At 63.2% G+C, this 55,816-nt stretch carries 56 protein-coding genes (1 of these 56 cut by a window edge); 31 read left to right on the forward strand and 25 right to left on the reverse strand.

Going from position 1 to position 55,816, the window contains the following annotated elements; all coding sequences use genetic code 11:
* Positions 1-254: 254 nt before the first annotated feature.
* Together NKI18_RS28405 and NKI18_RS28410 are read right to left on the reverse strand one after the other, a co-directional pair.
* A complete protein-coding gene (locus NKI18_RS28405; protein WP_352622570.1) occupies positions 255-1,079 on the reverse strand; it encodes a L,D-transpeptidase in 825 nt (274 codons plus the stop codon).
* Between the two features lie 174 nt (positions 1,080-1,253).
* On the reverse strand, positions 1,254-1,916 hold the full coding sequence (locus NKI18_RS28410; protein ID WP_352622572.1) for a haloacid dehalogenase type II: 663 nt from the start codon (positions 1,914-1,916) through the stop codon (positions 1,254-1,256).
* Positions 1,917-2,068: 152 nt separating this feature from the next.
* Between NKI18_RS28410 and NKI18_RS28415 the strand changes: the two genes are divergently transcribed.
* From NKI18_RS28415 to NKI18_RS28430, 4 genes are all read left to right on the forward strand, one after another.
* Complete coding sequence (locus tag NKI18_RS28415) at positions 2,069-2,947, forward strand: branched-chain amino acid aminotransferase (protein ID WP_352622574.1); 879 nt, start codon at positions 2,069-2,071, stop codon at positions 2,945-2,947.
* A gap of 107 nt (positions 2,948-3,054) precedes the next feature.
* Positions 3,055-3,651 (forward strand): superoxide dismutase, encoded by a 597-nt coding sequence (locus NKI18_RS28420; protein ID WP_023677850.1) that lies wholly within the window; start codon positions 3,055-3,057, stop codon positions 3,649-3,651.
* Between the two features lie 174 nt (positions 3,652-3,825).
* The gene (locus NKI18_RS28425; RefSeq protein WP_352622576.1) at positions 3,826-4,269 is read left to right on the forward strand and encodes a c-type cytochrome; all 444 of its coding nucleotides are present in this window, start codon (positions 3,826-3,828) and stop codon (positions 4,267-4,269) included.
* A gap of 9 nt (positions 4,270-4,278) precedes the next feature.
* Positions 4,279-5,229 (forward strand): cytochrome c, encoded by a 951-nt coding sequence (locus tag NKI18_RS28430; RefSeq protein WP_353021378.1) that lies wholly within the window; start codon positions 4,279-4,281, stop codon positions 5,227-5,229.
* An 11-nt stretch (positions 5,230-5,240) separates the two neighbouring features.
* Here the strand turns inward: NKI18_RS28430 and NKI18_RS28435 are convergent, their stop codons facing one another.
* From NKI18_RS28435 to NKI18_RS28445, 3 genes are all read right to left on the reverse strand, one after another.
* Positions 5,241-5,624 (reverse strand): SET domain-containing protein, encoded by a 384-nt coding sequence (locus NKI18_RS28435; protein WP_352622580.1) that lies wholly within the window; start codon positions 5,622-5,624, stop codon positions 5,241-5,243.
* 146 nt (positions 5,625-5,770) lie between these two features.
* Positions 5,771-6,397, reverse strand: a complete 627-nt coding sequence (locus NKI18_RS28440) for a LysE family translocator (protein ID WP_352622582.1) — start codon at positions 6,395-6,397, stop codon at positions 5,771-5,773.
* A gap of 77 nt (positions 6,398-6,474) precedes the next feature.
* A complete protein-coding gene (locus NKI18_RS28445; RefSeq protein ID WP_352622584.1) occupies positions 6,475-8,586 on the reverse strand; it encodes a S9 family peptidase in 2,112 nt (703 codons plus the stop codon).
* Positions 8,587-9,263: 677 nt separating this feature from the next.
* Between NKI18_RS28445 and NKI18_RS28450 the strand changes: the two genes are divergently transcribed.
* Entirely contained in the window at positions 9,264-9,689 is a 426-nt protein-coding gene (locus NKI18_RS28450; RefSeq protein WP_023677844.1) for a Ros/MucR family transcriptional regulator, read from the forward strand.
* A gap of 117 nt (positions 9,690-9,806) precedes the next feature.
* On the opposite strand, the gene NKI18_RS28455 is transcribed toward NKI18_RS28450, so the two are convergent.
* Positions 9,807-10,235, reverse strand: coding sequence for a SufE family protein (locus tag NKI18_RS28455; protein WP_023677843.1), 429 nt, complete (start codon positions 10,233-10,235; stop codon positions 9,807-9,809).
* Positions 10,236-10,347: 112 nt separating this feature from the next.
* Positions 10,348-10,716, reverse strand: coding sequence for a DUF5330 domain-containing protein (locus NKI18_RS28460; protein WP_352622586.1), 369 nt, complete (start codon positions 10,714-10,716; stop codon positions 10,348-10,350).
* A 520-nt stretch (positions 10,717-11,236) separates the two neighbouring features.
* On the opposite strand from NKI18_RS28460, the gene NKI18_RS28465 reads away from it, so the two are divergent.
* Together NKI18_RS28465 and NKI18_RS28470 are read left to right on the forward strand one after the other, a co-directional pair.
* On the forward strand, positions 11,237-12,982 hold the full coding sequence (locus NKI18_RS28465; protein WP_353021402.1) for an ATP-binding protein: 1,746 nt from the start codon (positions 11,237-11,239) through the stop codon (positions 12,980-12,982).
* Entirely contained in the window at positions 12,957-13,724 is a 768-nt protein-coding gene (locus tag NKI18_RS28470; protein WP_352620758.1) for a peptidoglycan-binding domain-containing protein, read from the forward strand. Before NKI18_RS28465 ends, NKI18_RS28470 begins: the two co-directional genes overlap by 26 nt.
* Before the next feature lie 23 nt (positions 13,725-13,747).
* On the opposite strand, the gene NKI18_RS28475 is transcribed toward NKI18_RS28470, so the two are convergent.
* Complete coding sequence (locus tag NKI18_RS28475; RefSeq protein WP_023677839.1) at positions 13,748-14,038, reverse strand: type II toxin-antitoxin system RelE/ParE family toxin; 291 nt, start codon at positions 14,036-14,038, stop codon at positions 13,748-13,750.
* Entirely contained in the window at positions 14,031-14,291 is a 261-nt protein-coding gene (locus tag NKI18_RS28480; RefSeq protein ID WP_023677838.1) for a type II toxin-antitoxin system ParD family antitoxin, read from the reverse strand. The genes NKI18_RS28475 and NKI18_RS28480 overlap by 8 nt, the downstream gene beginning before the upstream one ends.
* Positions 14,292-14,462: 171 nt before the next feature.
* Here NKI18_RS28480 and NKI18_RS28485 point away from each other — a divergent pair, with 171 nt between their 5' ends.
* A complete protein-coding gene (locus NKI18_RS28485; RefSeq protein ID WP_352620754.1) occupies positions 14,463-14,810 on the forward strand; it encodes a DUF1491 family protein in 348 nt (115 codons plus the stop codon).
* 10 nt (positions 14,811-14,820) lie between these two features.
* Here the strand turns inward: NKI18_RS28485 and NKI18_RS28490 are convergent, their stop codons facing one another.
* Entirely contained in the window at positions 14,821-15,831 is a 1,011-nt protein-coding gene (locus NKI18_RS28490; protein ID WP_353021383.1) for a DUF2336 domain-containing protein, read from the reverse strand.
* A gap of 187 nt (positions 15,832-16,018) precedes the next feature.
* Between NKI18_RS28490 and NKI18_RS28495 the strand changes: the two genes are divergently transcribed.
* Complete coding sequence (locus NKI18_RS28495) at positions 16,019-16,204, forward strand: hypothetical protein (protein WP_352620752.1); 186 nt, start codon at positions 16,019-16,021, stop codon at positions 16,202-16,204.
* A 14-nt stretch (positions 16,205-16,218) separates the two neighbouring features.
* Here the strand turns inward: NKI18_RS28495 and NKI18_RS28500 are convergent, their stop codons facing one another.
* From NKI18_RS28500 to NKI18_RS28515, 4 genes are all read right to left on the reverse strand, one after another.
* Positions 16,219-16,767: a DUF1254 domain-containing protein gene (locus NKI18_RS28500; RefSeq protein ID WP_292658433.1), complete on the reverse strand. Its 549-nt coding sequence runs from the start codon at positions 16,765-16,767 to the stop codon at positions 16,219-16,221.
* Complete coding sequence (locus tag NKI18_RS28505; protein ID WP_352449049.1) at positions 16,760-17,344, reverse strand: DUF1214 domain-containing protein; 585 nt, start codon at positions 17,342-17,344, stop codon at positions 16,760-16,762. The genes NKI18_RS28500 and NKI18_RS28505 overlap by 8 nt, the downstream gene beginning before the upstream one ends.
* 96 nt (positions 17,345-17,440) lie before the next feature.
* The gene (locus NKI18_RS28510; protein ID WP_352620751.1) at positions 17,441-19,600 is read right to left on the reverse strand and encodes a transglycosylase domain-containing protein; all 2,160 of its coding nucleotides are present in this window, start codon (positions 19,598-19,600) and stop codon (positions 17,441-17,443) included.
* A 153-nt stretch (positions 19,601-19,753) separates the two neighbouring features.
* The gene (locus NKI18_RS28515) at positions 19,754-20,401 is read right to left on the reverse strand and encodes a TetR/AcrR family transcriptional regulator (protein WP_352620749.1); all 648 of its coding nucleotides are present in this window, start codon (positions 20,399-20,401) and stop codon (positions 19,754-19,756) included.
* 150 nt (positions 20,402-20,551) lie between these two features.
* Between NKI18_RS28515 and NKI18_RS28520 the strand changes: the two genes are divergently transcribed.
* On the forward strand, positions 20,552-22,105 hold the full coding sequence (locus tag NKI18_RS28520) for a trimethylamine methyltransferase family protein (protein WP_352620765.1): 1,554 nt from the start codon (positions 20,552-20,554) through the stop codon (positions 22,103-22,105).
* Between the two features lie 3 nt (positions 22,106-22,108).
* On the opposite strand, the gene NKI18_RS28525 is transcribed toward NKI18_RS28520, so the two are convergent.
* A complete protein-coding gene (locus NKI18_RS28525) occupies positions 22,109-22,741 on the reverse strand; it encodes an NAD(P)-dependent oxidoreductase (protein ID WP_352620747.1) in 633 nt (210 codons plus the stop codon).
* Positions 22,742-22,760: 19 nt separating this feature from the next.
* The gene (locus NKI18_RS28530; RefSeq protein WP_352620746.1) at positions 22,761-23,654 is read right to left on the reverse strand and encodes a methyltransferase domain-containing protein; all 894 of its coding nucleotides are present in this window, start codon (positions 23,652-23,654) and stop codon (positions 22,761-22,763) included.
* 129 nt (positions 23,655-23,783) lie between these two features.
* Between NKI18_RS28530 and NKI18_RS28535 the strand changes: the two genes are divergently transcribed.
* From NKI18_RS28535 to NKI18_RS28610, 16 genes are all read left to right on the forward strand, one after another.
* Positions 23,784-24,680: a LysR family transcriptional regulator gene (locus tag NKI18_RS28535; RefSeq protein WP_352620744.1), complete on the forward strand. Its 897-nt coding sequence runs from the start codon at positions 23,784-23,786 to the stop codon at positions 24,678-24,680.
* 309 nt (positions 24,681-24,989) lie between these two features.
* Positions 24,990-25,262 (forward strand): hypothetical protein, encoded by a 273-nt coding sequence (locus NKI18_RS28540; protein ID WP_023677828.1) that lies wholly within the window; start codon positions 24,990-24,992, stop codon positions 25,260-25,262.
* A gap of 212 nt (positions 25,263-25,474) precedes the next feature.
* The gene (locus NKI18_RS28545) at positions 25,475-25,885 is read left to right on the forward strand and encodes a DUF3168 domain-containing protein (RefSeq protein WP_352620742.1); all 411 of its coding nucleotides are present in this window, start codon (positions 25,475-25,477) and stop codon (positions 25,883-25,885) included.
* A 373-nt stretch (positions 25,886-26,258) separates the two neighbouring features.
* Positions 26,259-26,558 carry a hypothetical protein gene (locus tag NKI18_RS28550; RefSeq protein WP_352620741.1) on the forward strand — a complete coding sequence of 100 codons (300 nt, stop codon included), beginning with the start codon at positions 26,259-26,261 and terminating at the stop codon, positions 26,556-26,558.
* Between the two features lie 64 nt (positions 26,559-26,622).
* Positions 26,623-27,288, forward strand: a complete 666-nt coding sequence (locus NKI18_RS28555; protein ID WP_352454330.1) for a response regulator transcription factor — start codon at positions 26,623-26,625, stop codon at positions 27,286-27,288.
* Positions 27,289-27,298: 10 nt separating this feature from the next.
* Entirely contained in the window at positions 27,299-28,726 is a 1,428-nt protein-coding gene (locus NKI18_RS28560) for an ATP-binding protein (protein ID WP_352620763.1), read from the forward strand.
* Positions 28,727-28,847: 121 nt separating this feature from the next.
* Positions 28,848-29,282: an RT0821/Lpp0805 family surface protein gene (locus NKI18_RS28565; protein ID WP_352620739.1), complete on the forward strand. Its 435-nt coding sequence runs from the start codon at positions 28,848-28,850 to the stop codon at positions 29,280-29,282.
* A 222-nt stretch (positions 29,283-29,504) separates the two neighbouring features.
* The gene (gene ccmI / locus NKI18_RS28570) at positions 29,505-30,641 is read left to right on the forward strand and encodes a c-type cytochrome biogenesis protein CcmI (RefSeq protein WP_352620737.1); all 1,137 of its coding nucleotides are present in this window, start codon (positions 29,505-29,507) and stop codon (positions 30,639-30,641) included.
* A gap of 3 nt (positions 30,642-30,644) precedes the next feature.
* Positions 30,645-31,088 (forward strand): cytochrome c maturation protein CcmE, encoded by a 444-nt coding sequence (gene ccmE / locus NKI18_RS28575; RefSeq protein WP_352471012.1) that lies wholly within the window; start codon positions 30,645-30,647, stop codon positions 31,086-31,088.
* A gap of 14 nt (positions 31,089-31,102) precedes the next feature.
* Entirely contained in the window at positions 31,103-33,091 is a 1,989-nt protein-coding gene (locus NKI18_RS28580) for a heme lyase CcmF/NrfE family subunit (RefSeq protein ID WP_352620735.1), read from the forward strand.
* Positions 33,088-33,552 carry a cytochrome c-type biogenesis protein gene (locus NKI18_RS28585; RefSeq protein WP_084641257.1) on the forward strand — a complete coding sequence of 155 codons (465 nt, stop codon included), beginning with the start codon at positions 33,088-33,090 and terminating at the stop codon, positions 33,550-33,552. The genes NKI18_RS28580 and NKI18_RS28585 overlap by 4 nt, the downstream gene beginning before the upstream one ends.
* A 116-nt stretch (positions 33,553-33,668) precedes the next feature.
* A complete protein-coding gene (locus tag NKI18_RS28590; protein ID WP_352620734.1) occupies positions 33,669-35,225 on the forward strand; it encodes a Do family serine endopeptidase in 1,557 nt (518 codons plus the stop codon).
* 399 nt (positions 35,226-35,624) lie between these two features.
* Positions 35,625-36,299, forward strand: a complete 675-nt coding sequence (locus NKI18_RS28595) for a response regulator transcription factor (RefSeq protein ID WP_254819962.1) — start codon at positions 35,625-35,627, stop codon at positions 36,297-36,299.
* A 6-nt stretch (positions 36,300-36,305) separates the two neighbouring features.
* The gene (locus NKI18_RS28600) at positions 36,306-37,775 is read left to right on the forward strand and encodes a sensor histidine kinase (protein ID WP_352620732.1); all 1,470 of its coding nucleotides are present in this window, start codon (positions 36,306-36,308) and stop codon (positions 37,773-37,775) included.
* Positions 37,775-40,741, forward strand: a complete 2,967-nt coding sequence (locus NKI18_RS28605) for a bifunctional [glutamine synthetase] adenylyltransferase/[glutamine synthetase]-adenylyl-L-tyrosine phosphorylase (RefSeq protein WP_352620730.1) — start codon at positions 37,775-37,777, stop codon at positions 40,739-40,741. Before NKI18_RS28600 ends, NKI18_RS28605 begins: the two co-directional genes overlap by 1 nt.
* A 144-nt stretch (positions 40,742-40,885) precedes the next feature.
* Complete coding sequence (locus NKI18_RS28610; protein ID WP_352620729.1) at positions 40,886-41,365, forward strand: EF-hand domain-containing protein; 480 nt, start codon at positions 40,886-40,888, stop codon at positions 41,363-41,365.
* Positions 41,366-41,476: 111 nt separating this feature from the next.
* Here the strand turns inward: NKI18_RS28610 and NKI18_RS28615 are convergent, their stop codons facing one another.
* The 4 genes from NKI18_RS28615 to pepN form a co-directional block, all read right to left on the reverse strand.
* Positions 41,477-41,914, reverse strand: a complete 438-nt coding sequence (locus NKI18_RS28615) for a hypothetical protein (protein ID WP_352620728.1) — start codon at positions 41,912-41,914, stop codon at positions 41,477-41,479.
* On the reverse strand, positions 41,911-42,171 hold the full coding sequence (locus tag NKI18_RS28620; RefSeq protein WP_352620727.1) for a type II toxin-antitoxin system prevent-host-death family antitoxin: 261 nt from the start codon (positions 42,169-42,171) through the stop codon (positions 41,911-41,913). The genes NKI18_RS28615 and NKI18_RS28620 overlap by 4 nt, the downstream gene beginning before the upstream one ends.
* A 128-nt stretch (positions 42,172-42,299) precedes the next feature.
* Positions 42,300-44,624: a PAS domain-containing sensor histidine kinase gene (locus tag NKI18_RS28625; protein ID WP_352620725.1), complete on the reverse strand. Its 2,325-nt coding sequence runs from the start codon at positions 44,622-44,624 to the stop codon at positions 42,300-42,302.
* 189 nt (positions 44,625-44,813) lie between these two features.
* Positions 44,814-47,459 (reverse strand): aminopeptidase N, encoded by a 2,646-nt coding sequence (pepN, locus tag NKI18_RS28630; protein WP_352620724.1) that lies wholly within the window; start codon positions 47,457-47,459, stop codon positions 44,814-44,816.
* Positions 47,460-47,613: 154 nt separating this feature from the next.
* Between pepN and NKI18_RS28635 the strand changes: the two genes are divergently transcribed.
* Both NKI18_RS28635 and NKI18_RS28640 read left to right on the forward strand, forming a co-directional pair.
* Positions 47,614-47,838: a hypothetical protein gene (locus tag NKI18_RS28635; RefSeq protein ID WP_352620768.1), complete on the forward strand. Its 225-nt coding sequence runs from the start codon at positions 47,614-47,616 to the stop codon at positions 47,836-47,838.
* Positions 47,835-48,812, forward strand: coding sequence for a DMT family transporter (locus NKI18_RS28640; protein WP_502900784.1), 978 nt, complete (start codon positions 47,835-47,837; stop codon positions 48,810-48,812). Before NKI18_RS28635 ends, NKI18_RS28640 begins: the two co-directional genes overlap by 4 nt.
* Here the strand turns inward: NKI18_RS28640 and NKI18_RS28645 are convergent, their stop codons facing one another.
* From NKI18_RS28645 to NKI18_RS28655, 3 genes are all read right to left on the reverse strand, one after another.
* Positions 48,813-49,628, reverse strand: coding sequence for a helix-turn-helix domain-containing protein (locus NKI18_RS28645; RefSeq protein ID WP_352620722.1), 816 nt, complete (start codon positions 49,626-49,628; stop codon positions 48,813-48,815). It abuts the gene before it with no gap.
* 105 nt (positions 49,629-49,733) lie between these two features.
* Positions 49,734-50,615, reverse strand: a complete 882-nt coding sequence (locus NKI18_RS28650; RefSeq protein ID WP_352620721.1) for a uracil-DNA glycosylase — start codon at positions 50,613-50,615, stop codon at positions 49,734-49,736.
* A gap of 37 nt (positions 50,616-50,652) precedes the next feature.
* Positions 50,653-51,297 carry a hypothetical protein gene (locus NKI18_RS28655; RefSeq protein WP_352620719.1) on the reverse strand — a complete coding sequence of 215 codons (645 nt, stop codon included), beginning with the start codon at positions 51,295-51,297 and terminating at the stop codon, positions 50,653-50,655.
* Here NKI18_RS28655 and NKI18_RS28660 point away from each other — a divergent pair.
* From NKI18_RS28660 to NKI18_RS28670, 3 genes are all read left to right on the forward strand, one after another.
* The gene (locus tag NKI18_RS28660; protein WP_352620767.1) at positions 51,248-51,430 is read left to right on the forward strand and encodes a hypothetical protein; all 183 of its coding nucleotides are present in this window, start codon (positions 51,248-51,250) and stop codon (positions 51,428-51,430) included. The two genes, NKI18_RS28655 and NKI18_RS28660, sit on opposite strands and share 50 nt — an antisense overlap.
* A 106-nt stretch (positions 51,431-51,536) precedes the next feature.
* Positions 51,537-53,216 (forward strand): electron transfer flavoprotein-ubiquinone oxidoreductase, encoded by a 1,680-nt coding sequence (locus tag NKI18_RS28665; protein WP_352620717.1) that lies wholly within the window; start codon positions 51,537-51,539, stop codon positions 53,214-53,216.
* Between the two features lie 111 nt (positions 53,217-53,327).
* Positions 53,328-53,924: a DUF922 domain-containing protein gene (locus NKI18_RS28670; protein WP_352620715.1), complete on the forward strand. Its 597-nt coding sequence runs from the start codon at positions 53,328-53,330 to the stop codon at positions 53,922-53,924.
* 30 nt (positions 53,925-53,954) lie between these two features.
* Here NKI18_RS28670 and NKI18_RS28675 read toward each other — a convergent pair whose 3' ends face one another.
* Together NKI18_RS28675 and NKI18_RS28680 are read right to left on the reverse strand one after the other, a co-directional pair.
* Positions 53,955-54,992, reverse strand: coding sequence for an endonuclease/exonuclease/phosphatase family protein (locus tag NKI18_RS28675; protein WP_352620713.1), 1,038 nt, complete (start codon positions 54,990-54,992; stop codon positions 53,955-53,957).
* Positions 54,993-55,072: 80 nt separating this feature from the next.
* Positions 55,073-55,816, reverse strand: partial view of an AMP nucleosidase gene (locus tag NKI18_RS28680; RefSeq protein WP_352620711.1) — the 3' end only. The gene runs 759 nt beyond the window's last position; the window shows 744 of its 1,503 coding nt (coding positions 760-1,503); its start codon lies beyond the right edge, outside the window — the gene reads right to left on this strand; the stop codon is at positions 55,073-55,075.

A 55,816-nucleotide genomic window follows, 5' to 3' on the forward strand; every position in this document is an offset into this window, starting at 1 on the left:
GACCGCGATCTGCATCCCGCGGGTTCCTTCCTTGGAGGCTTCCGGACGCCGGCCCCGGCGCACGGCGCCTCTCGCAGAAGGCCGGCATCCGCAATCCTTCACATGAGCTGTCACCGGCGGCGTCTGCACACACGTGCGGCAAAGTCCGCCTCAACGCAAGCATCAAATCCAAAGGCGGGCGCCGGCACGGGCAAGCCGACGCTCGGCAAAACCAGCAGGAGCCGTGAGCAATCCCGCCCCCGCTTTCAATCAGCTCAGAAGATCGAGTTGGTCACCGCTTTTATCGGGCCGAGCAGGATCGATCCTTCCGGCACGCCGGCGTCGATCGGAATGGCTTTGCGGTTTGCTGTCGCCACCATCGGCTGACCGATGTCGGCCGTCACCACGACCGGGGTCTTGTTCGGCACACGGTCGTAGAGGTCGATGATGTCCTGGTTCATCAGGCGCACACAGCCCGACGACACCGACTTGCCGATCGACCGCCATTCCGGCGAACCGTGCAAGCGGTAGAGCGTGTCCTGGTTGCCCTGGAAGAGATAGAGCGCCCGCGCGCCAAGCGGGTTCTTGAGCCCACCGGGCATGCCGCCATTCTCGGCGCTGTAGGGTCTCAACTCCGGCTGCCGCGCTATCATGTCGTCCGGCGGCGTCCATTTCGGCCATTTCTGCTTCCATTGGACCACCGCATCGCCCGACCATTCGAAGCCGGCGCGGCCGAGGCCGACACCGTAGCGGATCGCCTGGCCGCCCGGGCGCACCAGGTAGAGGAAGTGATTGGTGGTGTCGACGACGATGGTGCCCGGCTGCTGCCCGGTCGGATCGTCAACGATCTGGCGCAGGAACTGCGGGTCGATCTTGTCGACCGGTATGGCCGGCAGCTCGAAGCCGCCATCCGACATCGGCCCATACATCGTCACATAGTCGCCGAGCGCCGGCTCGACATAGGTCGGCGGCGGCGGCTCGACCGGTTGTTGCGACAGCGTGGTGCAACTGGAGACCGCGACCGAGGCGGCGCCAAGGGCTGCTGCGTTGAGAAAACCGCGACGGCTCAGGCGAAAAGAGGACGATGGGGATATGAACATGATTGCCTTTTTTAAGTCTCAAATCGCAACAAAGCATAAATGCGTCCTGTTGCGCGCGGTTGCCCGAGCAATGCCCGGCGCGATAGGCGGTTCCAATTCTGGCCGCAGGGTGGACAAACAAAGGCAAAGCTGTGACTGGATCGTCACTGTTGCGCCGACGCAACATTTCCGGTGTCACCCCCCGGCGACCAGACCTTCAAGGGACGGCAGGATCAGGGCCGGTGGAAAATCCCGGTATTCCTCTGGCTGATTGGCGCGGTTGATCCACACCGTCCTGAAGCCGAATTTGGTGGCGCCGGCAACGTCCCAGCGGTTGGATGACTGGAAAGAGACAGCGCCCGGATAGAGGCGCCAGCCCGTGGTGACCATGTCGTAGACCGACGGATCGGTCTTGAAGCGCCTGACGCTGTCGACGGAAAAGACGTCGTCCAGGACCTGGTCGAGCGCGGCGGATTTGACGGCCGCTTCCAGCATCTCAGGCGAACCGTTGGACAGGATCGCCAGCCTTGCTCCCGACGCCTTGAGCGCCTTGAGCACGGCCGGCACCTCCGGATAGCAGTCCAGCCGCCAATAAGCCTCGAGCAGCTTCGCTTTCAGTCCGGCATCGGCGGACGGAACCTTGCGCAGGGCGAAATCGAGCGCCTGCTCGGTGAGCTGCCAGAAATCGGCATAGGCCCCCATCAGCGTCCTGACCCAGGAATATTCCAGCTGCTTGGCGCGCCAGATATCGGACAGCAACTGGCCGTCCGGCCCGATCTGGTCGGCATGACGGCGCACGGCCGCATGCACGTCGAACAGCGTGCCATAGGCGTCGAAAACGTAAGCCGCGAACTGCATTCGACAGTTTTGAGGCCGCGTAAGGCAAGGCGCAAGCGCTGATTGCAGTTGGGCAGCTCCGCTGGCCTCAACAAATCTCAGCCAAGCCGGTTGACGGCGGCCGCCAAAGCATCTTCCAATGCGCCGCAACAAGCATCGAACGGAACCTGGCAATGACACTGGCGACTGCGGCGCAATCCGCGACATGGACCTTCGTCGACGGCGACTGGTACGAGGGCAATGTTGCCATTCTAGGGCCGCGCAGCCACGCCATGTGGCTCGGCACCAGCGTGTTCGACGGCGCCCGCTGGTTCGAGGGCGTCGCCCCCGATCTCGATCGCCATGCAGCAAGGGTAAACGCCTCGGCGATCGCGCTCGGCCTGAAGCCGACGATGAGCACCGACAGGATCGTCGGGCTGACCTGGGACGGGCTGAAGAAGTTCGACGGCAACACGGCAGTCTACATCAGGCCGATGTATTGGGCCGAGCATGGCGGCTATATGGGCGTGCCGGCCGACCCGGCCTCGACGCGTTTTTGCCTTTGCCTCTATGAATCGCCGATGATCTCGCCGGCGGGTTTTTCGGTGACGGTGTCGCCGTTCCGGCGCCCGACCATCGAGACCATGCCGACCAACGCCAAGGCTGGCTGCCTTTATCCCAACAACGGCCGTGCCATCCTCGAAGCCAAGATGCGCGGCTTCGACAATGCGCTCGTGCTCGATATGCTGGGCAATGTCGCCGAGACCGGGACCTCGAATATTTTCCTGGTCAAGGACGGCCATGTCCTGACGCCGGCGCCGAACGGCACCTTCCTGTCCGGCATCACCCGCTCGCGCACCATGGCCCTGCTTGGCGAATACGGGTTCACGACGACGGAAAAGACGCTGTCGATCCGCGATTTCCTGGAGGCAGACGAAATCTTCTCGACCGGAAACCACTCGAAAGTGGTGCCGGTCACCCGTATCGAGGATCGCAATCTGCAGCCCGGACCGGTGGCCAAGAAGGCGCGCGAACTCTATTGGGAATGGGCGCATTCGACTTCGCCCGGCTGACCCGCTAAAAAGCGGCCGGCGCTTCGTTTCCGGAGTTGTTCCAGACCAATCCAGTCCTATGTTAGTCCGGTATCGACACCGGATTTTTCCACGAGGGAGTACGACCGATGGCTTTTGAATTGCCCGCCTTGCCCTATGATTACGAGGCTTTGCAGCCTTATATGTCCAAGGAAACGCTGGAATATCATCACGACAAGCACCACAAGGCCTATGTCGACAACGGCAACAAGCTGGCCGCCGAGGCGGGCATGGGCGATTTGTCGGTCGAAGAGGCCGTCAAACAGTCCTTCGGCAAGAATGCGGGCCTCTTCAACAATGCCGCCCAGCACTACAATCACATCCATTTCTGGAAATGGATGAAGAAGGGCGGCGGTGGCAACAAGCTGCCCGGCGCATTGCAAAAGGCGGTCGACAGCGATCTTGGTGGCTACGACAAGTTCAAGGCCGACTTCATCGCCGCCGGCACCACCCAGTTCGGTTCGGGCTGGGCCTGGGTCTCGGTCAAGGACGGCAAGCTGGCGATCTCGAAGACGCCGAATGGCGAGAACCCGCTCGTCCATGGCGCGACGCCGATCCTCGGCGTCGATGTCTGGGAACATTCCTATTACATCGATTATCGCAACGCCCGGCCGAAATACCTCGAAGCCTTCGTCGACAGTCTCATCAACTGGGACTATGTGCTCGAACTCTACGAAAAGGCCTGATCCGTTCCAGAAAGCCCCGGCAGAACCGGGGCTTTTCTTTTTCAGCATCAGAACGACAGCTGCAAAAATTTCACGCAAGCGTGAGGCGAAGCGTCGGAATTTTTAAGCCATCCTTGCCGTTTGTCATCGGGGTGGGACCGCATCCTGAATTGCATTCAACATGGAGCCAAGTGAATGAGAAAGCTTATCCTCGCCATCTCGATGCTCGCCTTCGCCGGTTCGGCGGCATTTGCCGACCCGGTAGCCGACCGGCAGGCCCTGATGAAGGAACGTGGCAAGATCGCCGCCGGCTTGTCGAAAGTGGTCAAGGGCGAGACGCCCTACGACGCCGCTTCGGTGCTGACGGCGTTGCAGGCACTGCAGGTCAATGCCGAGAAATTCCATGCCGGCGTCGACACGCTTTTCCCGGCGGGCAGCGACACCGGCGACACGACGGCGTCCCCAAAAATCTGGCAGGACATGGCCGGCTTCAAGACGGCTGAAGGCAAGTACCTCGCCGACGTCAAGGCGGCGGTCGCCGCAGCACCTGCGGATGCCGAGGCGTTGAAGGCGCAGTTCAACACCATCGGCGGCGGCTGCGGCAACTGTCATCAAAACTACAGGGTGAAAAAAGGCTGATAGCGGGCAATGCGCTTGCTGAAGAAGCTTGTCGGCGCCGCCCTCGTTCTGGGCGGCGCGGCCGCGATTGCCGGCTGGTTCCTGTCGGCTCCGGTCAGGCTCGATGCCGCAACGCTGGCTGAGCTTGGTCCTGGCGACGCCGCCAGGGGCAAGCGCATCTTCTACGCCGGCGGCTGCACATCCTGTCATGCCAAGCCTGGCTCGCAAGGCGACGCCCGTCTTCAGCTGGCGGGCGGCCTTGAACTCAAGACGCCATTCGGCACCTTCGTGCCGCCGAACATATCGCAGGATACCAGGGACGGCATCGGCGCCTGGTCGGTCGAGGATCTTGCCAACGCCATGCTGAAGGGCGTGTCGCCGTCGGGCGAGCATCTCTATCCGGCATTTCCCTATACTTCCTACGCGCGCATGAAGCCGGCCGACATTGCCGATCTCTATGCATTCCTGAAGACGTTACCCGCGGTCGCCGGCAAGGCGCCTGCCAATTCGCTAGCATTTCCCTTCAACGTCCGACGCGGTCTTGGCTTGTGGAAGCTGCTCTATTTGAGTGACCAGCCGGTCGTTTCCTTCGCCGACGGCAGGCCGCAGCCGGTGCAGGCCGGCCGCTATCTGGTCGAAGGCCCCGGCCATTGCGGCGAATGCCACACGCCGCGGGATCTTACCGGCGGCACCAGGAAGAGCCAATGGCTGGCAGGTGCGGCCGCCGCCGAAGGCAGCGGCATCGTGCCGAACATCACGTCGGGCGAGGGCGGCATCGCGGACTGGTCCGAGGCCGACATCGCCAACTATCTCGAAACCGGCTTCACGCCGGATTTCGATACGGTCGGCGGCGCCATGGTCGACGTGCAGCGCAACATGGCCGTGCTGACCCCGGAGGACCGCGCGGCGATCGCCGCCTACCTGAAAGCCGTGCCGCCGCACCCCAACGGCTATCCGGCGCGCAAGAAGCCGTCGAGCTGACGGCCGTTGCGTCAGCGGTCGCCGAGAAAGTCGAAGCCGGTTTCGAAGAAGTGATTGTAGTCGCAGGTCATTTCCTCGCCGGGCGCAATGTCGCGCAAGGCATAGGTCTCCTCCGGCTGCGAGACGTCGCAATTCGGGTCGTCGGCATGGTTCATGTAGCGCGCATCGTCGGCCTCGAAGACGATGTAGTTCGGGTCGCGCCGGTCCGGATAGGCGTAGCGGTCGAGATAGGTTCTGACCGGCCCGGTTTCCCCCTCGTAGGCCGCTACCTCGATGCGCCGGTCGTATTTCGGGTCGAGCTTCCAGACCAGCGTGCCGCGGGCAATGTGGTTCTTGGCAAAGACGCCGATGCCCTGGATGGGCGATTTGTCGAGATAGACATCGACGAGCAACATGGCAGATCCCTGGGTGATTGTGTGTTGGCGGCGACCGTGAAAAGGCCGCGCACTGGGTAGCGCGCGGCCTTTGCAATTGCGAGCGGAAAATCAGCTGTGCCTGCCTATTATCCGAAGCCTCGTACGGCTCGTCGCCTGTCGAGACCCTAGCGCTGTTGCAGCGCCAGCCGGATGCCTAAGGCGCAATAGATACCGCCGACAGCCTTGCCTTGCCATCTCAGCACCGTCGGGTTTCCGCGCAGGAATGCACCGAGGCCGCCCGCACCCACGGCGAAAACCACCGTGCTGACGAGGCCCAACAGAACAAAGATGACGCCCAATATCGCCAGTTGAAGCATCACCGATCCGTTTTCAGGCCGCACGAACTGCGGAAGAAATGCGAGGAAGAAAAGCGCGGTCTTGGGATTGAGAACCTCGGTCAAAACAGCCTGCCGAAATGCTTTGGCAGCGGGGATCGCAAGTGCGCCGGCGGCCGGATAGGCAGGCGTTTTCTCGATGATCGCGCGAATGCCGAGATAAATGAGGTAGGCAGCGCCGATGTACTTCACGATGCTGAAAAGCGCCGCCGACGTGGCAATGATCGCCGAAATGCCGACGATCGCCATGAAGGTGTGAACCACGTCGCCGGCCGCGATCCCGGCGCCGGTCGCAATGCCCACCCTGGTTCCGGAACTGGTTGCCCGCGCCACCGTCAGAAGAGTGGCGGGACCCGGGATGAAGACAAAGCCAAGCACAACCGCGACATAAGCTATCAACGTGGCGAGATCGATCATCGGTGGGCTCCGCAACTCTCACCGCCAATGAAGCCACGTCGCGGAACGGAAGGCAATGACCGCTCATCCGCCGATGTTCACGCCGCAAGCTCGGCCTTGCCCGTCACCTTCAGCGCAAAGGCGTAGGTGAAGGCGATTTCCTCCAGTCTTGAAAACCGGCCGGAGGCGCCGGCATGGCCTGAATCCAGGTTGATCTTGAACAGCACCGGATTTTCACCCGTCTTGCGGTCGCGCAGCCGCGCCGCCCATTTGGCCGGCTCCCAATAGGTGACGCGCGGGTCGGTCAGGCCGGCCAGTGCCAGGATCGGCGGATAGTCGAGTGCGGCGACATTGTCGTAGGGCGAGTAGGCGGCGATGGTCCGGTAATCCTCCGCCGACGCGATCGGATTGCCCCATTCCGGCCATTCCGGCGGCGTCAGCGGCAAGCTGGCGTCGAGCATGGTGGTGAGCACGTCGACGAAGGGAACCTCGGCGACGATGCCGCCGAAGCATTGCGGCGCCATGTTGGCGACCGCGCCCATCAGCATGCCGCCGGCCGAACCGCCTTGCGCAACGATGCGGTCATGCTGTGTATAGCGTTCGACGACGAGGTGGTGGGCGGCAGCGACAAAATCGGTGAACGTGTTCATCTTGTTCGCCCGCTTGCCGTCGTCGTACCAGCCATAGCCCTTGTCCTTGCCGCCGCGAACATGGGCTATCGCGTAGACAAAGCCGCGGTCGACCAGCGAAAACAGATTGGTGTTGAACGCGGCGGGTACGGCTATGCCGTAAGATCCGTAGCCGTAAAGCAGGCAAGGGGCGGACCCGTCGAGCGGTGTGTCGCGGTGATGGAGGAGCGAGATCGGCACCAGTTCGCCGTCGGCGGCAGGCGCCATCAGCCGGCGCGTGACGTAGTGCTCCGGGTCGTGGCCGGACGGCACTTCCTGGGTCTTGAGCAGCACCCGCTCGCGGGTGCGCATGTTGTAATCGAAGACCTGCGCCGGGGTCGTCATCGACGAATAGGAAAAGCGCATGATCTCGGTGTCGTATTCGTAGGAGCCGGACAGGCCGAGCGAGAAGGCTTCCTCGTCGAAGGAGATCAGGTGCTCCTCGCCGCTCTTGCGGTCGCGCACGACGATGCGCGGCAGGCCTTCCTTGCGCTCGAGCCGGACCATGTGGTCCTTGAAGCCGATCACCGAAAGGATCAGCCGGCCCGCTTCGTGCGGCACTAGTTCCTGCCAATTGGCGCGCACCGGATCATGGGCCGGCGCAGTCATGATCTTGAAGTCCTTGGCGCCATCGGCATTGGTGAGGATGAAGAAGATGTCGCCGCCTTCCTCGAGTTCGTACTGCAGGCCCGTCTGGCGCGCCGCAACCAGCTTCGGCTCTGCGAACGGATCGTTGGCGCTCATGATACGGTATTCCGAGGTCTCATGGTCGTTGATGCCGATCATGATCCACTCGTTGGAGCGCGTGCCGCCGACATCCATGAAAAAGCCGGGATCGGTCTCCTCGTAGATCAGCCGGTCGTTTTCAGGACCGTCGCCAAGCGCATGGAACAGCACTTTGGAAGGACGGTGGTTGGGGTCGAGGCGGGTGTAGAAAAAACCGTCATTGCCGGCATCCCACACACCGCCGCCGCCGGTGTCCGGGACCCTGTCCGCCAGATCGTTGCCGCCGGCCAGATCGCGGACGCGCAGCGTGTAGAATTCGGAACCCTTGTCGTCGAAGGCCCAGAGCAGCTTGCTGTGGTCGTCCGAATGATCGACGCCGCCCAGGCGGAAATAGGGCTTGCCCTCGGCCTCGGCATCGCCGTCGAGCAATATCTGCTTGTCGCCGCCGTCACGCGCCGTGCGGAAATAACGCGGCTGCTGGCCGCCAAGCTTGAAGGAGGAGCCGTAGGCGTAAGGTCCGTCCTTCATCGGCACGGAAGAATCGTCTTCCTTGATGCGTCCCTTCATTTCCGCGAAAAGCTGCTTCTGCAGTTGGACCGTATCGGCCATCAGCGCCGCCTGGTAAGCATTCTCGGCTTCGAGGTGGGCGCGGATTTGGCCGTCGAGCAGGGACGGATCCCTGAACATCTCTTGCCAATTGGCGGCCCTCAGCCAGCCATAGTCGTCCGTCCGCGTTATGCCGTGATGCGTGTCGAAGATCGGCCGCTTCTCCGGCTGCGGCGGCGTGGCGGTCGGAAACACTGGGGTTCTGGTCATTGCGTCTCGCTGTGGAAGCTACTTGAATGGCGAATGAACACGCCGAGCAGCGCGGGTTCAAGGGCTATGATCTATTGTCGTGGTGGCTCGAGAGGACGGGCTGGAGGAGCGGATAACGAATATTTCTTCTTAGACTGCCGCGGTTCTCGCCGTCGCTGCGATGACCCTGCCAGTGCCGGTCAATCTCATGCAACTGCCTTCGCGGCTTGGCAAGTGGCCGATATGGCTGGGTCTACGGAAATACATTACCCCATTTCAATGACACAGCGCACCGCTCCGGCGACGGCTCGCGAGCAACAGTAACGCTTCGCAACCTATGATTTTACTGAATCCGCCGATCAACCAGGCTGTAATGCCGTCGGCAGGGTCAAGCATCGAAGTCTATTTACCTGCTGCCGTTTGTGTAATGGCTGCTTGCCGCCGCGTCAGTCGATGCTGGTCTGACCAGAAAGAACGGCGAAGTTACACTCTGCACGAAAGAGTGAAGCTGAATGAGGAATATTTGACTTGTGTCGCTGAATAGAGCCCAAGAAGCGAATTGACTTACTTGTCGCTCAGGCTCATTAAGATGCCGCGACGCGAATCGCGGAGGCTTTTTCCTGCACAAGTTCGCGCGATGCCCTACCTGCCAAAAATAGGGCGTAGACAGAAACAATTCTCGTTGGGACCTGAACGCCATGGATATTACCGAAACACCTTCCAGAAACAGCGACGCGCTGATCGAGCTCACCGCCGACGTGGTGGCTGCCTATGTCAGCAACAATCCCGTGCCGGTCGGCGAACTGCCGAACCTTATCGCCGATGTCCATGCCGCTCTCGGGCGTGTCGGCGGGGCCGCCGAGCAGCCGCCTGCCGACAAGCAGAAGCCGGCGGTAAATCCGAAGCGGTCGGTGCATGACGACTACATCATCTGTCTCGAGGACGGCAAGAAGTTCAAGTCGCTCAAGCGTCACTTGATGACCCACTATGATCTGACGCCCGACCAGTATCGTGAAAAGTGGAACCTGGACCCAAGCTATCCGATGGTTGCGCCCAATTACGCGGCCGCCCGTTCGCAGCTCGCCAAGAAGATGGGTCTCGGCCGCAAGCGCAAGGGACGCTGACAAGCGGCTCTTCCGGTTTGATACTCAAACGGCGTCGCCTACAGGCGCCGTTTTCGCATTGTGGGGAGACCAAGCTCAGGCCGCCAGTTCTTCATGCCGCCAGCAACTGCCGTGCGGTCAGGCGGTCTGCTTCAGCGCTGCCTCGGCGTCACGCTTGATGCGCTTGACCATCGAGCGAAGGCCATTGGCGCGCTGCGGCGACAGGTGCTCGTCAAGCCCGAGTGCCTTTAGCGTTGCCTCTGCGTCGGTCCTCTGGATTTCGCTGGCCGGCCGTCCCGAAAATAGCGCCAGCATGATGGCGACCAGGCCGCGCACGATATGGGCGTCGGAATCGCCCTTGAAGGTGATAACGGGGTCGACACCCCCGCCCTGCTCGGTGGTCAGCCAGACCTGGCTGACGCAGCCGGGCACCTTGTTGGCTTGTATGCGTTGCTCGTCGGGAAACGGCGGCAGCGCTTCACCCAGTTCAATCACATAGCGATAGCGGTCTTCCCACTCGTCGAGCAGGGAAAAGTCGTCGCGGATGGTCTGGATCGTCGTCGTCATTCCCCTGGATATAGTCATCCGGCGCTGCCACGTCACGGAAAAAGAGGAGAAACGCCGCAGGTGCCGAGAGCGAGAGCCTTGCGGTTTAGCGATGAATTCGGCCGAAACAGTCTCAGTTCTTCGCCGGCAAGTGCACTTTCGCCGGCAAATCGACTTTCGCCGGCAACACGATTTCCTCGGACACGCTGCCGGTGGTCGTCACCGTATCAGGTTCAGCGGCCTTCTCGTCCAGCATGGCGGCCGCGATCTTGGCGGTCTCCCTTGCCCGGGCGGTGATGGTGTGCATTGCCGATTTGCCGGTCTCGCACACGTCCGGCTTGCGCTCGCATATGCCGGCGATATCGCCGACGGCTTCGCGCGCCGCAAACAGCGCCTGGAGCGGCCCGACCCTTTCGCGGCCCGCATCATCGGCGCCGACACCCAGCGGCAGCGCCAGAAGCACCAGCGAAAACCAGAAAGCAGCTCTTATCAGAAAGCCCATCTGTCTGTCCTTTATGACGTCATGCATCCGAACCGCACGACCCTTGTAGCGCGATACTGACACAGACGGGCAAAGGACGGCTTGTCCCGAAAGCAACAGTTTTCCTTAAATTTTAGGTAGATTCGAAACGAAGCGTTTTGAAGTTCATTTGCCTCGAACGGCTCAGATTTTATTCAGCAAATGATAACCATCCAACGGATTGTTTTTCCTCGTTATTTTTTTGCATGGTGACAGTTTGATGCCATCGGCCGCAACGTCAGGCGCGGGCGGTGTGGATAACGCTCCGTTTACTATGGCGGCAATTGCCCCGGTTTTTTCCCCGCCGGTATCCCGATATTTGCAGCCTGCCGGGGGACCATCGGCCCAGCCTTATCCATTCCTTAAACGCTGGATGCGAGTTTCGGAATCGACAAAAGCCGCCTGCAAAGCAGGGCCGTTCACGACCGGGTGCGTTGAGTTGAGTGCGATCAAGGCCAGATACGCCGAGTTGCCGGGCGCGATAGCCGCCGGTTGCGAACGGATGGTTCATCCGTCCGTGCTCGGCCAGAGCGATCGTCGCCGCCACAGCCGGTTCATTGGCGTCATGCTGGCGGCGCCTTTCTTCAGCGCGGGTGCAGCGGTGACGCTGGTCACGTCGGGCATGGGCGCGGCCGTGACCGTGGCTGCGATCTTTGCGGCGTTCGGCCTTTGCTGGTTCGCCGCCCTGCTGGTGGCTGCATCGGGCAAGATGACCCTGCCCGGCCAACTCGCCTTGGTCGTCGGCAGCGTTGCCCTCGGTGCCCTTATCGCTGCCGCCGGCGGTGTGGCCTCGCCGGTTGCCTTGCTTGCGGTGGCGCTGCCGTTTGAAGCCTGGTGGATCGGCCAGTCGCGCCGTGCCGTGATCTGGGGCGCCATATCGGCCTTTGTCGCAGTCTTGCTGCAGCCTTTAGCCGGTTCCGTCTTGCCGCTCGACCAGACCGAAATCGCCGCATGGCACTGGCTGGTACCACTGGCCTGGGCACTCACGCTCATTCCGCGTATCGCTCCGCTTCGCGGTGCCGCCAGCGCACAGCTCGATCCGGCCGGCAGCCACCGGCTCGAAGACCTCATCGACGCCGTCGTGCTGCGAATCGCGGCGCATGGCGAGGTTCTGGACGTCTCGGCTAAGGCACGCGCTATGCTGAGACTGCCGCCGGAGCTGCTTTTCGGCACCGGACTTTTCGATCGCATCCATCTGTCCGACCGCGTCCCGTATCTCAGTGCGCTGGCCGATATGCGCGATGGCGCCCTGTCGCGCCGGCTCGACCTTCGCGTACGGCTGCCGCAGAGCAGTGGCGTGACGGCCGACAATTACCGGCCGTTCTCGCTCGAGATGATGCGCGCGCCGGGGCAGGAGACTGTCTTTACGCTTCTTCTGCGCGAGAACGACGAACTGGCCGGACTGCGCCAGGAGCTTGCCGCTGCCAATGAGGCGGCTGCCTCCGCCGAGGTGGCGAAAGGACGCTTCCTTGCCGTCGTCAGCCATGAGTTGCGCACCCCGCTCAATGCCATCATCGGCTTTTCCGACATGTTGCTGCACGAGATGTTCGGCAGCTTCAAGGATCCGCGCCAGAAGGAATATGTCGGCTTGGTCAGGGATTCGGGCCAGCACCTGCTTGCCGTCGTCACCTCGATACTCGACGTATCGCGGATCGAATCGGGCGCCTACGCGACCGAACCGGAACCGTTCCGCTTCCGCGAAGCGGTCGAGATGTGCCAGTCCATGATGCGCCTGCAAGCCGAGGCAAAGGCTATCGATCTGCAGGCCCAGATCGCGCCGGACGCAGGCGAAATAAATGCCGACCGTCGCGCCGTGCAGCAGATCCTGATCAATCTCGTCTCTAACGCGATCAAGTTCACGCCCGAAGGCGGCAATGTCGTCATCGGCGCCAAGCGCATCGGCTCGCGGCTGCATTTCTGGGTCCGGGACACCGGCATCGGCATCGCCGAGGAAGATTTCGCCAATCTCGGCAAGCCGTTCATGCAGATCCAGAACGACTATACCCGCCGTTTCGAAGGCACAGGCCTCGGGCTCTCGCTGGTGAAGGGGCTGGTGGCGCTGCACGAGGGCACAATGTCGATCGAAAGCATGCCGGGCGAGGGCACCACGGTGACGATCAGCCTTCCCGTGAACGGGCCGACAGGCCGTTCGACGGAGAAAACCGGCGTGGTGCCGATGTCCGCAGCCAAAGCCAGAGCGGACGGTGGCAAAGGGGAGAGCAATGGGTCGCTCCGCAAAACAGCCTAAGGCGGTGAAGCGCCGCGGCAATGCCTTCGAGCACGGAGCGATGGCTCTGGGCAGCCTGATCTCGCGCAATCCTGTTGTGGTCGGCGGCTCCACCGCGTTCCTGGTGACGCTGTTCTACGTCTCGGCGAACGCCCTTTGGTACCAGCCCTTTCCGCATGCTGGCGCGTTTTTCGCCACCAGGAGCATCGAGCGCTTTCCCCGGGCGGACAGCGACGAGCCCGAAACCACCATCAATATCGTGCGTCCGGCCGCTGCGCCGATCAAGAGCGACCCGGTCGTCGAACAGGTCCAGGGCATATTGAAGGATCTCGATTTCTATTCCGGCACCGTCGACGGGATTCCCGGACCGAATACGCGCAAGGCCATCCAGGCCTATCAACAGAAGGTCGGATTGAATGCCTCCGGCGAGATCGACAGCGTCCTGCTGGATCAACTGGGCGCCACGCCAAAGACCGCGGCCGTGGTGCCGCATCCGGTGCCGCGGCCGGTCGAAACGGCCGCTGCTCCGGCCGCCATTCCGGTGTCCGCACCGGCAAATGCGACGGCGCCGGATCCCCGCATCGTCAAGATCCAGGCCGGACTGAAAGCGTTCGGCAATGACGACATGCAATTGGATGGCGTCGTCGGCGCGCGCACCAAGGCCGCGATCAAGGAATTCCAGGCGCTGTTCGGCCTGCCCGAGACCGGCGAGCCCGACGAGATCGTCTACGTCAAGATGCGCGAGATCGGCCTGACCAACTGAGGGTCGAAACCCAGTCTCCCGGTCTATTTAAGCCATTGCTCCGGGTCACGCATTCCGTGGACTATCGCCACGGCTAACACGCCGTAGGGCATAGGCTCATAAATCACGATGTAGCGTCCCTCGACCAGAATGCGGGCGGTGGCGCTCAATTCCGGTCGAGCTGCGCCCATTTTGGCGTGCTCGCAAACCAATTCCAGCCTGTCGAAAATGCGTCCGATCAGCTTGTCAGCCGCCTTCTCGTTATCGATGGCAATGTGGTGCCAAATATCTCGCAAATCCTGAGAAGCTCGGGGGGTGAGCCGGTATTCAGCCACGGGCTGCGCGTTCGGCTTTCAGAGCGCGTAAGAAAGCCGTGCGATCCACGTGCTGGCCCTCGCCGCTTGCCATCCCTTCGTCATACGCCCTTTTGAGACGTTCCAGTTCAAGAGTGCGGAATTCCTCGCGCTGCTCCCATAGACGTAGTGCTTCCCTGACAATTTCACTGTTGGAAGCATAGTCTCCACTGTTCACGGCGTCTTGTAGACGGGCGGCCTGCTTGGGCGTAAGCGACACAGTAAGAGTGCGCATGGGCTGGGCTTTCATACCGGACGCTAATACCATTTTTCACAGGGGCTAACAAGATTTGTTAGGTCTTGGGTAGATCGTCGCATTCCGGGGACTCGCTATGATAGCCAACCGTTGCTCGCGAATAAGTGACAATCTCGACGCCACAAAACCGAAATCGTGCAGGGTCGCGCCATGCGGGTAACCACCGATCTGTGGGTGTCGGCGCTGTTGCGCCGGGTTTTCAGCGCCGGCGGCTTTGCCGCCGTGGTCAAGCGCGGCGCGACGGAAGCCGGCGCGGTTTTCGTGCTGGCGCGGGGCAGGCAGGGGGAGATGGCGCTGTTCGGGCCGGCGCCGCAGACGAGTTACGATTCAGCCAGGCCGGACGACCGTTTTTTCAGCCTGCTTGGCGAAGGCGACGATGCCGCCATCTTCGACGCGCGGCTGGAGCGCGAGAAGAGATTCGATTCGGATATCTGGGTGATTGAGATCGAGGCGGGCGCCATTTCCGTCGAGGAGCTTATCTCGGTCAAGGCGTCGTAACGGCAAGCCTTCAGACGCGACGCGCCTTTGGGGTGGCGGCTACATCGGCGCTGTTCGGCTTGCGCAGGTCGGCATTTGCGGCGACGCGCCCAGGCTTGCGAACGATTTTCGATACGGTGTCGGCCTTCCAGCCGCGGAGCCTGTCCAACGCCGCGTCGCGGTGCAGCAGGCGGTAGCGGTCGAGGAAGATGCGGATCGCCTGCGGGTGCGGAAACTCGGTCGGATAGATGGCCGCCGTGATCAGGAACGCCTTGTCTTCACTAAGGTCGAGCGCGCGCAAGGCGGCCAGCAGCGGTGTGTAATTGTGGCTCGCGGTGAGCGTCCGCGCCGTTGAAAAATCGACTTCGAGCGCATCGGCGAGCGCTGTCTGGAAGAATGCCGCATTGCCGGTCAGCGCGGTCTCGCGCAGCTTGACATAGGTTTGTGGCTCGACGAACGGACTGATGGCGGCGCCGCTCTCGGCGCACATCATGGATCGCAACCGCCGCCGTACAGTTTCAGCGGCATCGGAAGCCTCTTGCCTGTTGACCTCGCCCGCAACCACTTCGGCGTTTTCGGGCGCGGCTTTGGCGGTTGTTTCCGGCTGCTGCTGCGACCGCACCAGCGTCGGCCTTTCGAGCACTTTGATGAGATCCGCGATCGTCTGATTGAGATCCTTGCGGCGGGCAATGGCACGGGCATGCGGCAGGCCGTGACGTCCAATCAGCGCGATCAGGTCAACGTCGCTAAGGGCGCGCGAGCGGATGAGCAGCGGAGCGGCGATGTCGACCCGCTCCTGGCAAAGCCGCCGCACCAGCGCGGCGGGTGCATATTCGCATTCGGAAAGGGCTGCCGCGACGTAGCGGCGCGATTCGACCGAGACATTCTCGAAAAGCGGCAGCGTCAGGTCTTCGAGCTGCGCGATTTCGCGGCGCGAAGGGCGGGTGAGCGAGCAGAACGCCGATACCGCGGCGCGAAACAGCCTTTCGGCCTTTCCCGATTCAGCTCCTGCTGCGATTTGCCTGAAATCCGAAGCTGACACGAAGGATACGCCCGACACTCGACACGATCTGGACAGCGCTCTGCCGGGCTGTACCGGTTTCGCGTTTCCCAAGAACAAAGATCAATTTAGCGGAGATCCGTTAGCGCTCCGTTAACCTACTGCCTTCTTAATCGACTATGGAGGCGTTGCGTTGTGCTCCGGGGCAACCGAGAGGAATACGCGAACCATGGGCATGGTACTGTCTTTCGTGCCGCGAACGGCGGCAACCAATCGAGCACAACAAGCCGCGCCGGCGGCAGTGATCATCTTTCCCGGGGTGCGCTACGAGCAGCGGCCGCTGACGGGCGAAACGCGGCCGGCCGGCCCCGACAAGCCGGGACCTTCGGGAACATTGCTGGTACCGCATCACTGAGCATCGGAACCGGCTTAAAAATCCTGCAGTTCGCAGGAACTCTGTTCGAGAAACCGCGAGACGATCGGCTTCCAGCTGTCGTCGGGCACGAACGAACGGATGACGAATACGCCTTCCTCTATCGGCGCCTCGACGAAGATGGCCCCTTGCAGTTCCTCGGGAAGATCCTTGCGGACCTCGATCATCTGGGCCGGCGTCAGTACAACGGTGTCGAGCACGCCTGCGGTCGCGCTGTGGTCGTTGAACGAGTAGATGTTGTGGCCGCCGCGGTCATAGACCGATATCGACCAGAACGGCACCTTTCCCGGCGCCTTGACCCGCACCATCCCCTCGGCAAGATCGAAGCGGCATGCCGCCGCATAAAACAGCGGATCGACCGATTTCACCACCGGCGCGCCGCCGGCTTCCGCGTCGAGCCGGGTCATCTTGTAGAGATCCGAAGCCATGGCCAATCGCGACCAGGCGTCGCGTTCGGAAAACTCGGGGACGAGCAGCAGCACGATGATGTGCACGATGCCGGCGCCGAGCAGGCCGAGCAGCACGGCATGCAGCAGGCTACGCATTGCAGCCGACCTTCTGGATCTGCGGCAGCGTGACGTCCGAGAGACCAGTGCTGCTGGCGATCGGCGTGTCGTAGAACGTAAGCACCAAGTACATCTTGCCGGCGCCGCTGGTCAGCAGCCAGTTGCCGGGCGCAGGGCGGCTGCCGACGGAAATGACCACCGAATTGTCGGCCTGGCGCAGCACTTGATAGGACTGCAGCGCAGCCGGCCTCGGCTTGCCGGTCTCGACCACGCCAAGCGACTGGTCGGCGGCATAAAGCGTCCAGAACCGGGCGGTGGGAAAGCCGCCCGCAATCTTGTAGGCACATTGCCGCTTGAGCTGTTCGCCGCCGGAATCGCGCTCGGCTATGAAGGACAGTCCTTCCGCCTGTCCGAGCGCCAGCACGCCTTCGCGAGCCACGCGGGCCTTCGAATAGGGATCTGCCGTCGGCGTGCCGATATCGGGGAAGGCGGTCCATTGGCCGATCCTGATGGCGCCGACGCCATCCTGCAGCTTCAGTGCATACCAGACGCTGCCGCCACCGCCGACGACGGCGATGGCAAGCGAAAGCAGTGTCAGGAAGGCATTCTTGAGCATGAGGAGGCAGGGAACCGAAGGCCGGGACTGAAAGATTGCCGCTCGGGGATATCGCGGCGCAGGGCCTTGTGGCAAGCGGCCCCGCGCAATTGGCCGTCACAGCGCCGACAGGGTCTCCGGCGCAGCGGGCGCGTCGAGCACGGGTGCCGCCTGGAACAGCCTGGTCAGTTCCTTCAGGGTCTGGGTGGTCCGGCTGGACAGCACCGGCGGACGCTCGGCGGCGGTATCGGCAGCTGCCTGTTCGGCGTTCTTCTTTTCCGCTTCCTCGGCCTTGGCGGCGATTTCGGCATCGACGAAGGGGTGATCGAGGCCGGGGATCGGCTTGAGATCGATGTGCTGGTGCGCATAGAGCATCAGGCGCTGCCACACCATAGCCGGCAGCGTGCCGCCGGTCATCTTGTTGGTCGCGGTGAAGTCGTCATTGCCGAGCCAGACGGCGGCCGTGTAGTTGCCGGTAAAGCCGACAAACCAGGCATCGCGGTAGGACTGGGTCGTGCCGGTCTTGCCAGCGACAACGATGTTTGGAAGGGCTGCGCGCCGGGCAGTGCCGATCACCGGCACCGCCGCCAGCATGGTGTTCATGTATTTGAGCGCCTGCTCCGACAGCACCCGGTGCGGCGGCGACGCATCCTTGGCGAAGTCGTAGACCACCTCGCCGGTACGGGTAAAGAGTTGGCTGACGCCGTGCCGGGTTCCGGCAAAGCCGTTCTGGGCAAACACGCTGTAACCCGTCGCCTGGTCCATCACGGTCATGCCCGACGTGCCGAGCACCATGGTCTTGTGCGATTCAAGCGGCGACTCGACGCCCATCGCCTCGGCCATCGCCTTGATCGGCTTGATGCCGAGATAATCCTTGGCCAGCCGCACCGGCACCGTGTTGATCGATTTGGCCATCGCCGTGATCAGCGTGACGTTGCCGGCCGACCCGCCATTGTAATTGTGGGGCGACCAGCTGCCCCAGGAGATGGGTCCGCCGGAAACCACCGAATCCGGCGTGAAGCCATGCTCCATCGCCGTCGCATAGACATAGGGCTTGAACGAGGAGCCGGTCTGGCGAAGCGCTTTGGTGGCGCGGTTGAACTGGCTGGCGCCGTAGTCGCGGCCGCCGACGATCGCCCTGACCGCGCCATTGGTCTCGATGACGACGATGGCGCCCTCGGTGACGTTGTATTCCTTGCCGAACTGGCGGAGGTGGAACTCCATCGATTCTTCGGCCGCCTTCTGGATGTTGGCATCGAAGGTGGTGTGGGCGACAAGCGAGTGCGGGCCGCCTTTGGCGGCGATCTTCTTGACCTCGTCGAAGGCCCAGTCGAGGTAATAGTCGGGGCTCTTCTGCTCGCCGCGGTCGACGATTTCGGCCGGGTGCAGCCTTGCCTGCAGCACCTGGCCTTCGGTCATGAAGCCGGAATCGACCAGATTGGACAGCACCACGTTGGCCCGCGCCCGGGCGGCGGGCAGGTTTATGTGCGGCGCATATTTGGTCGGCGCCTTGAACAGGCCGGCCAGCATCGCCGCCTCGGCAAGGTTCAGGTCCTTGACGCTCTTGCCGAAATAGAAATCGGCTGCCGCCTCGATGCCGAAGGTGCCGCCGCCCATATAGGCGCGGTCGAGGTAAAGCTGCAGGATTTCCTTCTTCGACAGATTGGCTTCGAGCCACAGCGACAGGAACGCTTCCTTGATCTTGCGCTCGAACGTCCGCTCATTGGTCAGGAACAGGTTCTTGGCCAGCTGCTGGGTGATGCTCGAGCCACCCTGGACGACGGAATTTGCCCGCACATTCTCGAATATGGCGCGCGACAGGCCGAGCACATCGATGCCGTAATGGTCGAAGAAACGGCGGTCTTCGGTCGCCAGCACCGCCTTGATGACATGGTCGGGCATCTCGTCGACCGGCACCGAATCGCGCTGGATGATGCCGCGCTGGCCGATCTCGTTGCCGTAGCGGTCGAGGAAGGTGACGGCGAAGTCGCCTTGCGTGCGCCAGTCGCCGGCGGTTATCTGGAAGGCTGGCAAGGCCAGCGCCAAAAGGACGACGATGCCGCCGGCACCGAGCGTAAAGCCTTCACTCAACAGTTCGATCAGGCCGCGGCGCCAGCCGCCGACGCGGAAACGGCGCGAGAAGATGGTCGCCGCCTCCCAGAACTGGCGCGCGCTGAAGCCGATTTCGTAGACCGAGGAATCGATCCATGCATCCACCGCCAGCAGCCTTGCGGCGATCGGACCTCTTCTCTTGCGTGGTTCCAAAGGATTGGTCATTCCAGGATCCGGCTGCGGCGATGCCGCCAACTGAGAAACCGCATGCCGGCAATTTCAGGGTGGCGCGCCGTTCAAGACTATTCGTCCATTTTGGTGCTGCCTACAAGGGCTACGCGGGAGGTTTGAGGCGAGAACCGTGCCCGCAAGCTGCCATCACCGCGCGGCGATGAAGCGCATGAAATGCGCGACGTCGGCCTCGCTCGGTTCCTGCCCGGTGAAGCTGCGCAAATAGGCGGCGAGATGGCTGACCCGCGCCTCGACCGGCTCCTTGATGTCGAGCACGTAATAGCCGATCTGCATGTAGTAGAGCACACGGGCACGGATGAAGGCGTCCTCGTCATCGTAGCCGTGCCGGCGGTACATGTCGCGGATTGCGCTCAGGCGGTCATTGTCGGCCTCGTCGATGGCGCGGCGCACGTCGTCGGAACGGCGCGCCCATTCGCGGATGGCAAAATCGAGCCGGGGATCGAACAGGCGCTCGTCGGCCCAGCATTCGAACACGTTCGTGACGCCCATGATGATCGAAGCGGCCGGGCGCCGTGCACGTTCGACGATCGCCTTGGTGTTGGTGTCCCGCCAATGGGCAAGCAACTGGTAGAGCAGGTCCTGGCGGCTCTGGAAATACCAGTAGAAGCTCGAGCGCGAGACGCCGAGCTTCTGGCCGAGCGGCAAAACGCGCACGCTTTCGACGCCGTCCGAAATGAGCGTCTGGAGGGCAAGATTGATCCAATCCCAGCGCGTCGCCTTGATGTTGCCGGGCGCCGGTGTGTCTTGGGAAGGCGTGTCTTGGGAAACGGTCATCATCGCGATCCACTAAAGGCTTAAAGCTATACAACCATACTGGACACGTATGTACAGTACCAGTATCGTGCGGCTGCAAGCAACTGATCCGAGCGGCCGGCGCGTCATCCAGGCGTCGGCTTATGATCCTCAGCGGAAAGAATATTGGCTATGGTCGATGACGCCGCACGTGACCTCAGGCGCGAACGCCGGCGCGGACGCGTCGGCGAAGCCGGCAGCGAAAGCAGCCGGCGGCCCGACTATCGCTCGCTGAAGAACTCTTTCCTGCTACAGCCGGTGTTTTCGGCCGACCAGGTCGCCGCGATTCACGACACCGCATTGCGCGTGCTGGAAGACCTCGGCATCAAGGTGCTGCTGCCTGAGGCGCGTGCCCTTTTTGCCGGCGCCGGCGCCGTGGTCGACGACGACAGCCAGATGGTGCGCATCGGCCGCGACATCGTCGCGGCGGCGCTCGCCTCGGCGCCGAAATCGATCCGGGCGCATGGCGGTGACCGCGCCCGCGATCTGATGCTCGAGCTCGGCTCGCTGACGTTCCTGGCCGGATCCGGTGCGCCCAACGTCACCGATCTCGAACGCGGCCGGCAGCCGGGAACGCTTGCCGCCTTCGAGGATCTGCTTCGGCTGGTGCAACATTTCGACGTTCTGCACATGCTGGGCCCGTGCATCGAGCCGCAGGACATCGACAACCGCTTCCGCCACTATGCCGTCAATCGCGCGCAGCTGACGCTGTCCGACAAGTTCCCGTTCGTCTTCGCGCGCGGCACGCCGCAGGTCGAGGACGGCTTCGAGATGCTGCGGCTGGCGCGTGGTCTGTCCGAGGACGAGTTTCGTTCGGGCGCGTATTGTTACACCGTCATCAACACCAATTCGCCGCGCCAGCTCGACATTCCGATGGCGCAAGGCATCATCGACTTTGCCAAGGCCGGCCAGGTGCTGATCATCACGCCGTTTTGCCTGGCCGGCGCCATGGCGCCGATCACCGTCGCCGGGGCGCTGACGCTGCAGCATGCCGAGGCACTGGCCGGGCTGGCGCTGGCGCAGATCGTGCGGCCCGGCGCGCCGGTCGTCTACGGCTCCTTCTCGTCCAATGTCGACATGAAGTCCGGGGCGCCGGCCTTCGGCACGCCCGAACACGTCAAGGCGACACTCGGCGCCGGCCAGCTTGCGCGTTTCATTGGCCTGCCATGGCGCTCCGGCGGCGGCAGCGCCGCCAACATTTCCGACGCGCAGGCAGCCCATGAAACGCAGTTTGCGCTGTGGGGCACGGTGCTTGCGGGCGCCACCGTCTGCATCCACGCCGCGGGCTGGCTCGAGGGCGGGTTGAGCGTGTCCTTCGAAAAACTGATCACCGATGTCGAGGCGTTGCAGACGGTCGCGGAACTCTGCGCGACGACGCCGGGCGATGAGGATGCGATCGGCTTCGAGGCCATTGCGGAAGTGCAGCCGGGCGGTCATTTTTTCGCGGCGGGACACACCATGGCGCGCTACCGCACCGCTTTTTACGAGCCGCTGGTGGCCGACTGGTCGAATTTCGGCAATTGGACGCAGGCCGGATCAAAGACCGCGACCGAGCGCGCCACGGGCATCTGGAAACGGCTGCTGGCCGACTTCCGGCCGCCGGCTTCCGCCGCCGCCAGCGCCGGCATCCTCGATGAATTCATAGCGCGGCGCACCGAGCAGGGCGGGGCAGCACCGGTGTCGTGAGCGTCAGCGCAGGATGCTGACTGCCCTGCGCGAGTAGGTGGTGTCGTCGAGCTGGGCGAGCATGAACGCCGCTACGTCGGCCCGCGCCAGTGTCGGCAGCAACGACGCCGACCGGATGCCATTGCCGTGGCGAAATTCACCCGTTGCCGCCCCATTGCTCAGCTTGGGCGGCCGCACGATGGTCCAGTCGAGATTGGATTGAACGATCAGGCTTTCCTTCACTTCGTGGTCCGCCACCTCATGGCGCAGCACCAATGGTGCGATGATGTTGCCCAACAGTGGGCCTAGTTGCCGCCGGCTGTCGCGAACGCCAAGGAATGAAAGATAGATGAGCCGTTCGGGGCCGGCCCGCTGCATCGCCGCGACGATGAAGCCGATGCCGGCAACAACGGCCGGATCGCGTTTCAGCGGCACGCCCACCCCAAGACAGCTGAAAACCGCATCATACCTAACAACGGCGCGTTCGACTGCCTGCCGATCGGCGACGTTTCCGACGATCACCTTCAGATTTTCGTGGCTGATGGCAAGCTTGCCCGGCGTGCGGACGAAGGCGGTCACCGCATGGCCCTTCGCCAACGCCGCCGAGACAAGCAGTCGACCCGTCGCACCGGAAGCGCCGAAGATCAGCAGTTTCATCGTCCGCTCCTGGAAACCGTTAGCCCCGCTTACGCCCGGCGACGAAGGCGACAGGCGCCCCGGTCGGGCCGGGCAGCAACCGGCTGTCGGAATAGCCGCTCTGATCGACCAGGTCCTGGGCTGCGCCCTTTTCAAAAACCGTGCCGCCCCACATTGTGGTGCGGAAGCGGGCGAGGGCGTCTCCCAGTGCATCCGGTCCAGGATTGACCATTGCCAGCAGCAGCCAGCCGCCGGGCCGCAACGCGGCGTGGCTGCGCTTGACGATGGCCCTGACATCCGGCTCGGGGATGAAGGCGCTTGGTACGAAAACAAGGTCGAACGCGTCCGTGTCCGCGATATCCTGGCCCAGCCCGGTGCGTAGTTCGATGCGATGTTCGAGCCCGGCTGCCCTGACGTTGGCAGCGGCCTGCGCGATGGCTTCAGGCAGGGGATCGACACCGACCGCCTTCAGCCCGGGCCATTGTCGCAGCATCGACACCGACAGGGCGCCGACGCCGACGCCGATATCCAGGAAGGCTGCGCCCGGTGCGGCGAGCCTCTCCGGCAAACCGGCCAGTTGTGGCGCGATCAGCCGCTTCAGCAACGCCGGGAAGCCAGATGAAACGTCGCCGAAGGCCTGGCGTAAACAGGCTTCCAGGGCCTCGACGCTTTCGGAGGAGCGCGACAGCAGCTTGCCACCTGAAAGCAGGTCGACCCGGATGCTGGCCAGCACCGGCGTAAGTTCGATGACGCCAGCACTTGCCACGACGTCGGAGGCGCCGAGTTCGGCAAGCACGGCCCCTGTGCGCCGGGCCACACTGCCCTCGAGTGGCGTGCCGGAAATACGCGCCTCCATCGCCAAACCGAGCGCCACCAACGCATTGGCCGACGTCGCGTGCCGCGCCACCATCGTTCGCAAACCTTCGATATCCATCGATCGCTTCCCTGAATTGGATCAGGCCTATTCTCGCGCGGACGTCAAATTCAGGCGATTTGCAATTTCCGCGCATGCTTGTGCAAAACTGCACAGGTGCGCGGCGAGGAATTGATCTAGACTAGGTTCGTGATCAAGACCGGCGAACCGGACTGGAACGATCTGCGCTACTTTCTCGCTGCCGCCCGCGCGGGAACGTTGTCGGGAGCTGCGCGCGTGCTCGGCGTGCGTCACACGACGATCAGCCGGCGCCTGGCTGCTCTTGAGGCGGCACTCGGGGTTTCGCTTGTCGTGCGAACGCGGCAAGGTATCGAGATCACGCCGCTTGGCCAGACATTGCTGCCGCTCGGTGATGAGCTTGGACGCACCATGCAAGCACTGACGGCGCTTGTGCGTTCGGGCAAGAATAGCGTTCGGCTGGCACTGCCGTCGGGCTTCAGCCCCCTTTTTGCCGAGCGTATGGCCGGGTTCCATAACGCCCACCCCGATATCAATCTTGAACTGACGAGCGGCAGCAGGCCCGTGGACCTGCAGCACGGCGAGGCCGACCTAGCGGTCAGGATCGGCACCATCGCCGACGACGATTTGATCGCGCAGAAGCTTTGTGTTGCGGGCTGGTCGATCTATGCGTCCCAGCGCTATCTCGACCGTCACCCGATGCCCATCGACCCTCGCCAGCTGGCCGGACACGAGATCATTGGATTTCACGCAAGCCTTGCCGGCGTCCCCGGCGCCAAATGGGTTGAGGCGCACGGCGCCGGCGCGGCAATTGTCCTTCGCGTTGCCGAAATGACGGAAATGCTGGCGGCGGCTCTGAGTGGCGCCGGTCTGGCGGTAATGCCCTGCATGTTGGCCGAAGCTGAACCGCGGATGGTGCGCCTTGCCCCCGACATTCTCGGCAGTCATCCGGTGTCGCTCGTCTATCGCCGTGAAATCGGGGCGGAGGCGCCGGTGCGCGCCGTCATCCGCTTCGTTTCTACCATCATCAAGGACCATGCCGAGGTGATCAGCGGCGAGACGCAGTAGGGGCATGGTGCAGCCGCTTGCGCGAGGTGCCGAGGATTGGCAGTCGTCACACGGGACGCTTGTCCCGCTCTTTGCGGGTCGCACCGTATCGTCCGGCGTTGGTTCTCTCGGAAGACTCGCTGGATACTCGATTTGCGGGAGCGCCAGAGAATCTTGCGATCCGTGATAATATTAACAGGTATTATTTCCGCCAGGTCTCTCACCACAGTTGGGTCATGCCAAATGCCTGAGAATTGAATTTCCGCTGTGAAACACCTATCTTAGAGTGAAATTCACGTTTTCGACTTTAGCTGCAAGGAGATTTTACGGATGGCCCAAGGCAATCAGAACATCATGGGAAAATCTGAGGCTCGCTTCATGGAAAATCAAAAGAAGACGGCGGAGCGGAACAAAGCAACTGCCGAATATCTCTCGGAGGCGAAGGCCAGGACCATCAAGACGGCAAGGCTGAGGGAATTGCGACTGGCCAAGGAAGAGGCAGACCGCGCGGCGGCAGCTCTGAATCCGGTCGCCCCGAAGAAGAAGCGGGCGTCGCGGGCACTCAAGCAGGCCGTATCCGCATCGACGCAGGCGAAATCATGAGCCTGACATTTCCCAATCCCAGCCGCAGCTAGGAAGCAAACGCATCCGCTTCGTCTGCCGAGGCGTCGCGCATCCCAGGAGCAGGGCTTATTCCCGAGATCATGAAGGTTCATAATCCGCATGAGACGCGCTGATTCGCGCTTTGCCGGGACGCCGTCATGCAACGCAGCTACGCAGCAGGGAGGTCGACGCGACGGGCGAAGGGAAAGACGATGACCGCGCCGGCCGTCGAATTGCAGAGGGCCATATTCGAGGCAGTGAACGGCGATCCCCACCTGTCGGCGGCACTGGGCGATGCAAGATTGTTCGACCATGCGCCGGAAAATGTTGCGTTCCCCCACATGACCTTCGGCCGCACCAGCGTCTACGATTGGGCAACGGGGATGGAGAACGACGCAGAACAGTTGCTGACGTTGCATGTCTGGTCGAAATCAGAGGCTAGCAAGGAAACCAATGACATCATGGAGCTTGTTAGCACCCGCCTGCGCGATACGGCTCTCTCGCTCGGCGAAAATCGCCGCGCCTACCTCAAGCTCGAATTCGCCGAAGCCCGCTACGACGAGGACCTTTCGGCCCATCACGGGCTGCTGCGCTTCCGCGCCGTGATCAGGGACGAGGGCTGACCACCGGGCACTTTTTGCAAATCGGGCAATTTTGTTCTTGCTTTGTGCCGGCAGCTATGCTACTAATTCTCTTATGGTGCTGATGGCGCCAGCGACCCGCCGCAGAGGCGGGTTTTTTGTTTCAGGTTCGGTTTGCCTGAACTGCCATCGGTTGCCTTGGGCCGGATGCTTCGTCCTCCCAAATGGTCCTGCCCGCCAGATGATGCCGGTTGTCGGCGAAGGATTGGAGGGCTAGGTTAAACATTGGCGATTTCGCGGAGCCGGGCGGCGAAATGGCAATCCGGTAATCTCGCGCTTCAGGGGTGTGGCGGGCATGCATTCGAGCGTTCACCGTTCATATCACGTTCAGCACCGGCGCGTTAGAACGCTGACCATGAACATCCTTCGCCCCCACTTCCGGACCGCGGCACTGGCGCTCGCAGCCGCCGGTCTGCTTGCGTCGCAAGCGATGGCGATCCCCGTTGTCGTGCCCGAGCAGCCGCAGCCGGTCGTCCTCGCCGCCTCCGACTGCTACGCGATCGGCCAGCAGGTGGCCGAGCAGAATGGCGGCACCTTGGCCAAAGCCTCGCAGTCGACACGCGGCGGCCAGCCGGTCTGCATCATCGTCGTGCTCGTTCCGGGCAAGGAAGGGCAGCGTCCGCGTCGCTCGGAGATCGTCGTTCCGCTGAACTGAATCGTGCCGTTTCCCAGTCTGCCGGAATCGGCCTATATCTGACCAGTTTCAACAGGCCTCCCGCATGCGCGTACTCGTCGTCGAAGATGACAAGGATCTCAACCGGCAGATCGGCGATGCGCTGGTCGATGCCGGCTATGTCGTCGACCGCGCTTTCGACGGCGAGGAAGGGCTTTTTCTCGGCGACACCGAGCCCTACGATGCCGTGGTGCTCGATATCGGCCTGCCGCAGATGGACGGCATCAGCGTGGTCGAACGCTGGCGGCGCGGCGGCCGCAAGATGCCGGTGCTGATCCTGACGGCACGCGACCGCTGGAGCGACAAGGTTGCCGGCATCGACGCCGGCGCCGACGACTACGTCACCAAACCCTTCCACATCGAGGAAATCCTGGCCAGGGTGCGGGCCTTGATCCGGCGTGCTGCCGGGCACGCTTCGTCCGAACTGACCTGCGGGCCGCTCCGCCTCGACACCAAGGCCTCCAAGGCCGACGTCGACGGCGTGCCGCTGAAGCTGACCTCGCACGAATTCCGCTTGCTTGCCTATTTGATGCACCACATGGGCGAGGTGGTGTCCCGGACCGAGCTTGTCGAGCATCTCTACGACCAGGATTTCGACCGCGATTCCAACACGATCGAGGTCTTTGTCGGACGGCTTCGCAAGAAGATGGGCATCGACATGATCGAAACTGTTCGCGGCATGGGCTACCGCATGCGTAAGCCGGAGGCGTAACGCGGAACCGCTGCCTACAAAACCCGCCGTCTCGAACACGCCGTCGCTGCGGTCATGGCCGCGTTCGGTGGCGTTTCGCGTCATCGCCTTTTCCACGGTCTGGGCGATCCTCACTCTGGTCGTCATCTTCACCTTGATCACCACGCTCTATCGCCAGGCCAGCGAGCGCGGTTTCGACAGCCTGCTTTCGGCGCATCTGTTCAACCTGATCGGCTCGGTCGGCGTTTCTGAAAGCGGCCAATTGACCGGCGCCCCCGACCTTGGTGATTTGAGGTTCTCGGAACCGAATTCCGGCTGGTACTGGTCGGTCGAGCCTGCCTCGGAAGGCGTGCACGGCGATCTCCATTCGTCGTCGATGACCAAGGCGATCCCGTCGCCAAGCGTTGCCGAGGTGCCCTTCAATGCCAGCTTCCAGCGCAGCTATTCAGCGGACGGCATCGGAGGCGAGCAGTTGGAGGTGTTCGAGAGCGAGTTCGTGCTCGATGCGAAAAACCGCGCCGCGCGCTTCCGCGTCATGGGCAACCAGACCGAGCTCGAGCAGGAAATCGCCACCTTCCAGCGGCGCCTTTTGACCTATCTGTCGCTGTTCGGCGTCGGCATGATCGCCATCAATGCGATTGCCATCCTGCTCGGCCTGCAGCCGCTGCGCCGGGTCAGGAATGCGCTTGCCATGGTGCGCGAAGGAACCGCGCAGCGCCTAGACGGCCGTTTCCCGGCCGAGATCGAGCCGCTCGCCAACGAGACCAATGCGCTGATCGAGAACAACAGGCGTATCGTCGAGCGGTCGCGCACGCAGGTCGGCAACCTGGCTCACTCGCTGAAGACGCCGCTTGCCGTGCTGCTCAACGAGGGACGGGCGCTGGGTGGCGCCAAGGGCCAGCTGATCGCCGAGCAGGCCGCTTCCATGCAAAAGCAAGTGGACCATTATCTGCAACGTGCCCGCGTCGCCGCGCAGCGCGACAGCGTCGTCTACCGTACGCCGGTGGCGCCGCTGGTCCAGCGCATGGTTCGGGTGCTGCAGAAGCTCAACCCGCAGACGGCGCTGTCGCTCTCACTGCCGGCCACCGACATCGTCTTTGCCGGCGAACGCGAGGACCTGGAGGAGCTGCTCGGCAATCTGCTCGACAATGCGATGAAATGGGCAAGGAGCGCGGTCGCCGTTTCGGTCAAGCCAATCTCCAGCAAGGGTGGCGCTGGCACGGAAGGCGCAGCCAACCTGTTCGAGATCAGCATCGAGGATGACGGCCCCGGCATTCCCGACGACAAGGCGCGCGAGGTGTTGCAGCGCGGCCGGCGTCTCGACGAGACAAAACCGGGCAGCGGGCTCGGACTTGCCATTGTCGCCGACCTTGTCAACGAGTATGGAGGCTCTCTGGCGCTGGAACGATCCGTCATGGGTGGATTGAAGGCGATGGTTCGATTGCGGAGCCTTCAGTAATGCTTTTCCAGATTGCTTTTCCAGGTGGCCGGCTGCGGCCAAATTTCCGACAAACATCGACATTATGGCCGCGCCAGCTGCTGACAGCGCGGCGGTCCAGCTCAAGAAAGCCGGTATTGGCATGAAGATTCGCGTCGCGCTCGTTTCCGCCCTGCTCGCCGTCTCCGGCTGCACAACGCTCGGCAAGGGCCCGGCCGTTACGGTGACGCCGGCCGCGACGCCCCCCAGCGGCGCCAAGGTGGCGACGACGATCATCTCCGCCATGGGCGGCGGCCTCGTCGGCGGCTCTATCGGCGCCGGCCTGAGCGAGACCGAGAAGCGCAGCGCGCTTGAGGCGGAATACAAGGCGCTTGAATACATGGCGAGCGGCCAGAAAGTGGCTTGGAAGAGCGACGGTTCGGCCCATCGCGGCGAAGTGGTCGCCGCCCAGCCCTATCGCGTCGGCTCGCAGGACTGCCGGCAATACACCCATACGGTGTTTACCGGCACCGCCGGCGCCACCGCGCGCGGAACCGCCTGCCGCAATGCCGACGGCAGCTGGACGCCGCTGACGTAGCTGGCCGGCCGCCGATCCGCCGATTCCGGTCCGGCACTAAAGCGCGTCGCGTTCGACCGGCCTCATGCGAGGCGCTTTAGGTTCTTGTTTTGATGCATGGTCGTTATCGCAAAACCGCTGCACACTTTTGCGCGACATGCATTATCGATCGGAGCGGCCCCGCCAAAGCGTCGCAGCACGCTTGTGTTGGCAGGGCAAGGGTCTCGTTCTATTGGAAGAGCCATGCTGTTCTGGGTCATAGCTGCACTCCTGACGCTGGGCGCAAGCCTGGCGGTGCTGCTGCCGTTGGCCGGCGGATCGAAGAACGCGTCCGCTGCCGGCGATCACGACCTTGAAGTCTATCGCGACCAGCTGGCCGAGCTTGACCGCGATATGGCGCGTGGCCTGATCCAGCCAATGGAGGCCGAAGAGGCACGCGCCGAAATCGCCCGCCGCATCCTTCGCCTGAGCAATACCGGCCACGCCGACGACACGGCGACGCAGCCGTCGCGGTCGACAAGGCTGGTGGCGACGGCGGCCGTGCTGCTGGTTCCGCTGGTCAGCTGGGGCCTCTATGGCCAGCTCGGCTCACCCGACCTGCCGTCGCAGCCGCTCAGCGAACGCCTGGCCAAGAACCCCGCCGACAGCTCGGTCGACGAGCTGATAGCCCGCGCCGAGGCGCACCTGGCGGCCAACCCATCCGATGGCCGCGGCTGGGACGTGCTGGCGCCGGTCTATCTGCGCATGCAGCGATACGCCGATGCGGTGACCGCTTATCGCAACGCCATCCGCCTCGACGGCGACAGCGCCGCCCGCCAGGCGGGTCTTGGCGAGGCGATCGCCAATGCGGCCGGCGGCATTGTCTCCGCCGAAGCGCAGGCGGCTTTCGAGGCGGCGTTGAAGCTCGATCCGGCCAATCCGAAGGCCTCGTTCTATCTCGCCATGGGCATGGCACAGGAAGGCCGCATAGCTGAAGCCACGGCGGCCTGGCAAAAGATGCTTGCCGCCTTGCCGCAGGGCTCGCCGTGGCGCGGCGCCGTCGAGCAGGCGCTGGCCGAATCCGCCGCGCGCAGCGTCGCTTCGGAGGCGCCCGCGAAAGGGCCGACCGCCGAGGATATCGATGCTGCTTCCTCGATGTCGCCGCAGGACCGGCAAGCCATGATCAGCACCATGGTTGCCGGCCTCGACGAAAAGCTTCGGCAAAATCCGCGCGACGAGGAAGGGTGGATGCAGCTCGTTCGTTCCTATGCCGTGCTGGGCAAGACAGATCAGGCGCGTGACGCGCTCAATCGCGGTATCGCCGTCTTTGGCGCGGACAGTGACCAGGCCAGGAAATTCACCGCCTTTGCCGCCTCGCTCGGCGTGACGGCGACGGAGTAGACGATGACGCGCAAGCAGAAACGACTGTCGGTGATCGCAGCGGGGCTGGGGTTTCTCGGTGTTGCCACGGGGCTGACCTTCTATGCGCTTGGCCAGAAGGCCTCCTATTTCTACATGCCGGCCGATCTGGCCACCGCCAGCCTTCAGCCGGGCCAGCGCATCAGGCTCGGCGGTCTCGTCGAAAAAGGCACGGTCGAGCGTGGCCAAGGCGCCACCGTCGCCTTTTCGGTGACCGACAACCAGAAGGACGTCAAGGTCACCTATACCGGCATTCTTCCCGACCTCTTCCGGGAAGGACAGGGCGTGATCACCGAAGGCTCGTTTGGCCCTGACGGAATCTTTGTCGCCGACAGCGTGCTGGCCAAGCATGACGAGACCTATATGCCCAAGGAAGTGGCCGATGGCCTCAAGGCCAAGGGCGTATGGCAGGAGAGCAAGAGTGACTAGCGGGTGCGGTGACAATGGTTGAAACCGGACATTTCGCCCTGGTCCTGGCGTTTGCGCTGGCCCTGGTGCAGACGATGGTGCCGCTGTTCGGTGCGCGCACCGGCAACCACAAGATGATGGCCGTCGGCGCACCGGCCGCGCTGACCGGCTTTGCCTTGACGGCGCTGTCTTTCGTGGCGCTGGCAACCGCCTACGCCGGCTCCGACTTCTCGGTTGAGAGCGTCTGGGAGAACTCGCATTCGCTGCAGCCGCTGATCTACAAGATCACCGGAACCTGGGGCAATCACGAAGGTTCGATGCTGCTCTGGGTGCTGATCCTGACCTTCTTCGGCGCGCTCGTCGCCGTCTTCGGCGGCAATCTTCCGGCGACGCTCCGGGCCAATGTGCTTGCCGTGCAGGGAGCGATCGGCGCCACTTTCTTCCTGTTCATCCTGACGACATCGAACCCGTTCGTCAGGCTCAATCCGGCGCCTATCGAGGGCCGCGATCTCAACCCGATCCTGCAGGACCTCGGGCTCGCCATCCATCCGCCGCTGCTTTATCTCGGCTATGTCGGTTTCTCGATCTGCTTTTCCTTCTCTGTCGCTGCCCTCATCGAGGGCCGCATTGACGCTTCGTGGGCGCGCTGGGTAAGGCCGTGGACATTGGTTGCCTGGATGTTCCTCACTGGCGGCATCGCCATGGGCTCCTACTGGGCCTATTACGAGCTCGGCTGGGGCGGCTTCTGGTTCTGGGATCCGGTCGAGAACGCATCCTTCATGCCGTGGCTGGCGGGCACGGCGCTGCTGCATTCGGCGATCGTCATGGAAAAGCGCTCGGCGCTGAAGATCTGGACGCTGCTTCTGTCGATCCTGACCTTCTCACTGTCGCTGCTCGGCACCTTCCTGGTGCGTTCCGGCGTGCTGACCTCGGTGCACGCATTCGCCACCGATCCGACGCGTGGCGTGTTCATCCTCTGCATCCTGACGCTGTTCATCGGCGGCTCGCTGGCGCTGTTTGCCTTGCGCGCCTCCCGGCTGACGGCCGGCGGCCTGTTTCACCCGATCTCGCGCGAAGGCGCGCTGGTCCTGAACAATCTGTTCCTGACCACCGCCACCGCCACCGTGCTGGTCGGCACGCTCTACCCGCTCGTCGTCGAAGCCCTGTCTGCCGACAAGATTTCGGTCGGCGCGCCGTTCTTCAACCTGACATTCGGCCCGCTGATGGTGCCGCTGCTGGTCGTCGTGCCGTTCGGGCCGCTGCTCGCCTGGAAGCGCGGCGACATTTTCGCGGTCGCCCAGCGCCTGATGGCGGCTTTCGCGGCGGCGCTGCTCGCCGTGCTGGTGACGGCCCTGTTCATCGATGGCGCTTCGGTGTTGGCGGCACTCGGTGTCGGCCTTGCCTTCTGGCTGATCTGCGGCGCGCTCACCGATCTCGCCGTCAAATCCGGCTTCGGCACCGTCGCGCCCGCCACCATGCTCAGGCGCTTCGCCGGCCTGCCGCGCTCGGTCTTCGGCACAGCGCTTGCGCATCTCGGCCTCGGGCTGACAACGCTCGGCATTGTCGGCACGCTTTGCTTCGGCACCGAAAAAATCCTGTCGTTGCATGCCGGCGAGACCGTCGAACTGTCCGGCCACAAGCTGCGCTTCGAGGGGCTCTACCCGGCCCAGGGGCCTAACTACAGTGAGGATCGCGGCCGCTTCGCCCTGCTTGGCGCCGACGGTAGCGTCACCGGCGAGATCACCTCGGCCAAGCGCTCATATCCGGTGCGCCAGATGACCACAACCGAATCCGGCATCAGGACGATCGGCTTCAGCCAGCTCTATCTTTCGCTTGGCGACGAGGGCAGCGATGGCTCTGTGGTCGTTCGTCTGTGGTGGAAGCCGCTGGTGACGCTGATCTGGGGCGGCGGACTGGTAATGATGGCGGGCGCGGCGATGTCGCTGCTCGACCGCCGCCTGCGCGTCGGCGCACCGTCGCGCCGCAAGGCTGCGGCCGGCGTGCCATCGGCGAGCCCGCAATGAAAAGGGTCACGCTGGCCTCGCTGGTCCTGCTGCTGGCGCTGTTGTTCGCCGGCGCCGCGCAGGCGGTCAAGCCCGACGAGGTGCTCGCCGACCCGGCACTCGAGGCGAGGGCGCGCGCTTTGTCGGAAGGCCTGCGCTGCATGGTCTGCCAGAACCAGTCGATCGACGAGTCCGATGCCGACCTCGCCCGCGACCTGCGCATCCTTGTGCGCCAGCGCCTGGTCGCCGGCGATACCGACCGGCAGGTGATGGACTATGTCGTTTCGCGCTACGGCGAATTCGTGCTGCTGAAGCCACGCTTCAATCTGCGCAATGTTTTGCTCTGGGGGACGCCAGTTCTTCTGCTGCTCGTTGGCGGGACATTCATCCTGCTGGCCGCCCGCTCGCGCCGTTCGACGGTGACCGCTGCATTAACTGCCGAGGAACAGGCGGCGCTGGACAAGATGCTCCGCCGCGATTGATCGATACATTACGAAAGTTTCATGTACCGGAAATGGCGCCGTAATGTGCGGCTCTCTATTTCCTTTGTCGAGGATGCCAATCAAGGGGCGTCCCTTGAAAAGAGGATACGAGAACCATGAATGTTGCCCCCAATTCATATCTACGCACCCGCAAACGCCTTCTGGCCGCAGCGGCATCCCTGGCCATTGCCGGCGCGATCGGCTTTGGTGCTGTTGCCACCGGGACAGCCCCGGTGCTGGCCGACGCCGTGCGTGTCGAGGCACCGCAGGTCCCGAGCTTCGCCGATGTGGTCGAGCGCGTTTCGCCGGCGGTCGTCAGCGTGCGCGTCAAGGCCAAGATCCAGTCGACAGCCGATGACGGTTCCGGCCAGATGGACGACGAGGATGGCTTAGGCAATCTTCCCGACAACCCGCAGCTGCGCCGGTTCTTCCGCGAATTCCGCGGCTTTGGCGATCAAGGCGGCGATCAGGGCCCGAACGGAATGCGCCGTTTTGGACACCGTGACCGCAACAACGACCAGCCGCGGCCGGTGGCGCAAGGGTCCGGTTTCTTCATCTCCGATGACGGCTATCTCGTCACCAACAACCATGTCGTCGAGGAGGGCACCGCATTCACCGTGGTGACCAATGACGGCAAGGAACTCGACGCCAAGCTGATCGGCACCGATCCGCGCACCGATCTTGCCGTGCTCAAGGTCGATGACGGCAGCAAGTTCACCTATGTCGACTTCGCCGACGATTCCAAGGTTCGCGTCGGCGACTGGGTGGTGGCTGTCGGCAATCCGTTCGGCCTCGGCGGCACGGTTACCGCAGGCATCGTTTCGGCCCGCGGCCGCGATATCGGCGCCGGTCCCTATGACGACTTCATCCAGATCGACGCCTCGGTGAACCGCGGCAATTCGGGCGGCCCGACCTTTAACCTCAACGGCCAGGTTGTCGGCATCAACACCGCGATCTTCTCGCCGTCGGGCGGCAGCGTCGGCATTGCCTTCGACATTCCCGCTTCGACCGCCAAGCAGGTCGTGCAGGATCTGATGAAGAACGGTACAGTCCAGCGCGGCTGGCTCGGCGTCGAAATCCAGCCGGTCACGCCCGAAATCGCCGAGTCGCTTGGCCTTGGGTCCGGCAAGGGCGCGCTCGTTGCCAGCGCGCAGGACAACGGTCCCGGGAAGAAGGCCGGCATCACCGCCGGTGACGTGATCACCCAGGTGGACGGCAAGGACGTTGCTTCGCCGAAGGAACTCGCCCGTCTGATTGGCGCTTACTCGCCCGGCAAATCTGTCGATGTCACGGTGTGGCGCAACGGCAAGAGCGAGGCGGTTAAGGTCGATCTCGGCAAGCTGCCGTCGAGCGACAAGCAGGCCTCGGCCGACCAGCAGCCCGCCCCCGCGCCGAAGACCGACACGCTCGCCGATCTCGGCCTGACCGTCACCAAGTCTGACAATGGCAAGGGCCTTGTGGTGACCGATGTCGACCCCGACAGCGATGCCGCCGATCGCGGCATCCAGCCCGGCGACGTCATCACCTCCGTCAATTCGACGGAAGTGAACGGCACCGGCGACGTCGACAAGGCGATGGCCGACGCGGTGAAGTCCGGCCGCAAGGCGGTGCTGATGCAGATCACCCGCGACGACAGCAACCGCTTCGTCGCACTGCCTGTCGCCAAGGGCTGAGCGCATGACCCCGAACACGTATTCCGTTTTCGGAAAGGCTCATGCGCGGATTCAAGGTGCTAGAGCGTCCTTTGCGCGTCCAAGAGGACGCGCGGCGCTCTAGTGGTCGACTTTTCCGGTGCGGCGGTTTTCAACACCCCCGAGCCGCCGCACGGGAAAGCACGGGGCCTGAATACGTTAGTCAGTCATCGTGTTCCGCCCCAGCGGCAGCGGGCTTCCCATCGCCCGCTGCCGCTCGAACATGCCGCTCAAGGCGTGAAGCGGTTTTAGGCTACGACATGCTAAAACAAAGACTTACCGCGTATCCCTGAATCACTTTGTTCGCGATACGCCATGGAGAAGGCCACGATGCATATGCCGGCCACTCAATCTTCCAGCGAAATCGCGTATAACGGTTCTATGAAGATTCTCGTCATAGAAGACGATCGCGAGGCAGCCGACTACCTGCAGAAGGCGTTCGCCGAGGCCGGCCATACCGCCCATGTCGCCGGCGACGGCGAAACCGGCTTCGCGCTCGCCGATTCCGGCGACTATGACGTCATGGTCGTTGATCGCATGATGCCGCGCCGCGATGGCCTGTCCGTCATTGCCGGGCTCAGGTCCCGGGGCAATACGACGCCCGTGCTGATCTTGTCGGCGCTCGGCGAAGTCGACGACCGGGTTACCGGTCTGCGCGCCGGCGGCGACGACTATCTGACCAAACCCTACGCCTTTTCCGAACTGCTCGCCCGCGTCGAGGTGCTGAACCGCCGCGCCAGCGCCAGGGAAGCCGAAACCGTCTACCGGGTCGGTGATCTCGAACTCGACCGGCTGTCGCACTCGGTGCGGCGCGCCGGGCGCGAGATAACGCTGCAGCCGCGCGAGTTCCGCCTGCTCGAATATTTGATGCGCCATGCCGGCCAGGTGGTGACGCGCACCATGCTGCTCGAGAATGTCTGGGACTACCATTTCGATCCGCAGACCAACGTCATCGACGTTCATATCTCGCGGCTGCGGGGCAAGATCGAGAAGGGCTTCGACAAGCCGATCCTGCACACGGTTCGCGGCGCCGGCTACATGCTGAAAAGCGGCTAGAACCCCATGACTCTTTCCGTGCCGGCCATCATGAAGACGACGGCAGCGCGGCTTTCGGCGCTCTACCTCCTGCTGTTCGCCATCTGCGCGGTGCTGCTCGTGTTCTACATGACCTCGCTGTCGGCGCGCATGCTGACCGGCCAGACCCAGGACACGATCAACGACGAGGTGCTCGGCCTCGCCCGCGCCTATCAGCGCGGCGGCTTGCCGCTGCTGGTCCGTGTCGTCGAGCAGCGCTCCCGCCAGCCCGGCGCCAATCTCTATCTGATCGCCGATGCCAACGGCCAGATCCTGACCGGCAACGTGCAGAGCCTGGAGCCGGGCGTGATCGAGGCCGAGGGCTGGACCATCGAACCGTTCTCCTACCGCCGCTTCGGTGAGGGCGAGCTCGAGCGGCAGCGCAACCCGGTCTCCGACCCGAACGAGCCCGCCCAGAGCGAAGTTCAGGCCGAAGGCGAGAAGGGCCACAACGCCATTGCCCTGGTGCTGCGCCTGCCCAACCAGATGATCATGCTGGTCGGCCGCGACCTCGGCGAGCCGGAGCGCTTCCGCGCCGTCATTCGCCGCGCCTTGATGCTGGCGCTCGGCATGATGGGCGTCGGCGGGCTGCTGATCTGGTTCTTCGTCGGGCGCGCGGCGCTGAAGCGCATCGACAGCGTGTCTGAGGCGAGCCGCCGTATCATGGGCGGCGATCTTTCCGGCCGGCTGCCGGTCACCGGCGCCGGCGACGAGTTCGACCGGCTGTCGGAAAACCTCAATTCCATGCTGGCCAGGATCGCCACGCTCAACGAGGGCCTGAAGCAGGTCTCCGACAACATCGCCCACGACCTGAAGACGCCGCTGACCAGGCTGCGCAATCGCGCCGAGGCGACGCTTTCCGGCAAGCACAACACCAGCGACTACCGGCAGGCGCTGGAAGGAACGATCGCCGAATCCGATCAGCTGATAAAGACCTTCAACGCCATCCTGATGATCTCGCGACTGGAAGCCGGCTATTCCTCGGAAAGCACCACCAGGGTTGATCTGGCCGCTGCCGTGCACGACGTCGTCGAACTCTACGAGCCGGTAGCGGAGGAGGCGGGCGTGACGCTCGAAACTTCGGTGCAAGGTTCCTTCGCCGTCAACGGCAATCGCGAGCTGATTGGCCAGGCGCTGTCCAACATCGTCGACAACGCGATCAAATATTCGACCGACTCGACCTCCAGGCCTACGGTTCGCGTGACGCTGGAGCGTGTCGGTAGCGAGATCAGACTCGCCGTCTCCGACAACGGCCAGGGCATTCCCGACGATGTCGACCGCGCCAGGGTGACCGAGCGTTTCGTGCGGCTGGAAAAGAGCCGCTCGCAGCCGGGTTCCGGCCTTGGCTTGAGCCTCGCCAAGGCGATCGTGACGTTCCACAATGGACGGCTTGAGCTTCTGCCCGGCAATCCCGGATTGTCCGTCGTCATGAGTTTTCCCGGGCGGGAGGATCGCTGATGGTAGCGAGGATGGCAGTGCGACGCCTCGAAACGGACTGGCTGTTGAAGCCGGCGATAAAGCTCGTTCCGCTGGATGCAAGCCGCGCCAGGCAGGGATTGTCGGAGATCGCCGACGCCGCGCGGCAAAAAGAACTGCCGCGACTGGCGAAATTCTTGGCAGGCAAGGGGGTCGTCCAGGATTTCCTCGCCGCCGTGTTCGACCTGTCGCCGTTCCTGCGCGATACCGCGCGCCGCCGGCCGCGGAGACTCGATGCGCTTTTCGACGAGACCATCGAGGCGCGGCTATCATCGATCGGCGCCGCGGTCGACAAGGCAGCACGCGTACAGGCCGTCTCCGAAAGCAGCCTGATGATGGAGCTGCGCCAATGCAAGGCGGAGGCGCATTTCCTGATCGCCTTGGCCGATCTCGCCGGCGAAGCCGAGACCTCACTGACGGTGCGGCGACTGAGCGACCTTGCCGACGCCTGCACGCGTGCGGCTGTCGATTTCCTGCTCCGCGACGCGCATGAGCAAGGCAAGCTCCGATTGCCGGATGCCAAAAATCCGGCGCGACGCTCGGGCTGGATTCTGCTCGGCATGGGCAAGCTCGGCGCGCATGAGCTGAACTTCTCCTCCGACATCGACCTCGTCGTCTTCTTCGACCCCGATGCGCCTGCCGTCGTCGATCCGCTCGATGCCACAGAGCTGTTTTCGCGCCTGACCCGCCGGCTTGTCCGTATCCTCCAGGACCGCACCGAGCATGGTTATGTCTTCCGCACCGATCTCAGGCTTCGTCCCGACCCCGGCTCGACGCCGCTGGCGATCCCGGTCGAGGCGGCGCTGCGCTACTATGAGGCGCGCGGCCAGAACTGGGAGCGCGCCGCCATGATCAAGGCGCGCCCGGTGGCCGGCGATGTTGCCGCCGGCGCCGCGTTCCTGAAGGAGCTGCAGCCCTATATCTGGCGCAAATACATGGACTATGCGGCGATTGCCGACGTCCATTCGATCAAGCGCCAGATCCACGCCCACAAGGGCCATGGCGAGGTCGCGGTCAAGGGCCACAACGTCAAGCTCGGCCGCGGCGGCATCCGCGAGATTGAGTTCTTCGTCCAGACCCAGCAGCTCATCGCCGGCGGCCGCTTTCCCGAACTGCGCGGCCGCGAGACCGTGTCGATGCTCGGCGAGCTCTCCGCCCGCGGCTGGATCACCGCCGACGCGCGCGATGCGCTCACCAGGCAATACTGGTTCCTGCGCCGCGTCGAACATGCCATCCAGATGGTTGCCGACCAGCAGACGCATATCCTGCCGGAGGACGAAGAGGGGCTGGAGCGCGTCGCCCGCATGCTGGGCTTTGCCGATGCGGCAGGCTTTGCCGAAACGTTCCGCGCGGCGCTGCACCAGGTCGAGCGCCACTATGCAGCGCTGTTCGAAACCGCGCCGGAGCTTTCGGCCGGCATCGGCAATCTGGTCTTTACCGGCGACGTCGACGATCCCGATACCTTGCAGACCTTGCAGCGGCTCGGCTTCCAGCGGCCGAGCGACATCTGCCGGGTTATCCGCGGCTGGCACTTCGGCCGCTACCGCGTCACCAGGTCGGCGGAAGCGCGCGAGCGGCTGACCGAACTGACGCCGGCGCTGCTGCAAGCCTTCGGCCAGACGCGGCGGGCGGACGAGGCAGTGATCCGCTTCGACGAATTCCTTGCCGGCCTGCCTGCCGGCATCCAGCTGTTTTCGCTGCTGCAGTCGAATCCGGCTTTGCTGAAGCTGATGGCGACTATCATGGGCGCGGCACCGCGGCTGGCCGCCATCATCACGCGCCGGCCGCATGTCTTCGATGGGCTGCTCGATCCGGCGCTGCTGAGCGAACTGCCAAACCGCGCCTATCTGTCGGCGCGCCTTGCCGCCTTCCTCGAAGGCGACAGAGCCTATGAAGACGTGCTCGACCGGCTGCGCATCTTTGCTTCGGAGCAAAAATTCCTGATCGGCGTCAGGCTGCTTGCCGGGTCGATCGACCCGCCGCGCGCCGGCCGCGCTTTTTCCGATCTCGCCGACCTGACCATCGAGGCGGCATTGCAGGCGGTGATGGCGGAATTCGCTTTGCGTCATGGCTATATTGCCGGCGGCCGGGTCGCGCTGCTCGGCATGGGCAAGCTCGGCAGCCGCGAACTGACGGCGGGCTCCGACGTCGACCTCATCCTGCTCTACGATCACGACGCCGATGCGGAGGAGTCCGACGGCGACAAGCCGCTTGCCCCGTCGCATTACTACAGCCGGCTGACACAGCGGCTGATCGCCGCCGTTTCCGCGCCGACCGCCGAGGGCGTGCTCTACGAGCTCGACCTTCGCCTGCGGCCGTCCGGCAACAAGGGGCCGGTGGCCACCCATGTCGACGCCTTCAAGAAGTATCAGCGCCAGGACGCCTGGACATGGGAGCACATGGCGCTGGCGCGCGCCCGCACGATCGGCGGCGATGCCGAGCTCTGCCGCGAGGTCGAGGGAGAGGTTGCTGCAGTGCTCGCTCTGCCGCGCGATCCAGCCAAGGTGATGGCCGAGGCATCCGAGATGCGCGCCATTGTCGACAAGGAGAAGCCGCCGCGCGATCCCTGGGACATCAAGCTGATCCCGGGCGGCCTCATTGATCTCGAATTCATTGCCCAGGTTGCGCTGATCACCGGAAAGATCGAGGCAGGCCGCAGGGCCACCGGCACGGCTGAGGTCCTGTCGCGCCTGGCGCCGGATTTCGCCAGCGCCCAGGTCAGGCAGGAACTGGTGGATGCCTATTCGCTCTATCTGGCGCTGACCCAGATGATACGGCTTTGCCTCACCGGCGCGTTCGAACGCGACGACGTTCCGCCAGGGCTTTCGGATCTGCTTCTGGCCGTCACCGACCTGCCGGATTTCGGGGTGCTTGAAGCGCATCTCGGGGAGACGTCGCAGAAGGTCAGAAAGGATTTCGACCTTCTGCTTCGTGCGAAACAACCGTGACGGCAACCAGCCGTACGGGCGAGAGCATCGGGCCCAAATTGCGACCTGCTTTGGGAGGTTCCGATGTTCAATCAAAGAGATAGAGCGGGGGATTGAAGGTCCGCCGCTCTAGCATCGGGGGTGACGATGCAACAGGAGAAGACCATGAGAAAGACAACCAGACTTGCACTCGTTTTCGCAGCCCTGGCCGGCGCCGTCGGCACCGCTGCCTATGCAGACGAGCACTCCGGGGCCGGGCCGCGTGACGGCATGATGATGCGCCTCGGCAAGGTCATGAAGGACAATGACGGCACCATCACCTTCGACCAGTTCTCCGACGCCATGAACGCACGGCTGAAGAAGATGGTCGCCGACAATGGCGGCAAGCTGACCGTGGCACAGCTCGCCGACGCGCTGGAGAAAGCACGCTTCGAGCAGATGGCCAGGCGCATCATCGCCCGTTACGACACCAAGGGCGACGGCACGCTGACCGCCGACGACATCACCAGCCGCCAGAAGAAGGTCTTCGCCATGCTCGACCGTGACAATGACGGGAAAATCGAGAAGAACGAACTGCCGAAGGGTCCCGGCGGTCACCGCCAATGGGACGGCCAGGGCAATGATGGCACTGACGGCATGCAGTGAGAATTGACAACCGCTCCGGCGGCGCGAGCCGCCGGAGACTTATGTGCGCGTCGACGCCTGAATCACCAGATCGGCCCAACTGCGAACGGACGGTGTTTCCACCGCATTCAGCTACTCTGTTCGCCGAGTCCGGTGCAGGGCGCGGCTTGTGTGGACCTGCAAAATCCGGTCGCGCAGATGGGCATAGAAGCGCGGCGGCAGCATGCCGTAATCAAAGCGGGACGGCTTTGTCCCTGGAATGGGCCTCAAATCGGGACCCGGCCAAAGGAATTCATTGATCTCGGTCACGATAATCCACGACGGCATATCGTCGAGACCGAGGTGGGTTTTGAGTGGCGCAGGTATTTCTATTGCATCCGCATGATCAGCCGGAGCTGAGTGGGTATTCGGAACCACCGTTACAACTTCACGCCCCTCCACGATGCGACGGGCGGCGACAATTGCGCAGGGCCGGCTCTTGCGGCCTTCCTCCGCGCCTTTTTTGTTTTCTCTCGCCCAGAGATAGGAATAGGAAATCACCAGACCGGGGACAGGTTTGGGCAGGCTCACGGCGCCCAGTCTTTAAGCATTGCATCAAGCTCGGCATATTGGTTCGGGACGGTGCTTTCCGCGATGGCGTTGAGCGTCTCGTCGTCCAGTTCCTCGACCGGACGGGCGACCCGCCCCTTGACCAGAACCTCGAACATAGCCGCCGACAGGAGTACCGTATGGGTGCGGCCATTCTTTGTGATTGCAACCGGCGTGCGCTGGGCGGCATCCTGAAAGCGTCCGACATTCTGCTGGAATTCCGTTGAAGTCACTCGCATCACAAGCCCTCCTTTCTTTATCTAAAATAGATAAAATAGATAGACTTATCAAGGGAAAGTTCTCGCGTTGCCGGGCGGCGCGCAAGCGCATGTTCGACTGATCATGCTGGGCCTGGTCACGAAGTCATTCAGGCAGCGGCCCTGACCGCCTGCGCGGCTTTCTTGATCGGGATGCGTACCGAGACGATCGTTCCGACGCTTTCGGTCGAGCGGATCTTCAACGCGCCACCCTGAAGCTCGGCCAGCGAGCGGGAGATGGCGAGGCCGAGGCCGGAGCCGGCATGGCTCTTGGAGAACTGGTTTTGCACCTGTTCGAATGGCCGCCCGAGCTTGCTCAGCGCCGCCTTCGGGATGCCGCAGCCATTGTCCTCGATCGTCAGGATCAGCGCGCTGGAAATGCTGCGGGCTCTGACCGAGATGTGGCCGCCTTGCCCGGTGAACTTCACCGCATTGGACAGAAGGTTGATGAGGATCTGCTTGATCGCCCTGCGGTCGGCGAACAGCGTCAGCGAATCGGCGATGCGGGTTTCGACGGTGATCGACTTTTCCGCCGCCTGCAGAGAAACGACGCGAACCGTCTCCCTGATGAGCGGGCAGAGATCGATTTCTTCCTGATCCAGGGCGAACTGGCCGGCCTCGATCTTCGACATGTCGAGGATGTCATTGATCACACCGAGAAGATATTTGCCGCTGCCGTTGATGTCGGTGGCATACTCTTCGTAGCGCGGCGAACCGAGCGGCCCGAACAGCCGCCGTTCCATCAGTTCCGAGAAGCCGATGATCGCGTTGAGCGGGGTGCGCAACTCGTGCGACATGTTGGCCAGGAATTCGGATTTGGCCCGGTTTGCCGCTTCGGCGCGCTCGGTTTCCTTCATGTATTTGCGATTGAGTTCGACGAGCTCACGAGCCCGTTCTTCTTCCGCGCGGCGGGCAAGGCTGAGGTCATGGATTGTCGCCATCAGCCGGCGCTCGCTGTCGACCAGCTTCTCCTGGTGCAGCTTGATCTGGGTGATGTCGGAGCCGACAGAGACGGTACCGCCGTCCCTTGTCCGCAACTCGTTCACCTGCAGCCAGCGGCCGTCGGCAAGCTGGCGCTCGAAGGTCACGCCTCCCTGCGGTCCGTTGGTGTTGGCGAGCCGCCGCTCCGAGGCGAAGGCCAGCATGCGTTCCTCCAGAACGGCGCGCGGAGCGCCCGGCATCACGTCGCGATCCAACAGGCCGTTGTCCTGCTGGTATTTGGAATTGCACATGATCAGGCGCTCGGACGAATCCCACAGCACGAAAGATTCGTTGATGTTTTCGATGGCCGTCCTCAGGCGCAGGTCCGCCGCTTCGGAGCGCAGCGCCAGATGCCGCTGCTCGGTGACGTCGACGGCGATGCCGATCAGCTGGATCTCCGGCGCTTCCGGGTCGATAACGTGTGCTCTTGCGCGCATCCAAACCCATTGCCCGTCGGCATGGCGCATCCGGAACACCTGGTCGATATGGTCGATCTCGCGTGCGACGATCCTGTTGGCGAGTTCGAACAAATCGCCGTCCTCGGGATGAATGATTTCATCGACTTCGCCGAACGACAGCATCGTGTCACAAGGCTCGTAGCCCAGCATGTCGTACATCGAGCGCGACCAGTACATCTTGCCGCGCACCATGTCCCAATCCCACAGGCCGCAGCGGCCGCGCACCAGCGCCATGTCGATGCGCTGGTGGGCTTCGAGATAGATGCGATCGGCGGCCTGGGCGCGCGCCGCCTGGCCGAAATAGGCGTAGAGGATGATGATCAGCACGCCGGCCGTCAGCACGAACAGCGTGACGTTGAGTGAGACCGTCTTGCGCCAGGCGTCAAAAACTGCCTCCTGCGGCACGAACGCTGCCGCGGCACCCCTTCGGCCATTCGCCAGGCTCACTGCCGCGTACCAGTCCTGTCCGCCGATGTTGACCTCCATTACCCCGGCGCGGTCGCCGAACATGAACAGCGGCTGCCCGCCCTGCACGACGCCATCGAGCGATCGCCCCTCCCAGTGCATCGACTGCGGCGATACGGCAGTGATCTTGAAGGCGCTATCGGTGATCGCCAGTACGTGGCTTCGGCCCATCGCGCCCTGACGACCGGTGCTCTCCAGCAGGTCCTGGATCGCGCCGGGAGCGGAAACCATGGTCGCGTCGGCGATCGAACTGGCCAGTTGGCCGGCGGCCAGCGCAAGAATCGCCTTGGCGTCGCGCTCGATCTCGTCGCGCTCGTTCATCAGCGACAGAAAGCGCAGTACTGCGATGATCAACAGAAACATGATGATGAGGGCCGGGATCGATCGCCGCAACAGCGGCTCGGCTGCCAGCAGCCGTCGGTAGGCAGGTTCGGCGATGAGCCGCGTATTGCCCGCGAGACCGTCGCTTCGCGCCTCGCGACGGTCAAACGCCGTCCCACCGGGCGCGCCCCACGCGTCCGCCTTCGCCATAAATGGCACTCCCCGATTTTCTGTCCCGCTTGACGATCCGGCAACGCCGCACTTCCGAATCGTCACTAAAGAATCAAAGGTGATTCGCCTTGTCCAGAGGCGCGGCGAAAAAAGATTAAAAATCGACTAAAATAATGGGGTTTTCGGGTGGTCTTCCCTTTTTCCCACAAGGGGAGAACGGGAGGTCGCTTACGCCAGGGTGCGCTCGACGATGTCTCGCAAATCGGCCGACAGCTTCTCGGTATTGGCGATCGAAAGCAACGCCTCCCTTGCCTTGGCCTGCCGCACCGGTTCGAGCGAGCGCCACGACCTGAGCGCCGTCGCCAGCCTGGCGGCCACCTGCGGGTTGCGTTTTTCGACCTGCAGCACCGTTTCGACGAAAAGCCGGTAGCCTTGGCCGTCGGCGCGATGGAAGCCGGTCTGGTTGGCGCTGGAAAACGTACCGATGAGTGCCCGTACCCGGTTCGGGTTGGCCATCGAGAACGCCGGGTGGCTGGTCAAGGCGCGCACCGCATCCACGGTTTGCGGGCCGGGCACGCTGGCCTGGGTCTGGAACCATTTGTCCATGACCAGCGGATCGGTTGCATATTTCGCCTCGAAATCGGCCAGTGCCTTGGTCGCCTCAGGTGAGCCATGGTGACGGTGCGCAAGAACGGTCAACGCCGCGGCACGATCCGTCATGTTGGTCGCCGATTGGAAGTGCCCGGCAGCGAGTCCCGCACCTCCCGGCAGCAAGGAGAGATAGTCCAGCAGGACATTGCGCAGCGCCCGCCGCCCGGCACTGGCCGCGTCCGGGCTGAAGGGGCCATTGTCGGCGAGCCGATCGTAAAGTTTGGAGAATATCTCGCGGTTGGCCCCGGCGATCGCAACTGCCAGCGCCTCGCGCGCCGCGAAAATGGCGTCGGGGTCGATGTTCTTGCCGATGTCGCGGGCGATATCGGCCTCGCCGGGCAGCGCCAGGGCCAGTGCCCGATAGGCGGGTTCGAGTGCTTCGTCGCCGGCTGTCTTGCCGGCAAGCTCGGTCAGCCGGGCGCTGATCTCGGTTGGCCTGTGGTCCAGGATCTGGCGGAAACCGGCAATCAGCGCATCAGTCAAAAGCGTGTTGAACGACTGCCAGCGCGAGAAGGCGTCGCTGTCGTGGCCAGCCAGAAAAAACTGATCGTCGGGCCGCTGCTCGACCGAAAGCGTCACCGGCGCCGAAAAGCCGCGGTTGAGCGACATGGCCGGACGCTCGACAATCCCGGAAAACCTGACGACATGGCGGCGTTTGCGGATATGGATGACACCGTCCTCGACATTCGCCCCTTCGACGCCGCTATGGGCTATCGCCTCGCCACCGGCGCCAACCAGGCCGAAGGCAAGCGGAATGTGCATCAGCCGCTTGCGGCTTTCCGCCGGTGTTGGCGGCACCGACTGCTCGATTTCGAGCGTGAATTCCCGCGCTGCCGGATTATACGCCGAACTGACGGTCAGGTTCGGCGTACCGGCCTGATGATACCACAGCGAAAACTGCGACAGGTCGCGACCTGAGACGTCTTCGAACACTTTGATGAAGTCTTCGATCGTCGCCGCCTGGCCGTCGTGACGTTCGAAGTAGAGGTCCATGCCGGCGCGGAACGTCTCGGCGCCGAGGATGGTATGGATCATGCGCACGACTTCCGAGCCTTTTTCGTAGACCGTCGCCGTGTAGAAATTGTTGATCTCGCGGTAGCGGCGAGGCCGGACCGGATGCGCCAGCGGCCCTTGGTCCTCGGGAAACTGATGGGCGCGCAGCGTACGCACCTCGGCGATGCGCTTGACGGCGCGCGAGCGCTGATCGCCCGAGAATTCGTGGTCGCGGAAAACCGTCAGCCCTTCCTTCAGGCAAAGCTGGAACCAGTCGCGGCAAGTGATTCTGTTACCTGTCCAATTGTGGAAATACTCATGCGCGATGATGGCTTCGATATTGGCGAAATCGGCGTCGGTCGCAGTTTCCTGGTCGGCAAGAACGTACTTATCGTTGAAGATGTTGAGGCCCTTGTTCTCCATTGCGCCCATATTGAAGTCGGACACGGCGACGATGTTGAAGACATCGAGGTCGTATTCGCGGCCGAATGCCTTCTCGTCCCATTTCATTGACCGTTTCAAAGCGTCCATGGCGTAGCCGGCGAGCCTCTCCTTGCCCGGTTCGACATAGATTCCGAGCTCGACCTTGCGGCCAGACAGGGTGACAAAACTGTCCGAGATCTTGCCGAGGTCGCCCGCCACCAGCGCAAACAAATAGGACGGCTTGGGGAAGGGGTCGTGCCAGACCGCATAGTGCCAGCCGCCGGCAAGCTCGCCGCCATCGGCCGGGTTGCCGTTGGACAAAAGCAGCGGCGCCTCACGGCGCTGAGCTTCGATGCGGACCGTATAGACCGACAGGATGTCGGGACGGTCGAGGAAATAAGTGATGCGGCGAAAGCCTTCGGCCTCGCATTGTGTGCAATAGACGTCGCTCGAGCGATAGAGGCCCATTAGCGCTTCGTTCTGCGCCGGCGCCAACACGGTTTCAATTCTCAGCTGGAAGCACCTTGTCGCAGGGGGGCTGATGATTGTCAGTTGATCGGGCGTGGCGAGAAAATCCGCAGGGCTCGGTTCCTGGCCGTCGATGGCGATGCTGCGGAGCGTCAGCCCGTCGCCATCCAGCACCAGTGGCACCGACGCCGCAATCCCGTCGCGGCGTTCGACCGTCAGCACGGCGGTCACATGCGTTGCTTCAGGCGAAAGGCGGAAAGTCAGGCTGGTTTCCGGAATGAGATAATCACTGGGGCGATAGTCTTCGAGCTTGAAGACCTGGCCGGTATCTGTGCGCATTCCTTGATTTTTCCTGTCGATCCGGGAGCGGCGGGCGGGTCCGCTGGTCCAAATAATTTGAAGTCTGCGCTCTTTACACGAAACGTTCCCTCGACAAAACTGCAGCGACGTCTATTTCAGGCGATCATTTCCCAAGCATCATCGCGAGGCTTCCATGACCGTCGTCACGCCGAAATTCGGAACGAGCGCCTCTGTGTTGCGTCGCGAGGATATCGCCTTCATCAAGGGCGCGCGGGAGGCGGGTACGATCGGGTCGACGCCTGCCGCGCTCAATGCGGTGACCGACGCGCTCTACCGCACCTACGGCATCAGGCATATCGACATGCCGGCAACGCCGGCGTGCATCTGGGCGGCGATCGAGGAAGCAAAAGGGGCGTGACAGCCAGACCGGATTTGCCAGTGCTTGCAGTTGGCGACCTTGCCGGCGAGCACAGCACGCTGACCGGGATCTTGCTCAAGATCGTATCGGTGGCGGTCTTCGTCGGCATGTCGTCCTGCATCAAGGCGGCAGGCACCGTGCCGGCGGGCCAGATCGTCTTCTTCCGCTCCTTCTTTGCCATTTTTCCGATCATCGCCTTCCTCGCCTTCCAGGGAAAACTCGGAACCGCCTTTTCGACAAAGCGCCCGCTCAACCACATTGCGCGCGGCGTCGTCGGTGTCTGTGCCATGGGGCTCGGCTTCTTCGCGCTGACGCGGCTGCCGCTGCCGGAGGCGATCACACTGAACTACGCGCAGCCGCTGCTGGTCGTGGTGTTCAGTTCGATCTTCCTCGGCGAAGCCATCCGCATCTATCGCTGGAGTGCGGTTGCCGTCGGCCTGGTCGGGGTGCTGATCATCTCGTGGCCGGAACTGACGCTGCTCAGTTCGGGCGCTGCCCTTGGCGATCAGGAGGTGCTTGGCGTCATCGCCGCCCTCATAGCCGCGGCGATCTCGGCCATCGCCATGCTCCTGGTTCGCAACCTCGTCCAGAGCGAGCGGACGGCGACCATCGTGCTGTGGTTTTCGGTAACCGCGAGCGTCATGGCGCTGCTTTCGTTGCCATTCGGCTGGCAGGCGCTGACGCCAGCACAGGCGGTGCTTCTGATTGCCGCGGGTTTTTGCGGCGGGCTTGGCCAGATCCTGATGACCTCGGCCTATCGCCATGCCGAGGCTTCCGTCGTGGCACCTTTCGAATACACTTCGATGATCCTCGGCGTCGTCGTCGGCTATTTGGTCTTTGGCGACGTCGCCACGATCAACATGCTGGTCGGCGGCGTGATCGTGGTTGCGGCGGGGATTTTCATCATCTGGCGCGAGCGCCAGCTGGGTCTCGAACGCACCCGCACCCGCAAGGCCGTCGCCCCGGAAGGGTGATCAGCCCGCTGCGTCGGTCCGCCCTTTCGCCAGCCGCATCAGCACCGCCCGCGTCTGCTCGTCGGCGGGGAAGAAAGATTCGATCGCCAGCTCCGACAGCGTCACGTCGAGCGGCGTGCCGAACACGGTGATGGTGCTGATGAACGACAGCACCGCGTCGCCATGGGCAAGCTTGAGCGGATGGACAATCGCGTTCGGTTCGACCGGCGCCGGCCGGCTGCTTTTAAGGCCGGACGGATAGGCCCGAAGCTCGCGCTCGAGCTCGACCAGAACCGGATCGGCGGCAGCGTCGTTCTGCCGCTTCAGCCGCTCCAGAAGATGCGTCCGCCATTCCGCAAGGTTGACGATGCGCGGCGCGATGCCGCCGGGATGCAGGCTGAGGCGCAACACGTTGACCGGCGGCTTCAGCAGGGAGGCGTCGGCGACATTGGCGAGGAACGGGCCGATGGCGGCGTTCGCCGACACCAGGTTCCAATGCCGGTCCACGGCAAGCGCCGGGAACGGCTCGTGCGCCTTGAGCACGGTCTCGACCGCCGCCATCGCCGGTGCCATCGAGGCATCGTCAAGTGGTCGTTCGCTGAAGCTCGGGGCAAAGCCGGCGGCCAGCAGCAGCTGGTTGCGCTGCCTGAGCGGGATCGAGAGCTGCTCTGCCAGATGCAACACCATATCACGCGAGGGTGCGGCGCGGCCGCTTTCCACGAAACTCAGATGCCGCTGCGAGATCTCGGCCTCCATAGCAAGGTCGAGTTGGCTCATGCGCCGGCGTGTACGCCATTCGCGAATGAGACTGCCGGCGGAAATCTGGGCTGCTGTCATGACGAGATGACTAGGCCGGAAGTGGGCGCATTTCAATTACCTGCTAGGTCATGATGCCGCCCTTCCTTCCTCGCAAGGGGAGGACGGAAGACGCGTTCTGCACCGTTACCCAAGTGCCCGCAACTTCGCCTTCACTTCGAGGAAATCCCGCCACGCCAGCTTCTTGTGCGCCGGCGTTCTCAACAAATAGGCCGGATGCAGGGTCGGCATGGCGGGAATGGTGACGCCAGACGGGGTCGTGTGGACGCGCCAGTTGCCGCGCAGCCGCAATATGCCTTCGGAGGTGTTGAGCAGGGTTTTTGCCGACGGGCCGCCGAGATTGACCAGCACCTTCGGATTGACCAGTTCGATCTGCCGCTCGATGAACGGCCGGCAGATCTCGGTCTCGTGCGGTGTCGGCGTGCGGTTGCCCGGCGGCCGCCAGGGAATCACGTTGGCGATGTAGGCAGATGTCCGGTCAAGACCGATCGCGGCCAGCATGCGGTCGAGCAGCCGGCCCGAGCGGCCGACGAACGGCAAGCCCTCTATGTCCTCGTCGCGGCCCGGTGCTTCGCCGACCAGCATCACCGCGGCAGTCGGATTGCCATCGGCGAACACCAGGTTCTTGGCGGTGAATTTAAGATTGCAGCCGTTGAATGCCGCCATGTGCTGGCGAAGCTCGTCGAGGCTTGCCGCCGATCTCGCCAGTTGCCGCGCCAATGCCGCCTGCGCCTCGTCGGGCACCGTTGACATGGCCGGGGACGTTCGCACTGCCGGTGCCGTATTCGGTCTCTCGCCCATTTCGGCGCGCGACACGCTCGTCGAGCGATGAGGCGATGCATTTTCACCGGCCGGCAGAGCGGCCGCCGCAGGCACCCGCTCGGGCGGCCTGGCTTCTGCAAACCTGTTTACCGGCTGTTCTTCAAGTGCCTCGTCGACGCCGGCGCTGGCGTAGAAGGCCAGCAGCTCGGCGAGATCGGCTCGGCTAGTGTGGGGGGCGGCAGTCATGGTTTCACATTCGGCCGCGGAGCTTGAATTTGCAAGTTCAGCTCGACGGTATGCGTGGATCCTGCACCAGATAGAACGTCCAGCGCGGCGTGTAGTCGGTGATCAGGAAATAGAAGCTGGCGGTCTTCAGCGGGTCGATCTTGCCGTTCTTGAACAGCAGGCGGTCATATGGTTCGAAATTGCGGTCGAAATCGGCGTAGCTGCTCGACCAGATATTTTCGGACGTTTTGTTGCGCTGGTCGAACGACAGGCCGTCGCCGAACACGCTCGGCTGGTCGAGGATCTCCTGGAGTTCGAACTGGAACTCGACCCAGGCTTGGCCGCTATTGTTGAGCACGTCGATGCGCATATACATCAGGCCATTGGCGAAGTCTCCCGCCTTGCCGAACGGCTGGATCGGCCTTGTCGTGCGAATGGCCAGCGTTACCGGCGTCGCTGAATTCAGCTCTTCGGTGATGACCAGCGGATCCTCCTTCGTGCCGATGCCGGACGCCCCGGTGATGCGGAAACCGCCGCGCTCGTCGGAAAAGGAATAGGCGCCGGTCGCCCAGACCAGCTGCTGCTCGGCACGGGCATCGAGGGCCGTCAGTGGCAGAAGCGCCAAGAGCGCCGCACGGCAAAACCGGCCGGGCGTGAAAAAAAAGCGCGTCGATGAAAAGCCAGCCGGCCCGAATATGCGCATGGCGGGAAGTATGGCCGATAAGCAAGCCGTCGAACAATTAAAAACATCAATGCGACATATCTGTGCAAACGGAATAGGATTGAAGATTGATGCTCGTCACCGCGAATCTGTGCGGCAGGACGCGACTTTTTGACGAAATCGGTATTGTCACGTCCGCGCCGGTTTCCCGTCGCTATTTGATGCGCTATGCAGCGCGTGAGCCAGCAAGATGCCGGGAATAGCGAGCCAGTGAGGGATCGATGAGCGATATCGAACGCGAAAGCATGGAATTCGACGTGGTCATCGTCGGCGCCGGCCCGGCCGGCCTCGCCGCCGCGATCCGTCTCAAGCAGGTCAATCCCGAGCTTTCCGTCGTCGTGCTGGAAAAGGGCGGCGAAGTCGGCGCGCACATCCTGTCCGGCGCCGTCGTCGATCCGATCGGCATCGACCGGCTGCTGCCCGGCTGGCGCGAAGAGGAGGGTCATCCCTTCAGGACACCGGTCACCGACGACCATTTCCTGGTTCTCGGCCCCGCCGGTTCGTTCCGTCTGCCCAATATCCTGATGCCGCCGCTGATGAACAATCACGGCAACTATATCGTCTCGCTCGGCAATGTCTGCCGCTGGCTGGCGACCAAGGCCGAGGCGCTGGGCGTCGAGATCTATCCGGGCTTTGCCGCGGTCGGCCTGCTCTACAACGAGGCTGGTGCGGTCACCGGCGTCGTCACCGGCGACATGGGCGTCGAGAAGGACGGCACGCACGGTCCGGGCTTTGCGCCGGGCATGGCGCTGATGGGCAAATATGTCTTGATCGGCGAGGGCGCGCGCGGTTCGCTGGCCAAGCAACTGATCGCCAAACACCACCTTTCCGACGGTCGTGAGCCCGGAAAATACGGCATCGGCCTCAAGGAACTCTGGCAGATCAAACCGGAAAACCACCGGCCGGGCCTTGTCCAGCATTCCTTCGGCTGGCCGCTCGATTTGAAGACCGGCGGCGGCTCCTTCCTCTACCATCTCGAGGACAACCAGGTGGCGGTCGGCTTCGTCGTTCACCTGAACTACAAGAACCCCTATCTGTCGCCCTTTGACGAGTTCCAGCGCTTCAAGACCCATCCGGCGATCCGCGGCACCTTCGAGGGTGCCAAGCGGCTGGGCTATGGTGCCCGCGCCATCACCGAAGGCGGCTGGCAGTCGGTGCCGAAACTGTCCTTCCCCGGCGGTGCGCTGATCGGCTGCGCGGCCGGCTTCGTCAACGTGCCGCGCATTAAGGGCTCGCACAATGCCGTGCTCTCCGGAATGCTGGCGGCCGAGCATGTCTGTGATGCGATAGCCGCCGGCCGCACCAATGACGAGCTGGCCTCCTACGAGGCCACCTGGCGCGCCACCGATATCGGCAAGGACCTGAAGAAAGTGCGCAACGTCAAGCCGCTATGGTCGCGCTTCGGCACCATTGTCGGCGTCGGCCTTGGCGGCCTCGACATGTGGCTGAACACGCTGTTCGGCTTCTCGCCCTTCGGCACGATGAAGCACGGCAGGGCCGACTACGCGACGCTGGAACCGGCCGCCGCGCACCAGAAGATCGCCTACCCGAAGCCGGACGGGGTGCTGACCTTCGACCGGCTGTCGTCGGTGTTCCTGTCCAACACCAACCACGAGGAGAACGAGCCGGTGCATCTGCTCGTCGCCGACATGGACCTGCAGAAGCGCTCTGAGCATGACGTCTATGCGGGACCCTCGACGCGTTACTGCCCGGCCAGCGTCTACGAATGGGTCGACAAGGATGGCAATGCCGCCGCCGATCCTGCGGCCAAGGATGTGCGCTTCGTCATCAACGCGCAGAACTGCGTGCACTGCAAGACTTGCGATATCAAGGACCCGAACCAGAACATAAATTGGGTGCCGCCACAGGGCGGCGAGGGCCCGGTCTACCAGAACATGTAAGTCACAAGGTTTGCTCCGGACTAAACAAGATGAGGAGCAGCGCAACCGTAGGATTGTTGAATAAACCGCCTGCCTGTGTTTCCTTTCTGCGGCGACAGGGAGGAAGGAAAAATGCGCCTGGCAGTTCTGACGAGCGTTGTGGCGATCGGGGCATTGTGCGCCCCTGCAGCCTTGGCCGGCACTAAGGTGCTGGTCAAGACACGAACTTACAGCATTGCCGGAACCACCGGCGCGGCCCTGATCGAGGCCATGGATCGCAGTGGGCCGAAGCACGGCTTCATGACCCACGCCATCGCGCAGACCGGCTACAGCGTCGATGATTGGACCTTCGACGCCCATCGGGAAAACGGCGTCTGCCGCCTGCGCCAGGCCAACGGGACGCTCAATCTCTTCTATACCTATCCCAAACTAGTCTCAGCCACGTCGCCTGCGCTGCAGAAGCGCTGGAAGCGGTTCTTCGCTGGCGTCCGCGCCCATGAAGAGACCCATGGCCGCATCGCCAGACAGATGATGCGGGCCACCGAAAAGTCGCTTCGAGGGCTGACAGTCGGTGATGACCCGCACTGTTTCGAGGCACGTCGCGAGGCAAAGCGCCGGATCAATGCCATCTATGCCGAATACGAGGCAAAGCAGATCGCCTTCGATGCGCACGAGCATCGCGACGGCGGCCCTGTCGAGCACCTCATCCGCGCTTTTGTGGGCCAGTAATAAGCCAGGTCGAGATTGGACTGCGGATTTTCAGCTTCGCGTCCCGCCAGGCAGCGCCGCAAGCGCGGTCGCCGTCTGGTGCTCGTCGAGCGGCTTTTGTTCATCCGACCGTAGCGAAAACTCCACCAGCATCGGCAGATGGTCTGAGCCGGTGTCCTCAAGGGTCGACGCCGAACGGATAACGATGGCGCCCTTGCTGAAAACCTGGTCGATCGGCAGTCCGGCGAAGCGCAGGAAATCCGGCAGCCTTCTGTAGAGCCAGGTCGGCCCGACCGACGGCATTACAGTCAGCTTGCCAAGCGATGCGACGCGCCGGACGGCGGCGCTCCATGGCGCTGCGTTGCAGTCGCCTGCCAGGATTGACGTCTCGCCAAGCGAGGCGATTTCGCCAGACAACCCTCCAATCTGCCGTGATTGGTTGTGCGGCCATGGCCAGGTGAGGTGGATGGCGGCGACATCGACGTCGGTTCCGCCGAAATCGACCGTGGCGATCGCCATCGCGCCGCGGCTGTCGCAGTGCGGCTCCGTGCCTATGGCAAACGGTCGTCTGGACAGCAGCGCAACGCCGAACACGCCATTGGGATATGGGCAGAGGATCCGGTGGGGATAGGCGCCGGATAGCAGCCCAAGCTTTGCCTTCCACATCTCGGACACCTCGTCGAGGGTGATCACATCAGGCTGGGTCCGGCCGATCAGCGACAGCACCTTCTCAGGCGTTGGATTGTTGAACCTGAGGTTCATCTGCAGCAGGCGGTAGACTGGCTCGTCACCGGGTTTGGCTTCGTAGGCGGCCTGCACCTGCCATAGCCGCGAAAGCGGCAAGGCATTCGACGTGGTGGCAAAGGAGGCTATCGCAAACAGCAATGCGGCCGCGGCCTGCAGGCGAAACGAGGTGGCGAGCAGCGGCAGCGCGCAAAGCGCCATCAGCACCGAAAAATGGACGCGGAAATGAGCAAAGGAATCGAGGGCCGGATGCAGCGATCCGAAGAACCCGGCCACCAGCGCGGCCGAGAGTGCAAGCATTGCGACGAATGCGAGCGCAACCGTCATGTCCCGAACACGTGCCATCGCTTTGTCTATCGGCAGAAGTGCGGCTCAATCAAGATGACGAAATGTCCTGACCTGGACCGACACATGCGATTCGGCATTTACTGGAAGGCAGTTTCCGAAAAGCTCCTGAGTTTGCGCGAATGCAGTCGCTCCATCGGCATTTCAGCCAGCTTCTCCATCGCCCTGATGCCGATGGTCAGGTGCTGCGCTACTTGCCGCTTGTAGAACTCGGTCGCCATGCCCGGCAACTTCAATTCGCCATGCAGCGGCTTGTCGGATACGCAAAGCAGCGTGCCATAGGGCACCCGGAAGCGGAAGCCGTTGGCGGCGATCGTCGCCGATTCCATGTCGAGCGCGATCGCCCGCGACTGCGACAGCCGCTGGACCGGCCCGCGCTGGTCACGCAGCTCCCAATTGCGGTTGTCGATGGTGGCGACGGTGCCGGTGCGCATGATGCGCTTGAGATCATATCCGGAAAGCCCGGTCACCTCGGCGACCGCTTCCTGCAGAGCCACCTGGATTTCGGCTAGCGGCGGGATCGGCACCCAGACCGGAAGATCGTCGTCGAGGACATGGTCTTCTCGTACATAGGCATGGGCCAGCACATAATCCCCGAGCGCCTGCGTGTTGCGCAGGCCGGCGCAATGGCCGAGCATCACCCAGGCATGCGGCCGGAGCACCGCGATATGGTCGGTGATCGTCTTGGCGTTGGAAGGCCCAACGCCGATATTGACCATGGTTATGCCGCCATGATTCGGCTTCTTCAGATGATAGGCCGGCATCTGCGGCAGGCGAGGGGGCGCAGCACCCTCACCGGGCGCGCCGTCCCCTGCTTTGGTCAC

Origin of the sequence: Mesorhizobium sp. M0800 (genome assembly GCF_040320095.1) — a bacterium.
Classification (GTDB): Bacteria; Pseudomonadota; Alphaproteobacteria; order Rhizobiales; family Rhizobiaceae; genus Mesorhizobium.

Coding starts and splice junctions, on each gene's coding strand:
- NKI18_RS28605 (WP_352620730.1), top strand. CDS start 37,775: ATGGTAGCGAGGATGGCAGTGCGACGCCTCGAAACGGACTGGCTGTTG.
- NKI18_RS28405 (WP_352622570.1), bottom strand. CDS start 1,079: ATGTTCATATCCCCATCGTCCTCTTTTCGCCTGAGCCGTCGCGGTTTT.
- NKI18_RS28600 (WP_352620732.1), top strand. CDS start 36,306: ATGACTCTTTCCGTGCCGGCCATCATGAAGACGACGGCAGCGCGGCTT.
- NKI18_RS28655 (WP_352620719.1), bottom strand. CDS start 51,297: ATGCGCATATTCGGGCCGGCTGGCTTTTCATCGACGCGCTTTTTTTTC.
- NKI18_RS28555 (WP_352454330.1), top strand. CDS start 26,623: ATGCGCGTACTCGTCGTCGAAGATGACAAGGATCTCAACCGGCAGATC.
- NKI18_RS28495 (WP_352620752.1), top strand. CDS start 16,019: ATGGGCATGGTACTGTCTTTCGTGCCGCGAACGGCGGCAACCAATCGA.
- NKI18_RS28410 (WP_352622572.1), bottom strand. CDS start 1,916: ATGCAGTTCGCGGCTTACGTTTTCGACGCCTATGGCACGCTGTTCGAC.
- NKI18_RS28500 (WP_292658433.1), bottom strand. CDS start 16,767: ATGCGTAGCCTGCTGCATGCCGTGCTGCTCGGCCTGCTCGGCGCCGGC.
- NKI18_RS28540 (WP_023677828.1), top strand. CDS start 24,990: ATGGCCCAAGGCAATCAGAACATCATGGGAAAATCTGAGGCTCGCTTC.
- NKI18_RS28625 (WP_352620725.1), bottom strand. CDS start 44,624: ATGGCGAAGGCGGACGCGTGGGGCGCGCCCGGTGGGACGGCGTTTGAC.
- NKI18_RS28415 (WP_352622574.1), top strand. CDS start 2,069: ATGACACTGGCGACTGCGGCGCAATCCGCGACATGGACCTTCGTCGAC.
- ccmI (WP_352620737.1), top strand. CDS start 29,505: ATGCTGTTCTGGGTCATAGCTGCACTCCTGACGCTGGGCGCAAGCCTG.
- NKI18_RS28465 (WP_353021402.1), top strand. CDS start 11,237: ATGGTTCATCCGTCCGTGCTCGGCCAGAGCGATCGTCGCCGCCACAGC.
- NKI18_RS28635 (WP_352620768.1), top strand. CDS start 47,614: ATGACCGTCGTCACGCCGAAATTCGGAACGAGCGCCTCTGTGTTGCGT.
- NKI18_RS28510 (WP_352620751.1), bottom strand. CDS start 19,600: ATGACCAATCCTTTGGAACCACGCAAGAGAAGAGGTCCGATCGCCGCA.
- NKI18_RS28435 (WP_352622580.1), bottom strand. CDS start 5,624: ATGTTGCTCGTCGATGTCTATCTCGACAAATCGCCCATCCAGGGCATC.
- NKI18_RS28670 (WP_352620715.1), top strand. CDS start 53,328: ATGCGCCTGGCAGTTCTGACGAGCGTTGTGGCGATCGGGGCATTGTGC.
- NKI18_RS28580 (WP_352620735.1), top strand. CDS start 31,103: ATGGTTGAAACCGGACATTTCGCCCTGGTCCTGGCGTTTGCGCTGGCC.
- pepN (WP_352620724.1), bottom strand. CDS start 47,459: ATGCGCACAGATACCGGCCAGGTCTTCAAGCTCGAAGACTATCGCCCC.
- NKI18_RS28565 (WP_352620739.1), top strand. CDS start 28,848: ATGAAGATTCGCGTCGCGCTCGTTTCCGCCCTGCTCGCCGTCTCCGGC.
- NKI18_RS28620 (WP_352620727.1), bottom strand. CDS start 42,171: ATGCGAGTGACTTCAACGGAATTCCAGCAGAATGTCGGACGCTTTCAG.
- NKI18_RS28420 (WP_023677850.1), top strand. CDS start 3,055: ATGGCTTTTGAATTGCCCGCCTTGCCCTATGATTACGAGGCTTTGCAG.
- ccmE (WP_352471012.1), top strand. CDS start 30,645: ATGACGCGCAAGCAGAAACGACTGTCGGTGATCGCAGCGGGGCTGGGG.
- NKI18_RS28650 (WP_352620721.1), bottom strand. CDS start 50,615: ATGACTGCCGCCCCCCACACTAGCCGAGCCGATCTCGCCGAGCTGCTG.
- NKI18_RS28525 (WP_352620747.1), bottom strand. CDS start 22,741: ATGAAACTGCTGATCTTCGGCGCTTCCGGTGCGACGGGTCGACTGCTT.
- NKI18_RS28450 (WP_023677844.1), top strand. CDS start 9,264: ATGGATATTACCGAAACACCTTCCAGAAACAGCGACGCGCTGATCGAG.
- NKI18_RS28485 (WP_352620754.1), top strand. CDS start 14,463: ATGCGGGTAACCACCGATCTGTGGGTGTCGGCGCTGTTGCGCCGGGTT.
- NKI18_RS28470 (WP_352620758.1), top strand. CDS start 12,957: ATGGGTCGCTCCGCAAAACAGCCTAAGGCGGTGAAGCGCCGCGGCAAT.
- NKI18_RS28480 (WP_023677838.1), bottom strand. CDS start 14,291: ATGCGCACTCTTACTGTGTCGCTTACGCCCAAGCAGGCCGCCCGTCTA.
- NKI18_RS28645 (WP_352620722.1), bottom strand. CDS start 49,628: ATGACAGCAGCCCAGATTTCCGCCGGCAGTCTCATTCGCGAATGGCGT.
- NKI18_RS28460 (WP_352622586.1), bottom strand. CDS start 10,716: ATGGGCTTTCTGATAAGAGCTGCTTTCTGGTTTTCGCTGGTGCTTCTG.
- NKI18_RS28545 (WP_352620742.1), top strand. CDS start 25,475: ATGACCGCGCCGGCCGTCGAATTGCAGAGGGCCATATTCGAGGCAGTG.
- NKI18_RS28595 (WP_254819962.1), top strand. CDS start 35,625: ATGAAGATTCTCGTCATAGAAGACGATCGCGAGGCAGCCGACTACCTG.
- NKI18_RS28675 (WP_352620713.1), bottom strand. CDS start 54,992: ATGGCACGTGTTCGGGACATGACGGTTGCGCTCGCATTCGTCGCAATG.
- NKI18_RS28445 (WP_352622584.1), bottom strand. CDS start 8,586: ATGACCAGAACCCCAGTGTTTCCGACCGCCACGCCGCCGCAGCCGGAG.
- NKI18_RS28455 (WP_023677843.1), bottom strand. CDS start 10,235: ATGACGACGACGATCCAGACCATCCGCGACGACTTTTCCCTGCTCGAC.
- NKI18_RS28610 (WP_352620729.1), top strand. CDS start 40,886: ATGAGAAAGACAACCAGACTTGCACTCGTTTTCGCAGCCCTGGCCGGC.
- NKI18_RS28665 (WP_352620717.1), top strand. CDS start 51,537: ATGAGCGATATCGAACGCGAAAGCATGGAATTCGACGTGGTCATCGTC.
- NKI18_RS28505 (WP_352449049.1), bottom strand. CDS start 17,344: ATGCTCAAGAATGCCTTCCTGACACTGCTTTCGCTTGCCATCGCCGTC.
- NKI18_RS28550 (WP_352620741.1), top strand. CDS start 26,259: ATGAACATCCTTCGCCCCCACTTCCGGACCGCGGCACTGGCGCTCGCA.
- NKI18_RS28520 (WP_352620765.1), top strand. CDS start 20,552: ATGGTCGATGACGCCGCACGTGACCTCAGGCGCGAACGCCGGCGCGGA.
- NKI18_RS28590 (WP_352620734.1), top strand. CDS start 33,669: ATGAATGTTGCCCCCAATTCATATCTACGCACCCGCAAACGCCTTCTG.
- NKI18_RS28530 (WP_352620746.1), bottom strand. CDS start 23,654: ATGGATATCGAAGGTTTGCGAACGATGGTGGCGCGGCACGCGACGTCG.
- NKI18_RS28515 (WP_352620749.1), bottom strand. CDS start 20,401: ATGACCGTTTCCCAAGACACGCCTTCCCAAGACACACCGGCGCCCGGC.
- NKI18_RS28585 (WP_084641257.1), top strand. CDS start 33,088: ATGAAAAGGGTCACGCTGGCCTCGCTGGTCCTGCTGCTGGCGCTGTTG.
- NKI18_RS28430 (WP_353021378.1), top strand. CDS start 4,279: ATGCGCTTGCTGAAGAAGCTTGTCGGCGCCGCCCTCGTTCTGGGCGGC.
- NKI18_RS28425 (WP_352622576.1), top strand. CDS start 3,826: ATGAGAAAGCTTATCCTCGCCATCTCGATGCTCGCCTTCGCCGGTTCG.
- NKI18_RS28440 (WP_352622582.1), bottom strand. CDS start 6,397: ATGATCGATCTCGCCACGTTGATAGCTTATGTCGCGGTTGTGCTTGGC.